Source organism: Spirulina subsalsa PCC 9445 (genome assembly GCF_000314005.1).
GTDB lineage: Bacteria > Cyanobacteriota > Cyanobacteriia > Cyanobacteriales > Spirulinaceae > Spirulina_A > Spirulina_A subsalsa.
Map to the genome: position 1 here is coordinate 4,575,811 of NZ_JH980292.1, position 57,671 is coordinate 4,633,481.

Annotated in this window: 36 protein-coding genes (2 of these 36 only partly in view); 17 read left to right on the plus strand and 19 right to left on the minus strand. The window is 46.9% G+C overall.

The features are described from left to right. Nucleotides 1–197 carry the 5' portion of a pyruvate:ferredoxin (flavodoxin) oxidoreductase gene (nifJ, locus tag SPI9445_RS0120900; RefSeq protein WP_017306739.1) on the minus strand. It extends 3,394 nt beyond the left edge of the window, so 197 of the gene's 3,591 nt are visible here — the first part of the coding sequence; the start codon lies at nucleotides 195–197; the stop codon falls past the left edge of the window. 994 nt (nucleotides 198–1,191) lie between these two features. Here nifJ and SPI9445_RS0120905 point away from each other — a divergent pair. The 3 genes from SPI9445_RS0120905 (at nucleotide 1,192) to thiL (ending at nucleotide 4,618) form a co-directional block, all read left to right on the plus strand. Next, nucleotides 1,192–2,229 carry an NAD(P)/FAD-dependent oxidoreductase gene (locus tag SPI9445_RS0120905; RefSeq protein WP_017306740.1) on the plus strand — a complete coding sequence of 346 codons (1,038 nt, stop codon included), beginning with the start codon at nucleotides 1,192–1,194 and terminating at the stop codon, nucleotides 2,227–2,229. A 123-nt stretch (nucleotides 2,230–2,352) separates the two neighbouring features. Beyond that, nucleotides 2,353–3,480: a peptidylprolyl isomerase gene (locus tag SPI9445_RS0120910; protein ID WP_017306741.1), complete on the plus strand. Its 1,128-nt coding sequence runs from the start codon at nucleotides 2,353–2,355 to the stop codon at nucleotides 3,478–3,480. Nucleotides 3,481–3,583: 103 nt separating this feature from the next. Then, nucleotides 3,584–4,618 (plus strand): thiamine-phosphate kinase, encoded by a 1,035-nt coding sequence (thiL, locus tag SPI9445_RS0120915; protein ID WP_017306742.1) that lies wholly within the window; start codon nucleotides 3,584–3,586, stop codon nucleotides 4,616–4,618. A gap of 2 nt (nucleotides 4,619–4,620) precedes the next feature. Here the strand turns inward: thiL and SPI9445_RS0120920 are convergent, their stop codons facing one another. Beyond that, nucleotides 4,621–5,385 (minus strand): YebC/PmpR family DNA-binding transcriptional regulator, encoded by a 765-nt coding sequence (locus SPI9445_RS0120920; RefSeq protein WP_017306743.1) that lies wholly within the window; start codon nucleotides 5,383–5,385, stop codon nucleotides 4,621–4,623. Between the two features lie 100 nt (nucleotides 5,386–5,485). Between SPI9445_RS0120920 and SPI9445_RS0120925 the strand changes: the two genes are divergently transcribed. Further along, entirely contained in the window at nucleotides 5,486–8,272 is a 2,787-nt protein-coding gene (locus SPI9445_RS0120925; protein WP_017306744.1) for a UPF0182 family membrane protein, read from the plus strand. A gap of 73 nt (nucleotides 8,273–8,345) precedes the next feature. On the opposite strand, the gene sbcD is transcribed toward SPI9445_RS0120925, so the two are convergent. After that, the gene (gene sbcD / locus SPI9445_RS0120930; RefSeq protein WP_017306745.1) at nucleotides 8,346–9,563 is read right to left on the minus strand and encodes an exonuclease subunit SbcD; all 1,218 of its coding nucleotides are present in this window, start codon (nucleotides 9,561–9,563) and stop codon (nucleotides 8,346–8,348) included. A 172-nt stretch (nucleotides 9,564–9,735) separates the two neighbouring features. Here sbcD and SPI9445_RS0120935 point away from each other — a divergent pair, with 172 nt between their 5' ends. The 3 genes from SPI9445_RS0120935 (at nucleotide 9,736) to SPI9445_RS31745 (ending at nucleotide 16,153) form a co-directional block, all read left to right on the plus strand. Next, nucleotides 9,736–10,524: a class I SAM-dependent methyltransferase gene (locus SPI9445_RS0120935; RefSeq protein WP_026079983.1), complete on the plus strand. Its 789-nt coding sequence runs from the start codon at nucleotides 9,736–9,738 to the stop codon at nucleotides 10,522–10,524. Nucleotides 10,525–10,763: 239 nt separating this feature from the next. Further along, nucleotides 10,764–13,250 (plus strand): glucosylglycerol hydrolase, encoded by a 2,487-nt coding sequence (gene gghA, locus SPI9445_RS0120940; RefSeq protein WP_017306747.1) that lies wholly within the window; start codon nucleotides 10,764–10,766, stop codon nucleotides 13,248–13,250. A gap of 182 nt (nucleotides 13,251–13,432) precedes the next feature. Next, nucleotides 13,433–16,153 carry a family 10 glycosylhydrolase gene (locus SPI9445_RS31745; RefSeq protein WP_017306748.1) on the plus strand — a complete coding sequence of 907 codons (2,721 nt, stop codon included), beginning with the start codon at nucleotides 13,433–13,435 and terminating at the stop codon, nucleotides 16,151–16,153. Nucleotides 16,154–16,199: 46 nt separating this feature from the next. Here the strand turns inward: SPI9445_RS31745 and SPI9445_RS30790 are convergent, their stop codons facing one another. Further along, nucleotides 16,200–16,391, minus strand: coding sequence for a hypothetical protein (locus SPI9445_RS30790; RefSeq protein ID WP_164674570.1), 192 nt, complete (start codon nucleotides 16,389–16,391; stop codon nucleotides 16,200–16,202). Between the two features lie 456 nt (nucleotides 16,392–16,847). Here SPI9445_RS30790 and SPI9445_RS26470 point away from each other — a divergent pair, with 456 nt between their 5' ends. Together SPI9445_RS26470 and lepB are read left to right on the plus strand one after the other, a co-directional pair. Beyond that, nucleotides 16,848–19,223: a transglycosylase domain-containing protein gene (locus tag SPI9445_RS26470; protein WP_017306750.1), complete on the plus strand. Its 2,376-nt coding sequence runs from the start codon at nucleotides 16,848–16,850 to the stop codon at nucleotides 19,221–19,223. A 456-nt stretch (nucleotides 19,224–19,679) separates the two neighbouring features. Then, entirely contained in the window at nucleotides 19,680–20,273 is a 594-nt protein-coding gene (gene lepB, locus SPI9445_RS0120960) for a signal peptidase I (RefSeq protein ID WP_017306751.1), read from the plus strand. Nucleotides 20,274–20,298: 25 nt separating this feature from the next. Here the strand turns inward: lepB and msrA are convergent, their stop codons facing one another. From msrA to trmD, 5 genes are all read right to left on the minus strand, one after another. Continuing rightward, nucleotides 20,299–20,955: a peptide-methionine (S)-S-oxide reductase MsrA gene (gene msrA / locus SPI9445_RS0120965; RefSeq protein ID WP_017306752.1), complete on the minus strand. Its 657-nt coding sequence runs from the start codon at nucleotides 20,953–20,955 to the stop codon at nucleotides 20,299–20,301. Between the two features lie 101 nt (nucleotides 20,956–21,056). Further along, on the minus strand, nucleotides 21,057–21,764 hold the full coding sequence (locus tag SPI9445_RS0120970) for a DUF975 family protein (RefSeq protein WP_017306753.1): 708 nt from the start codon (nucleotides 21,762–21,764) through the stop codon (nucleotides 21,057–21,059). Between the two features lie 125 nt (nucleotides 21,765–21,889). Further along, entirely contained in the window at nucleotides 21,890–22,576 is a 687-nt protein-coding gene (locus SPI9445_RS0120975) for a DUF2189 domain-containing protein (RefSeq protein ID WP_017306754.1), read from the minus strand. A 444-nt stretch (nucleotides 22,577–23,020) separates the two neighbouring features. After that, nucleotides 23,021–23,791, minus strand: a complete 771-nt coding sequence (locus SPI9445_RS26475) for a DUF3747 domain-containing protein (protein ID WP_017306755.1) — start codon at nucleotides 23,789–23,791, stop codon at nucleotides 23,021–23,023. An 81-nt stretch (nucleotides 23,792–23,872) separates the two neighbouring features. Beyond that, nucleotides 23,873–24,580: a tRNA (guanosine(37)-N1)-methyltransferase TrmD gene (gene trmD, locus SPI9445_RS0120985; RefSeq protein WP_017306756.1), complete on the minus strand. Its 708-nt coding sequence runs from the start codon at nucleotides 24,578–24,580 to the stop codon at nucleotides 23,873–23,875. 91 nt (nucleotides 24,581–24,671) lie between these two features. Here trmD and SPI9445_RS0120990 point away from each other — a divergent pair, with 91 nt between their 5' ends. The 4 genes from SPI9445_RS0120990 to SPI9445_RS0121005 all read left to right on the plus strand — a co-directional run bounded on the left by SPI9445_RS0120990 (nucleotide 24,672) and on the right by SPI9445_RS0121005 (nucleotide 31,735). After that, on the plus strand, nucleotides 24,672–25,538 hold the full coding sequence (locus SPI9445_RS0120990; RefSeq protein WP_026079986.1) for a cyanophycinase: 867 nt from the start codon (nucleotides 24,672–24,674) through the stop codon (nucleotides 25,536–25,538). 257 nt (nucleotides 25,539–25,795) lie between these two features. After that, nucleotides 25,796–28,420, plus strand: coding sequence for a cyanophycin synthetase (gene cphA / locus SPI9445_RS0120995; protein WP_026079987.1), 2,625 nt, complete (start codon nucleotides 25,796–25,798; stop codon nucleotides 28,418–28,420). Between the two features lie 238 nt (nucleotides 28,421–28,658). Then, nucleotides 28,659–29,108 (plus strand): hypothetical protein, encoded by a 450-nt coding sequence (locus SPI9445_RS0121000; RefSeq protein WP_017306759.1) that lies wholly within the window; start codon nucleotides 28,659–28,661, stop codon nucleotides 29,106–29,108. Beyond that, the gene (locus SPI9445_RS0121005; protein WP_017306760.1) at nucleotides 29,108–31,735 is read left to right on the plus strand and encodes a P-loop ATPase, Sll1717 family; all 2,628 of its coding nucleotides are present in this window, start codon (nucleotides 29,108–29,110) and stop codon (nucleotides 31,733–31,735) included. Before SPI9445_RS0121000 ends, SPI9445_RS0121005 begins: the two co-directional genes overlap by 1 nt. Nucleotides 31,736–31,891: 156 nt before the next feature. On the opposite strand, the gene SPI9445_RS0121010 is transcribed toward SPI9445_RS0121005, so the two are convergent. From SPI9445_RS0121010 to SPI9445_RS0121030, 5 genes are all read right to left on the minus strand, one after another. Next, the gene (locus SPI9445_RS0121010; protein WP_017306761.1) at nucleotides 31,892–33,205 is read right to left on the minus strand and encodes an ATP-binding protein; all 1,314 of its coding nucleotides are present in this window, start codon (nucleotides 33,203–33,205) and stop codon (nucleotides 31,892–31,894) included. Beyond that, entirely contained in the window at nucleotides 33,189–34,715 is a 1,527-nt protein-coding gene (locus SPI9445_RS0121015; protein WP_017306762.1) for a tellurite resistance TerB C-terminal domain-containing protein, read from the minus strand. The genes SPI9445_RS0121010 and SPI9445_RS0121015 overlap by 17 nt, the downstream gene beginning before the upstream one ends. Nucleotides 34,716–34,814: 99 nt before the next feature. Further along, nucleotides 34,815–37,391 (minus strand): adenylate/guanylate cyclase domain-containing protein, encoded by a 2,577-nt coding sequence (locus tag SPI9445_RS0121020; RefSeq protein WP_017306763.1) that lies wholly within the window; start codon nucleotides 37,389–37,391, stop codon nucleotides 34,815–34,817. A 231-nt stretch (nucleotides 37,392–37,622) separates the two neighbouring features. Then, the gene (locus SPI9445_RS0121025; protein ID WP_017306764.1) at nucleotides 37,623–38,999 is read right to left on the minus strand and encodes a helix-hairpin-helix domain-containing protein; all 1,377 of its coding nucleotides are present in this window, start codon (nucleotides 38,997–38,999) and stop codon (nucleotides 37,623–37,625) included. A gap of 6 nt (nucleotides 39,000–39,005) precedes the next feature. Continuing rightward, entirely contained in the window at nucleotides 39,006–40,346 is a 1,341-nt protein-coding gene (locus SPI9445_RS0121030; RefSeq protein WP_026079988.1) for a hypothetical protein, read from the minus strand. A 455-nt stretch (nucleotides 40,347–40,801) separates the two neighbouring features. On the opposite strand from SPI9445_RS0121030, the gene SPI9445_RS27885 reads away from it, so the two are divergent. After that, on the plus strand, nucleotides 40,802–43,372 hold the full coding sequence (locus tag SPI9445_RS27885) for a PAS domain-containing sensor histidine kinase (RefSeq protein ID WP_017306767.1): 2,571 nt from the start codon (nucleotides 40,802–40,804) through the stop codon (nucleotides 43,370–43,372). Here SPI9445_RS27885 and SPI9445_RS0121045 read toward each other — a convergent pair. Continuing rightward, nucleotides 43,362–45,293, minus strand: a complete 1,932-nt coding sequence (locus tag SPI9445_RS0121045) for a phosphodiester glycosidase family protein (RefSeq protein ID WP_017306768.1) — start codon at nucleotides 45,291–45,293, stop codon at nucleotides 43,362–43,364. The genes SPI9445_RS27885 and SPI9445_RS0121045 overlap by 11 nt on opposite strands. A gap of 315 nt (nucleotides 45,294–45,608) precedes the next feature. Here SPI9445_RS0121045 and SPI9445_RS0121050 point away from each other — a divergent pair, with 315 nt between their 5' ends. Continuing rightward, entirely contained in the window at nucleotides 45,609–46,289 is a 681-nt protein-coding gene (locus SPI9445_RS0121050) for a response regulator transcription factor (RefSeq protein ID WP_017306769.1), read from the plus strand. 61 nt (nucleotides 46,290–46,350) lie between these two features. On the opposite strand, the gene SPI9445_RS0121055 is transcribed toward SPI9445_RS0121050, so the two are convergent. The 4 genes from SPI9445_RS0121055 to SPI9445_RS0121070 form a co-directional block, all read right to left on the minus strand. After that, nucleotides 46,351–48,318 carry a putative HlyD family type I secretion protein gene (locus SPI9445_RS0121055; protein WP_017306770.1) on the minus strand — a complete coding sequence of 656 codons (1,968 nt, stop codon included), beginning with the start codon at nucleotides 48,316–48,318 and terminating at the stop codon, nucleotides 46,351–46,353. Between the two features lie 213 nt (nucleotides 48,319–48,531). Then, a complete protein-coding gene (locus tag SPI9445_RS0121060) occupies nucleotides 48,532–51,372 on the minus strand; it encodes an ATP-binding cassette domain-containing protein (protein WP_017306771.1) in 2,841 nt (946 codons plus the stop codon). Nucleotides 51,373–51,462: 90 nt separating this feature from the next. After that, entirely contained in the window at nucleotides 51,463–51,717 is a 255-nt protein-coding gene (locus tag SPI9445_RS0121065) for a hypothetical protein (protein WP_017306772.1), read from the minus strand. A gap of 141 nt (nucleotides 51,718–51,858) precedes the next feature. Beyond that, nucleotides 51,859–52,980: an adenylate/guanylate cyclase domain-containing protein gene (locus tag SPI9445_RS0121070; RefSeq protein WP_017306773.1), complete on the minus strand. Its 1,122-nt coding sequence runs from the start codon at nucleotides 52,978–52,980 to the stop codon at nucleotides 51,859–51,861. Between the two features lie 208 nt (nucleotides 52,981–53,188). Between SPI9445_RS0121070 and SPI9445_RS26485 the strand changes: the two genes are divergently transcribed. Both SPI9445_RS26485 and SPI9445_RS0121085 read left to right on the plus strand, forming a co-directional pair. Then, nucleotides 53,189–54,580 carry an MATE family efflux transporter gene (locus tag SPI9445_RS26485; protein WP_017306774.1) on the plus strand — a complete coding sequence of 464 codons (1,392 nt, stop codon included), beginning with the start codon at nucleotides 53,189–53,191 and terminating at the stop codon, nucleotides 54,578–54,580. A 522-nt stretch (nucleotides 54,581–55,102) separates the two neighbouring features. Continuing rightward, a protein-coding gene (locus SPI9445_RS0121085) for a GAF domain-containing sensor histidine kinase (protein WP_017306776.1) crosses the window boundary here: on the plus strand, nucleotides 55,103–57,671 show its 5' portion. 572 nt of this gene lie beyond the right edge of the window; the window shows 2,569 of its 3,141 coding nt (coding positions 1–2,569); the start codon lies at nucleotides 55,103–55,105; its stop codon lies beyond the right edge, outside the window.

Below are 57,671 nucleotides of genomic sequence, written 5' to 3' on the forward strand. Positions count from 1 at the left end.
CCTTCAGCCTGCATTTCCACCACAGAAGGCACTGTTCCCCATAGGTTCGGGCGACCTTCACTCATCCAAGCATCTGCCCATTCCCCCATGGGAGACGCGGGCGTAATGGGATAAATGGCAATCACTTCATTGAGTTGATAGGCAACACGGGCAACGGCTTCATTTCCATCTAGAGGGGCGTAGGTTTTGGTACTCATAATTATCAAGTCTGAATGAACAATAGTGGGCTGTTTCGTGGCAATCTGTGCAAGATTGCAGGTTTGGACTACTCATAAACAGCCCAAAGCGTCTACTTTCGTCACAGCAAATGTCCCCGTTAACGACACAGCAAGCTGGGGGTGTTTTCACCCGTTGCCTCTGGTTCTTTAGGGGTTGAGTCAAAATTTTTGGGTAGTCAAATCCTCCACTTTTGGGCCAACGTTCTGCTGCCTTGGGTCATGATTAGGTTAAGCCATCAATCATCAGGGGTTACTCCTTAAAAGCTGCTCGGAAACACGGGAACCCTAAAAACAGGAGTTAGAAAAACACGCTTAGATGAACACAAGTGATCAAAATGAACGGTTACAGGTTGTCTTATGCGGTCATTCATTGCTATTCTGTTTAGACCTCTTCTCGCTCAGATGGTTTAGTCAGATGGTTGATCGGAATTTGTTGATCAGAATTTAGTGTTTTCGATGCCCCTCCTGTCTGTATCCTCTTCTATCTTCTCACTTCTGTTCCATATCAGGGGATGTGCTTAGTTTTTTTTAAACAAATTCTGTTTTTTTGATGTAATGCAATATTTGTTCTTACAAGGTAATAATTCGCCATGATTAGTAAAGTTTTTCTCAGATTAATTAAATCGTTTATTCTTTGCAGACCAAGGACTCTAGCCTTTTTGGCTCTGCGGTAAACTAGGATACTTTAAGAATATATTTGAATCTTAATATTTCTTGATGTTGTAGCCCATCAAGACGTTAAGCCTGGGAAGTGAACAGAAAATGTAAAGAATTGCCTGCCCAGTTCAAGATATAATAGGATTATGGGTTTTTGTGTCAACTAAAATATTAAAAAAACCTTAAGATAACGAACTTAATTAAACAATTGAAAAGTTTCTAAAATGGGTTTAAGTGCATAGCCTTACCGTGAGTTTACGCGCTAAAAATGGCTCAAAATTAACACACAAACAGAGAATAAGGAATAAAGGATAATATGGAGAATATTCTAGTTATTGGAGCAGGACTAGCGGGATTAACCTGTGCTAAATCCTTGCAAAAGGCCGGACATTCGGTTTTAATTTTGGAAAAATCCCGAGGGGTGGGGGGGAGAGTCGCCACCAAACGGCTTTATAATACTTGCGTGGATCAAGGTTTACCTGCTCTTGAACCCCAAGGGCAATGCACGGATCAACTGCTGGCGGATTTGATGGCGGCTCGTTCTGTGCAGTTGTGGACGGAGACGACCCATCAATGGCAAGGGAATCATAGTTTGCTGCCGCTCTCAATGGGCAAGCAATACAGCTTACCGGATGGGGTGAATGCGATCGCCAAATATCTCGCCCAAGACCTCAACATCCTACGCCAGCAACGGGTTGAGCAGATTCACTATAGGGATAACTCCTGGGAGATCACCTGTCAGATGGCAGAAGGGGAATTAACGGTATACTCCAGTCAGGCCTTAGTCTTAGCGATTCCAGCCCCCCAAGCGATTCCCCTTGTAGCCCCCCTCAAGCTTCCTTCTATCCTCACCCCCCTAGAGTCCATCGAATTTGACCCCACCTTTAGCGTTATGGTGGGATATACCCCAACTCCTCAATGGGAAGCACTGCCTTGGCAAATCCTCACCCTCCCGGAAAGCAGCACCGTGCAGAAAATTTTCTACGACAGTCGCAAGCGCAATCATGGGGAACAGGTGGTTTTCGTCCTGCACAGTCATCCCGACTTTGCCCGTCATTCTCTCGACTCTGACGACATGGAAACCGTCGCCCGAACACTTCTGGAAACCGCTAGGGAAAGGTTAGACTTGCCCTTTGACCAACCCCAATGGCAACAAGTTCACCGTTGGCGCTATGCCCGGCCTTGTAATAATTTAGGTCTGACCTGTCTCTCAACGGCGGACCCCTTGCCGTTGATTTGTTGTGGTGATTGGTGTTTAGGCAACAGTGCAGAGGCAGCGCTGCTTTCGGGCAATGGTGCCGCTCAGTGGCTGAACGCTCAGTTAATTCATTCGCAAGAATCCCCGTCTCTTTAGAGCAGCGAGCGTCAAAGAGTAGGCGCTGTGAGAAGATAGAACAAGGGGAATTGATTCTCTTGTGAATCAATCCACCCTCAACTCAACCAAAAACCAAAATTATTACAGCATTATTTTTTGTGTATGAAACCTTTAAGTAAATTTTGGCAAGATTGGGGTAAACGCTTGCTCACAACAAGTTTAGTGGCTCTTTTACTGTTGCCCCTTTCTATGACATTAAGTGGCGCAGGATGGAATACTAATAGTTTGTCTTCAGGACGTAAAAGCCAACTCGCTCAAGGGGATGCCATTACAGATCCCACGGTCATTTTACGCTATGCCTTGCCCATTGATAATCAAGAAGTGCGACAACTGCAAGGGAGTATTGAGGGGATTTCTACCTCTTTGCGGGCTAAACGTTGGAGTACAGTGACGCGGGATCTTAAGGATGCCGCACTAATCTTAAATTATGGCAAAGACGAGATTCTCGCAGATGTTCCCAGCGATCGCCAAGGAGAAGCTCAGACCCTCCTCGCTCAAGTGACGGAGGATGTGAAGCAACTGCAAGAAGCCGCCGAGAATAAAGATAAACCTGTAGTGTGGGAAGTTCGGCGACGGATTTTAAACGCTTTGACGGATCTTGAGGAATTGATGGTCACAGGATTTCCCTTTACGGTACCTGAAGACTATGCCAATCTACCCCAACTGAAAGGTCGGGCTACAGTGGAGATGGAAACCACTCAAGGGACCCTAACCATTGTTGTAGATGGTTACAATGCTCCGGTCAATGCCGGAAATTTTGTCGATTTAGTCCAACGGGGTTTTTATGACGGTTTAGAGTTCTTCCAACGAGAAGGCTTTGTAGTGCAAACGGGTAATCCTCCGGGGGAAGAAGAGGGATTTATTGACCCCAAAACTGGGGAATATCGAGCGATTCCTATGGAAATTAGAGTACAAGGAGATGATGAGCCGATTTATGGCATTACGTTAGAAGATGCAGGGTTATATTTAGCCCAGCCGGCTTTACCGTTTAATGCTTATGGTGCTTTGGCGTTAGCGCGTCCGAGTGGGGATGCAAATGGGGGATCGTCTCAGGTGTTTTTCTTCCTGTTTGACCGTGAACTGACACCGCCGGGCTATAACTTAATGGATGGTCGTTATTCGGTGTTTGGTTATGTGGTAGAGGGTCAAGATGTATTGTCTAAGCTAACCAATCAAGATCAGGTAATCCACGCTCGGGTGATTCAAGGGGCGGATAATTTGGAGGTCTAGCTGTGGGGTGCTTCAGCATTGCCTATCGTCCAACCCCAATCTTGACCCGTTAAGACCCAAAGTTAGGAATTAAGGGAACAGGGTACGGGGGGGAGTCGGGAAAATGCGGTTGTTTCCAATGAGTTTTATGACGGATTTAGGGCAGTTGGTCGGAGATTTGGGGGAACAGGGTCTGTTGCGAATCGTGCAAAGGTTCTGTTCTAATCCCCTCATTGGCGATGATGGGGCGATTTTGTCGGTTTCCCCCGGTCATTCCCTGGTGGTGACGACAGATTCTTTTGTCGATGGGGTGCATTTTTGCGATCGCACCCTCTCCCCTTTTGATGTAGGTTGGCGAGTGACGGCGGCGAATCTTTCCGATTTAGCGGCGATGGGGGCAAAACCCCTCGGGATTACGGTAAGTTTAACGCTACCCAGTGTTTTACCCTCGGCTTGGGTCAAGGAGCTATATGAGGGCATCAACGCCTGTCTGACTCAATATGATACCCCTCTGATAGGGGGAGATTTATCTAGGGGGTCTTTGGTAACGGTAACGATCACCGCCTTGGGGGAAACCCTGCCCCACCGGGTCATTCGTCGGGATTCTGCCCAAGTGGGGGATGCCATAGTAGTGACGGGCTATCATGGGGGGTCTAAAGCGGGTCTAGAACTGTTGCTGGCGCCTCAATGGGGGGAGCAGTTAACCCCGCGTCAACGCCAGCACCTGATTGAATGTCATCAACACCCCCGCCCCCGTTTAGATGTGTTGCCCCAATTGTGGAAGTTGGACGAAAGCCTACATCTTGCGGGAATGGATAGTAGTGATGGTTTGGGGGATGCGATCGCCCAAATTTGTCGCGCTAGTCAGGTCGGAGCCGTCATCGACTTATCTCGCATCCCCATCCCCGAAGGTTTCGCTCATTGGCTTGACACTGAAACCCTCTGGAATTGGGTCTTTTACGGTGGAGAAGATTTTGAACTGGTTCTCTGTCTGACCCCGACTTTAGCCCAGAGTTTAGTCAAAAATCTAGGCTCACCCGCCGCTATTATTGGCCGGATTACTGTCTCTCCCCACATTCTCTTACAAAATGCCCAAGGGGAAACTTTACCCCAAACTCTAAGTCTGGATCGGGGTTTTCAACATTATGCCCTCGATTAAGCTCAAGAAACCATCGCTAAACACTCCTCGTTTAACTCAAAATTCGCCGTCACATTCTGCACATCATCCAAAGATTCTAAAGCGTCCATTAATTTAAGCAGCGATCGCATTTGTTCAGGATCCGTCACCTCTACCGTAGTATTGGGAATCCAGCGTAACTCAACCTCCTTCACCGGAAAATCCTGCTCTTGTAAGGTTTTTTGCAGAGATTCCAAATCACTCACCGGACTATAAACCTCCGCCCCCGGATTCTGGGGATCATCACTTAACTCGTAACTATCCGCCCCCCCTTCCAGAGCAATCTCCAATAGCTGATCCTCGTTAATTTCCCCCTCTAACGTCACAACCCCTTTTTGCTCAAACATCCAACTCACGCAGCCCGTCTCCCCCAAATTGCCGCCATTTTTACTAAACGCCGCCCGCAAATCCGCCGCCGTGCGGTTGCGATTATCGGTAAAGGCTTCAATCAGGATAGCCACACCCCCCACCCCATAGCCCTCATAGCGAATTTCCTCATAACTCGCGTCATCACTGCTATAGGTTCCGGCACCTTTGGCGATCGCACGGTCAATATTATCATTGGGAATCCCCGCCGCCTTCGCCTTCTCAATGGCCGTCCGCAATTGAAAATTCCCCGCCGGATCCGGAATCCCATGACGTGCGGCCACAATAATAGCACGGGAAAGTTGCGTAAACGTTTTCCCCTTTTTCGCGTCCACTCGTGCCTTTTGTCGCTTAATATTTGCCCACTTACTATGACCCGCCACGCTTCCTTTAACCCTCCTATTGGTTATTCTGTCAATTGTCTAACGGCAAAGATAGCAAGTTTTCCCGCTTTTTGGGAAGTGCTAGAATAGTCCCAACACCATGGGGAGACAAAAAATTGTGACCCAACCCAGCAACTCACCCCGACTGAATCCTAGACAGGGCAACCGAATCTATTGGCTGATCATTGGAGTCACCATAGCCCTTTTCATCGTCCTGTTCAGCATTAGCCCCTTAATCCATCTATTAACTGAATCCTGGTGGTTTACAGAAGTGGGATTTTCCCAAGTCTTTTGGCTCCGTTTTTGGGGCCAATCCCTCTCTTGGTTGATGGTCTTCCTCCTCACAGTGGGCTTCTGGTGGGCAAACTACCGCTACGCCATGTTTCTCACCCGTTACAGTCGCTTTCAGTTTGTCCCCCCCGGCGGATCCCCCAACCTCATCAACTACACCGTCAATCTGAGCGCACTCGTGGCCATTGGGGTGATTGCCTTGGGTGTGGCGGGTTTTAACTCCGAAGCCTGGTTAACCATTTTAAAAGCCATCCATGCCACCCCCTTTAATCAGACCGATCCTCTGTATCAAAAGGATGTCAGCTTTTATTTCTTCCAACTTCCCCTTTACGAAGGCCTGAGAAATTTGTGCTTTACCCTGATTGTGGGGGCCTTAGCCATTTCTATTCCCGTCTATGTATTGAAAGGGAGTCTAGATATGGGGCGCGGCCTGCAAAATTTAGTCGTCGGTCCGGTGAAAACCCATCTCATGCTATTGTTGGCAGCATTGATCTTGTTAGTAGCCGCCGGGACTTGGTTAGACCGTTTCCAACTCCTTTACTCCCCCAGTGGGGTAGTATTTGGGGCAGGTTATACCGACACCCATAGTCGCCTGTTGGGGTTGAATATTATGGCAGGGGTGGGGGTTTTGGTAGCGGGTGCGATCGCCTTCCTCGCCTTCCGCAACGGCTTACTCTGGATGAGTCTAAGCCTTGGGGGCTATCTTCTCCTCGCCCTCATCTTCCAAGGCCTCATCCCCAGCTTTGAGCAACAATTTAGCGTAACCCCCAACGAACTCACCCGCGAAAGACCCTATATTGAGCATAATCTCACCTTTACCCGCCACGCCTACGGATTAGATGACATTGCCACCATCCCCTACCCCGTCGAGGATAACCTCACCCGCCAAGACCTAGAAACCAACGAAGCCACCATTCGCAACATTCGCCTCTGGGACTATCGCCCCATCCTCAGCACCTATCGCCAACTGCAAGAAATCCGCCTCTACTACCGTTTTAACGATGTCGATGTTGACCGCTACACCCTCAATGGAAACTATCGGCAAGTCATGTTATCCGGGCGAGAATTAGCCTATCGTCAAGTCCCGGAACGGGCGCAAACTTGGGTCAACGAGCGGTTAAAATACACCCACGGTTACGGTGCCGTCATGAGTCCCGTTAATCAAGTCACCCCCCAAGGACTCCCCCACTTCTTCATTAAAGATATTCCCCCCGTTTCAGAAGTCGATATCCCCCTAGACCAGCCCCGTATCTACTACGGAGAAGAGACACAGCACTACATCTTTACCGGGATGGGAACCGATGAATTTGACTATCCCTTGGGCAATGATAACGCCGCCTATCGTTACACAGGCAAGGGAGGAGTTCCCCTCAAGAGTTGGTGGCACCGTTTAGCCTATGCCTTAGACTTTAATAACCTGAAAACCCTCATTTCCGGGTACTTTACCCCAGACTCCCGCATTCTCTACCATCGGGAAATTACCGACCGCGTGGGACGGATTGCCCCCTTCCTGACCCTTGACCACGACCCCTATTTGGTCTTGCGGGAGGGACGGATGCAGTGGGTGATTGATGCTTATACAATGGGCGATCGCTACCCCTACTCAGAACCCCTCTATCGCCTACAACGCTTTGGCCTCAATCCCGTACAACGCAAGGGCATGATCCGGGGGTTTAACTATATGCGCAACTCTGTAAAAGTCCTCGTTGATGCCTATGATGGCACCGTGCAGTTTTTCGCCGTCGATGAACAAGATCCCCTCCTCGCCACCTATCGCCAAATTTTCCCCGATTTATTCATTAATCAGTTAGAAGTCCCCGACGATTTACGCTCTCATTTCCGCTATCCCTTAGACTTGTTTTTCATGCAGGCGCAAATGTACTTGGTCTATCACATGACCAATCCCGAAGTTTTCTACAATCAAGAGGATCTCTGGCGCTTTCCCATTCAACAGTATGAAGGGAAAGAAGAAGTCATGCAGCCCTATTATTTAATCATGCGCCTGCCCGATTCTGAGCAAGAGGAATTTCTCCTAGTCTTACCCTTCACCCCCGGCAATCGAGATAATATGATTGCTTGGATGGCCACCCGTTGCGATGGGGAAAACTACGGTTCTTCCCTCTTGTATGAATTTCCTAAACAAGAATTAGTCTATGGCCCCCGACAAATCGAAGCCAGAATTGATCAAGATCCCGTGATTTCCCCTCAATTAACCCTGTGGAGTCAGGAAGGGTCTAGAGTCATTCGCGGGGATTTATTTATTATCCCCATTGAACAATCTTTATTGTACGTTGAGCCTGTTTTTTTACGCTCTGAACAGGGCGGACTCCCGGAACTCAAGCGGGTGATTGTGGTTTTTGGGGAAAAAATTGTTATGGAAGAAACCTTAGAACAAGCTTTAAATGCTGTCTTTGGAGTGACACCCGTTTCTACCCCTGCACCCACCCCCGTAGATTCCACCCTTGACCCCGATTTAGCCCGTCAAGCCCTCGAAACCTACCAACAGGCACAGGATGCCCTCCGCAATGGCAACTGGGCGGAATATGGCCGTTTACACAGTGAGTTAGAGCAGCTTTTATTGCGGTTGAATCAGTAGGGATGGGGGAAGAGGGAATAAGCAATAATTATCAACTCCCTCTCTCCCGACTCTCGGACTTTTTTAGCAAACCCTAACAATTCAACAAACTATGAGCCGCTTCTAACATAGCCTCAGAAATGTCTCGTAGGTCTTCCCGATTATCTAGATAAGCTTGTAAAGCATCTAAAGGGTCTAAAGAGCGATTAACGGCTAATTCCGGAAGACGAGGACGGGCTAATTGACTGACTAACTCAGGACGAATGGTAAAAGAATGAGCCGTTTGTAACGCCTCTTGCAACGCTCCGGTTTCAATGAGGTCTAACTGTTCAGAACGTAACTTGTAAATCAAACGCACTACAGCATCTTGAATAGCGCGTTTTTGGATAGCCTTTAAGATAACAGCTTGGGGATCTTCTTCTTCTGTAACGTCTACTTCAATTGTGCAGAAATCTCGGGCAGGGACAGGATGAAACTCCCAACGAACTGCTCTCTTTTTTACCTCAACGAAAACATAGCCTTTTTGTTCTTTTTCTTCACTGAAATCCACTCGCTCAATACTGCCCGGATACACAATAGGAGGGTCATTATTCGGGTTAAGATTTTGATGTTTATGAACATGACCTAATGCGACATACTCCCATTCTGGGCGAATTAATAAAGAAACGGGAATCGTGAAGCCTTTGCCCACGGCTAAAAAGCGTTCTGCTCCTAAATTAGCCCGATCAGCCATTAAATGGGCTAATAAAACTGTAGGAATATCTGGATCTAAACGGCGAATTTCTCCCTCTAAAGCAGGTTGTAACCGTTCAATTAATAAATCGTTGACTTCTGCTACTGATAAACCTTCGGTGTCAGGGCGAGTTAATAGAGTCGAGTGGGTTAACCAAGGAAGAGTAATGACTTGAATCTTGCCTGATTTTGTCTGGATACAATGGGTATCTAATTTATCCCCTACAATAAATCTCGGTACCCCTAAAGTGCGATAAATACATAAACTCGCCCCGCCATTTCCCTGGGAATGTTGATCATGATTGCCTACTAATAAAACCGTGGGAATATCGGCATCTACTAAACGGCGAAATTGACTAGCAAAAGCTTCTTGAACATAAGGGGGCGGCGTAGCATCCGGGAAAGCATCACCCCCAAATAATACCAGATCAACTGGATTGTTAATCGCGTGATCAATACAACAGCTTAAGGTATGAATAAAGTCTTCTAAACGGCTATTAATGCCCGTTTCTGGATTAATGCGACCGTGGGAAAAACTACTCCCCATGTGAATATCAGAAAGATGGAGAATTTTAATCATGATTCAGGCGGTGTGTCTCAGAGGCAGGTGATATAGTAATCCTATTATAGAGCAATCCTAAAGGGGTTGTGGTCGGGTAAATTGATGAATTCCCTCTAGGATAGGGGTTAATGTTGCCTAAATATTACAATTTGAATCTATTAATGCTTGAACTTAATTGATAATAGCCATGATAACCAAGGATCATAATTACTATATCTATAGTCGTGAAGAAATTGTCCAGTATTACGCTCAATTAAATCAACTCCAACCCGCAGAAAGGGCAATCCTCCAACAGTTACAAGGTAAACTCTCGGGGATGAAAATGTTAGATATAGGGGTAGGAGGAGGACGCACAACGGCTCATTTTGCTCCGCGAGTAGGGAGTTATTTAGGTATTGATTACGCTCCAGAGATGATTGCTTCTTGTCAAGCCCGATTCGCTAATTCTGAGCAAGATTTAAAGTTTTTACTCTGTGACGCTCGACAGATGGATTGTTTTGTTGAGAATAGTTTTGATTTTATTTTATTTAGTTTTAATGGCATTGATTATATGTCTCACGCAGAACGTTTACAGGTTTTAGAACAAGTCAGTCGTGTGGGAAAATCAGGAGGTTATTTCTGTTTTTCTAGCCACAATTTACAAGGGATTGAGCAGGGTTTGCAAGGGAAAAACCAATGGAGTTGGAATCCTATCACAACCTATGCAAATTGGGTAATGTGGGGGGTATTTCGTCTGTTTAATCTCTCGGTTCAGTTTGCCACAATTGCCGATAGTCCTTATTTAATTCTGCGGGATGAGTCTCATAATTTTCGCTTAAAAACCTATTATATTCGCCCTCAAGCCCAGCTTGAACAGTTAGAACCTCATTTTGAGGATATCCAGATTTATGGCTGGAATCAGGAGGAAAGAATTCAGGATGAGTCGGATTTGTTAGGGAATGGTGCTTTTTGGCTTTATTATTTGTGCCGGATTCCTTAATACAGTCCATTGTGAGTGATTAGTAGTTATCAACTATTAACTATTAATCTTTACTTATTAATTTTAAAGGGGAAAGACAGGGGGCAAGTGGTAGCAGAAGATACAGTATACCGGGGTCAATACGGAGGAAAGGCGATTAGAACATGGCTCAGGATGACTGGAGCGTTTGGCCTCACGGAAGAACCTGCTAGACTGGATAGGACAAAAATGTTACTGAACCGTTACAAAGAGACTGAATCGTGCTATTGCAAACAAAACCTTCGGTGCAACTGGTTGAAACCGAAACTCACAAACTGATTGACTGGGTAAATCAAGTTGAACATTCCGAGCAAACTATTTTTGAGCGGGCCCAGATGTTGGCGACTAAACTGGGCGCTCATTACCGCCCCGATGGACTGGTAGAAATTGGCTTTTGGACTCCCTTACTCATTGCGCAGGTGATGCGTAAGATGGAGATTTATCTAGAAGTTTTAACGCCGATTGATGACATTGATCTGCGGGCAACTGAACAGATTGTTCATTTTCGGCGCGATCGCATTAACCTCATCCAACAAGGAGAATTTCACTGGGGCGTTGTCGAAGGGATGAATCCCGGTAGTCGTGACCAAATTGGCTCCTTTTATTGGTTACGCTACATCGACCAAAACGACCAATTACAAGCCATTCGGGACCCTCTGGCCTATTCCCTGCCCTACGGAGTCTTTGCCCCGGCCGAACTCTACGATATGGAACGTTTACAAAACGAACGGCAGGATTTAGATTATATTCGTCGCACCAGTGCCTCAGCCCTCCCGGATAAGGAGCAACTGGCCTTAGCGAAAGCTACCCCCCGCATTCCCCGGATACGCGCCCCCCACAATATCCTACAACTCCACATCGGCACAGCTTCAGCCGAGGGAACAATGGAAGGATTGACCCAAATTTATCAGACCATTTCCGACAAAATAACGGCGGGTGTTCCCCTCACCCCGGCTGAGGAAAACTATATTGGTTATGATGCGGTGCAGTTTCTGCCCACAGAACCGACTATTGAATATCGGGATGAATACAGTCCCGAAAGTGAGTTTTTCTCCTTTATGGGGGCTAAAGATGACATCCTCACCATTGAGTTAACCAAACCCCACACCCAAGACTGGGGCTATGATGTGCCGATTTTAGGCTCTAGTACGACCAATCCCGCACTTTTAGGCAGTTTACGGCCTGATGAGGTGATTGATCTCATCTCCACCCTGCATAATTTCGCCACTGGACCGATTCAAGTTATTTATGATTTAGTCTATGGTCACGCCGATAACCAATCGGAATTATTACTCTCCCGTCAATTCCTAAAAGGGCCGAATATGTACGGTCAGGATTTGAACCATCAATTCCCTATGGTACGGTCAATTTTTCTCGAAATGCAGCGTCGAAAAATTAACACAGGAGCCGATGGAATTCGAGTCGATGGCGGCCAAGATTTCCGCTTTTTTAATCCCCTCACCGGACGGGTAGAATATGATGATGCTTACCTGTTGGCGATGAGTGATTTAGTCCAAGAAATTGAGGGCTGTCAACGGTTATTATTTACCATTTATGAGGATGGTCGTCCTTGGCCTCAAGAGGGATGGGAGGAGATTTCCACCTATCGAGAGTTGATTGAGCTTAAGCCGGATTCTTACCAGTGGGGGCCGCTCATTTTTGCCCACAATACCCCTACTTTAAAAGGGTTTTGGGAGCGTAAATGGCGCAGAGTGTGTGAGGTGATTTATCAAGGGGAAAATTGGATTACAGGCTGCGCTAATCATGACACAGTACGGCGGGGCAATCAAGTAGACCCAGAGGCAGATATTAACTGGAACTTGGGGCATAATTTAGCCCAAGTGTTGCGCAATGCCTATGATAATCATGCCGTGACCTTGTGGGTCTATGGCTTTAGTCCGGGCTTACCGATGGATTTTATTAATGCCACCATGCACGCGCCTTGGATGTTTTTCCGCAATACGGATGAACGGTATGGGGTGAAAGTAGTTTCGGAAGAAATTGGCTTTTTAGATTGGCAGATTACCCCCGAAATTTATCAAAAAAGAAATCATTTTACCCGTTTGAAACATTTAGGGTTTAAACGGCTGGATGATGTGCGGGAGTTTGGCAAAGCGTTGCAAACTATTATGGAACAAAAAGATTACAACATTTCTGAGGTTGTGAAAGCCGTTCGTTTATGTATGGAGGGGCAGGAAGAAGCTTGCGAAATCCCCAAAATTAAAGCACTCAATCGTTCAGGAATGTTGCGTTTTTTGGGCAAATTAGATTTAGACCGTTTAAAGTCTTTTGCTCGTCTATTTATGGAAGATTGTTATGAGATTTGTAACGTCTCCCATTATAGTTACCATCTGAAGCCAGAACAGACCCAATTTAACCTGAGTTTGCGCAATTTCCGCCATCAACATCCGTGGTTGCGGCGCAATTTGGCAGGGATGGATCAGTTTAATAAACACAGTGAAGAAAATGCCACGGTGTTTTATGGGGTGCGGAGTAATCCCGAACAAATTGAGGATTCTGTCCTGATGGTTGCCCACATGGGTGGAGATCCGGTAACAGTGGAATTGGAGGAATGGTTACAAGTGGATATGAGCCAGTGGGAAATAGCGATCGCCTCCCCCGGTCTTCAGATTAAAAACCTGAAAAAGTTCAAACTTAAGGACTCTCAAGGGGTTTTATTCCGACTATCGCCCCAGATGAGCGCTTAAACTCGTGAAGTTTGGGATTATCATTGGCTCAAATAATCCCGATTCACAGCCCGCTAGATGCTTTAAGCTAGAGAAATCGACAGATACACAGGAGTGAGTGCGCTTTGAGTCTTGGTTTTCGTGCAGAACAACCCGTTTCTTCCTCTGGAGTTCCTATCCAGACCCCTAAGACAGGTTCTCAGATGAGCCGCGTTCTTTTAACAACAGCGATCGCCCTAGGATGGGTCATGCCCCTAGAAGCCTTAGCCCAAGGGCAACGCATCGCCGTTGTGAGAAGTCCAGAAAATGTCAGACAATGGCCCGGTATTACCCAACGTCTGCAACAAGTCGGTGTGGATTATTGTGTCTTAGACCTCTCGGAAGTCCAAGGGGGGGCAACTCTGCAACAATTGGGGGTGTTGGTGTTACCCAATCTGGAAACCCTGACGGGCTCCCAAGTCACCACCCTAGATCGTTGGGTGAGAGAGGGGGGGAAAGTCATAGTCACTGGGCCCACAGGCAGCTTATCTCAGCCCGAAGTGCGATCGCAACTCCGCGCCCTCCTCGGGGCCTACTGGGGTTTCCCCCTCACCAGTCCCTCCACCCTACAACTAAATCCCATCGCCCAAACCGCTTGGCGCAGTGCTGACCCCCTCTCTAGCACCCTACGAGGTGGTGTGATTATCCCCACCAATCGAAACAGTCAAACCGTCGCCGTGTGGCAAGCCGACGGCACCCCCCCCGCCGTCGTCGCTACCGGAGACGTAACCTTTTTCGGGTGGCGTTGGGGCAGTGATGAAGTGGCCAGCGTAGACCTTGATAGTGCTTGGTTACAGGCCGCCCTCCAACGTTATGGCACCACCCCCGCCCCCAGTGCCTTCACCGCCCAATCCTGCACCGGAGGACGGGGCGCCGCCCAACTTCCCCCCTCCCCAGACCTAACCACCCCCACAGCCGGACGACCCACCACAGAACGCCCCACCCTGGCCCAAAGCAGCAGCAGTCGTCCCTCAGCCACTCGTCCCTCAACCACAACCGCCGCCCCACCCCCGGTTCCCATTCCTCCCCCCACCCAAACCGCCCAGAACCTCCCAGAGGACGACGACGCGCCCTTTACCCCCCCACCCCGTCGATTTGACCCCAACCGACCCGGCACCCTTGCCCCCGCCGAAATTCGGGCAATGCAGGCCGATTTAGAACGGTTAGTGGGACGGTATGAAAGCGCCCAACTGAGCGCCCAAGCCAGCCAAAGCGACCTAAACGGCACCCTAGACCAAGCCATTGAACAATCCTTAAACGGTCGCGCCAATACTCGGCTAGCCTCGACTCAAGTCGCCGCCGCCCCGATGAGTAATGCCCGTCAAGGCTTAACCAACTTCCAGAATTATGTCGCCCAAAGCGACTATAACCAAGCGCGGGAACAGTGGCGACTGACTCAAGGCTATGTGTGGGATAATTACCCCATCTCCGGCGTAGTCCAAACCCCTGAAACCCGCGCCATGTGGTTAGATCGGGGTAGTATCGTCCGAGCCGGTTCTGAGGCGGGTTTAGCCCGCATCTTTGACCGTCTGGCCAATGCTGGGATTAATACCGTATTTTTTGAAACCCTCAACGCCAGTTATCCCATTTATCCCAGCAGCGTTGCTCCAGAACAAAACCCCCTCACTCAAGGCTGGGATCCCCTAGCCTCAGCCGTGAAACTCGCCCATGAACGGGGGATGGAACTTCATGCTTGGGTCTGGATTTTTGCCGCGGCCAACCAACGCCATAATGTCCTACTACGCCAACCCAACGAGTACCTCGGCCCGGTGTTAACTCGTAATCCTCAGTGGGCGAGTTTGGATAGACAGGGGAATGTTTTTAAGCCCAATACCCGCAAAGCCTTTTTTGACCCGGCTAATCCAGAAGTCCGGGCTTATTTACTCTCCCTGATTGATGAAATTGCCACGAAATACGAGGTCGATGGCATCCATTTAGACTATATTCGCTATCCCTTCCAAGATCCGAGGGTCGGCCAAACTCATGGTTACGGTATGGCAGGACGGGCGCGCTTCCGCCAATTAACCGGGGTAGATCCGGCCACCCTCACCCCCAATCATCCCCTCTGGGGTCAATGGACGCAGTTCCGCATCCAACAGGTGGATCAGTTTGTGGCGGAAACCTCCGAGTTGTTGAAACGCAAACATCCTCGGATTATCCTCTCCGGGGCAGTGTTCCCCTTACCCACTCAGGAACGCCTGTCTCGCTTACAACAAAACTGGGAGGGCTGGATTCAACAGGGACAGATTGATTTATTAGTTCCCATGACCTATGCTCGGGATACGGACAGCTTTGAACAGTTGACCGAGTCCTTATTTAATCGGGGGATGACGGGGGCGACGCTGTTTTTACCGGGGATTCGGCTGTTGGGTTTACCTACGATGGTGACGGTAGACCAAATGCAGCACACTCGCAATTCTCCCACGGGGGGGTATGCCTTGTTTGCGGCACAGAATTTGAGCCTGAATTTGCAGCAGGTTTTGAATCGCAGTCAGGGTTCATTAGGACGCGGCCGCCCTCCGGCTTTAATCCCCCATCGTTCGCCCTTTAAAGCGGCTCAGGGGCGTTATGAGGCCTTACAACGGGAATGGCAGTTTTTAGTCACTCAGAACCGTTTACCGATGGAAGAACGGCAGATGCGGGAATGGGGGCGACAATCGGCGGCTGTTGCGATCGCCCTCGAAGAATTAGCCGCCCGTCCTTCCGCCCCCAACTTGAATCGCGCTCGTTCTGAACTGACCACTTTTCAGCGTCAATTCGGCTCTTGGATGGGACAATATGCTCAACAATCCCCCTATCAAGTCCAAGCTTGGCAAAATCGCTTAGTGGGTATTGATGTTTTATTACGCTATGGTGAGCAAGTGGAATTGAGACGAGAACGTTAGGGGGAATAGGGAAGAGGGGGAGAGGGGGAGAGGGGGAGAGGAGGCATTAAGACTTATTACCGATTCCCGACTCCCGACTCCCCATTCCCGACACCCTAGGGCGCAAGCATTGCGCCCCTACACCAATTCCCGACTCCCAATTCCTGACACCCGACACCCGACACCCGACACCCGACTCCCAATTCCCGACTCCCAATTCCTGACACCCGACACCCGACACCCGACACCCGACTCCCAATCCCCCTCCCCCCTTTTCCTACTGAGGATTTGAGCCGTTCCCATCCAGAGAGAACCCCATTTTTTTGTCAAAAAAAATAAAACGAGAACGTGCAAAATCCGGAAGAAGGTCATACAATGAGCAAAAATTAGCTACTGGCTGAATTAAAATTCAGTCCGTATCATGTTTGTGGTTGTGTGGCGTAGCTGAGGAGTTGGCGTGTCAAAGTTCATCCAAAAGCCGAAAGGTCAAGTCAATTCATTACAGAATGGCTCCAGTTCAATCGGGATGCCCCCCTTGTCTGTTCCACCTAAGACGGGGAAATCTAAGGTTGGCAAATCTGTGGCTGGACAAGCTCAGGAACAAAAATCGACCTCTACTGTTTCTGTGCCATCTCCAGTGACGACCTCAACTCAAGGCAAAGACCCAACGTCTCAGTCCTCAGCACCCTCGGGAGATCAGGATTCTTCTAGGGGGATGAGAAAACAACTCACAACCTTAGCTCGTCGTCCTTGGCTGTGGGGTGCAGCCGTCGCTGCATTAGGTTTAGGAGGGGCGACAGCCTACGGTTATCAAGTTTGGACAACTGTTGAAAGTCTCTTACCGGAATCGGTAGACCGGGTGCTGACCTATTCCCGCGAAGAAACCATTACCGTTAAAGCCTCAGATGGGACTGTATTACAGGAAATTGGACCCGTTACCCACGAAAAACTGACCATTTCCGAAATTCCGAACTTAGTCGTTCAGGCCTTTATTGCCAGTGAAGATCGACGGTTTTTAGAACATGATGGCGTTGACCCCCAAGGCATCTTACGGGCAAGTTTAGCTAACTTACGCGCCGGACGAGTGGTAGAAGGGGGGAGTACCATCACTCAACAACTCAGTCGCATTGTCTTTTTGAGTCAAGATCGAGACATGACGCGCAAACTCAAAGAAATGCGCATCGCCCAAAAAGTTGAGGACGAGTTCAACAAAGAACAAATTTTAGAACGATATCTCAATCTGGTGTATTTAGGCTCCGGTGCCTATGGAGTCGCCGATGCTGCTTGGGTTTATTTTGGCAAAACCGTTAAGGAATTAACCCTCGAAGAAGTCGCCACCCTCGCCGGGATTACCCCCGCCCCCAGTCGTTATTCCCCCATTCAAAACCCCGAAGTGGCCACCCGTCAGCGTAACCGAGTGTTAGAGCGGATGCGGGATGCCGGATTTATTAGTGCAGGACAAGCCGCGATCGCCATTTCCTCCCCCTTAAATCTCAACCCCCAAGAACCGAAACGCTTATACCGTAAAGTCCCCTACTTCACCGACCACATTCAAGAAGAACTGAGAACCATCCTCACCCCCGAACAAATGGTCAAAGGGGGTTTAGTCGTAGAAACAACCATTAATATGGAATGGCAACAGGCCGCCGAAGATGCCGTAGCCAAAGCAGTCGCCCGTCACGGAGACGCTCAACGCTTCTCCCAGGCCTCCCTTGTGGCCGTTGACCCCAAAACCGGAGCCATTCGCGCCATGGTGGGGGGGAAAGACTATTTCAACAAAGACGAAAACGGGGAATTTAACCGAGTCACCCAAGCCAAACGTCAGCCCGGGTCAGCCTTTAAGCCCTTTGTCTATGCGGCGGCGATCGCATCGGGAACATCCCCCTACAAAACTATCCTCGACGCGCCCTATGTGGTCGATGGCTACGAACCCAAAAACTACAACGACACCTATCGGGACTACATCAACCTACAACAAGCCCTCGCCCAATCCGCCAACGTTCCCGCCGTTCGTCTGTTAGTTGATGTTGGCTGGAATCCCGTGATTCAAATTGCCCAAAACATGGGCATTCAATCCGAACTCAAACCCACCTACTCCCTCGCCTTGGGAGCATCCGAAGTCACCCTCTTAGAACTCACCAGCGCCTATGGAGCCTTTGCCAACGAAGGGCAACATCATAAAGCTCACGGCATCAGTCGCATTCTGAACCAAGAAGGCGAAGTCATCTATCAAGCCAAAGACGAAGCGGAAAAAGCCCTAGACCCAGATTCCGCCAATATCATGAACTGGATGTTACAGTCTGTCGTGACCCAAGGCACGGGTAGCCCCGCCCGTCTCAGTGACCGTCAAGTTGCCGGGAAAACCGGAACTTCTGACGAGTACCGCGACCTGTGGTTTGTTGGTTATATCCCCCAACTCACCGCCGGAGTTTGGCTCGGCAATGATAACAACGAACCCACCCGAGGTTCCAGTGGAACGGCGGCGGCCGTGTGGCAGGACTTCATGGCACGAGTGACCGAAACCGTCCCCCCAGAAGAATTCCCCGACCGACCTCAACAACTGAGCGGTCGCACCGCCTTTATCGAGGCCGAACCCCTGAAACCCAAACAGAGTTTCTATCGCCGAGTGCCTGTGGCGCAACAACAGCCCACCCGTCAAGCCGCCCCGCGTCAAACCAGAACCGCCACCCAAAGAACTCCCCAGCGTCGAGCAGCGACTCCGGCGGCAGCACCCAGTCGTTCCGCACCGGCTCAACAACCCGCCCGGCGACAAGCCGCCAGCCCCCCGCCTCGTCCCGCGCAGCCCGCCCGGCAGCAGCCCGCCCCCCAACGGACTCGCACTCAAACCACTTCCCCAGCCCCCCAACGGAGTACCGCGCCCGCTCGTCAGTCGGCTCCGGCCCCCGCTCGTCAGGCTGCCCCGGCCCCCGCTCGTCAGGCCGCCCCACCCCGCCCCGCTCCAGCTGCCCCGGCTCCGGCTCAAGCACCCGCCCAACCTCAAACCCCCCGCTTGAACAAACCCGCTCCGGCTGCTGCTCCAGCCCCGGCTGCTGCTCCGGCTCTGGAATTGTATAAACCGCCCAAAGAATAAACGGGTTCATCAACAATTTCAAGGTATTGTTCCCCCCCTCTTGTTCCCCCCTTCCAAAGGGGGGCTAGAGGGGATAAGTCCCTTTATCCTGAACGACTCAACCTGACCTAGAAGCAAAGAAAGAGAATCCCTGACATCCTCCCGCCGCTCAATCGAAGATTAGAGTGCGAGCCTTCTTTCGACATTAAGGTAAATTGCCGTCTGGCAACGGCTACAATGGAGAGAATGGTCGTCCCTGTGTTCTCATTTTCCCCCATGATAGGGCATCTCGTGAGAGAGGCACGGGTTAGCTCATCGTCACGAAGTGAACGCAAAGCGTTGCGTAGCAAAGCGTTGCGTAGCAAATGTTAGTGTCGGGAGGATGTCACGGTAAAAGCCAAGGAAACCCATGATTTCCGATGGTGGGTATCATAGATTCCCTTAATTTCCGCATTTTTTATTAGATATTGCTTGGTTATGTCTCAATCCCAAAATACAGTTATTGAAATTTTAAAAACCTTGGCCTTAAGTGGGGTGTTGGCGGTAGGAGTTCGTCAGTTTGTAGCCGAAGCACGATATATTCCCTCCGAGTCTATGTTACCGACGCTGGAAATTGATGATCGGTTGATGATTGAAAAGTTAACCTATCGTTTCCGAGAACCCAAGCGAGGGGAAATTATTGTGTTTATCCCCCCCAATGAGGCGATTTTATGCAATCCTCAGCAGTCTTTACCGATTACAGATGCTTATATTAAAAGGATTATTGGTTTACCGGGGGATGAGATTGAGATTCGGGACAGTCAGGTTTATGTGAATGGGAAACTGTTAGATGAGGATTATATTCACGGTTCCCCGCTTTATGAACAAGAACCGACGATTATTCCGGCTGATTCCTATTTTGTGTTGGGGGATAATCGCAATAATTCTTGTGATTCTCATGTCTGGGGTTTTGTCCCAGCTTCTAATATTATTGGTCGGGCGGCTCTGCGTTTTTTGCCTTTTAATCGCATTGGCAATTTACCGGAAACGGTGCATTTTAGCGAGGAGCAACAAGAGACAAGTGATAATTGATAATTGATAATTGATTACCTATCAATTAGACGGTGGCCACTCCTACGGGACAGGTAACACCTGTTCCGCCTAAACCACAGTAACCGTTCGGGTTTTTGGCTAAATATTGCTGATGGTAGTCTTCGGCGTAATAGAATTCCCCAGCGGGGAGGATTTCGGTGGTGATGACACCATATCGGGCCTCAGTTAGGGCTTGTTGGTATTCTGCTTTTGAGGCTTCGGCCTGTTGTGTCTGTTCTTCGGAATAGGTGTAAATGCCGGAACGGTATTGGGTGCCTACATCGTTTCCTTGACGCATTCCTTGGGTGGGATTGTGACTCTCCCAGAAGAGTTTAAGTAGTTGTTGATAGGTCACTACTTTGGGGTCATAGACCACAAAAACCACCTCGTTATGACCGGTTAACCCGGTACAAACTTCTTGATAGGTGGGGTTAGGGGTGATTCCGGCGGCATAACCAACGGCTGTACTATATACGCCCTCCTGTTGCCAAAATTTCCGCTCTGCTCCCCAAAAACAGCCTAACCCGAAAAGGGCGGTTTCCATGCCGGGGGGGAAGGGGGGGGTTAGGGGGTGTTGGTTGACAAAATGGCGATCGCGCACGGGCATCTTTTCTGACCGACCGGGTAGCGCTTCTTGTGCTGTGGGAATCGATAGTTTTTTCCCAAATCCAAATAAACCCATAAAACAGTACCTTGTTGAATTCTGCCTAAGTGTTAACTAATGTAACACCCTCACTAATCTAACACTTTCACCCGGAGGATGGATAGGGGGAACAACGAACCTCAAATGTCATAATTATCCTGGACTGCGCCAGATTTTAAACCCGCGACGTTCCGGTAAGCGGCCGTCCAAATGGCATAAGTGAGGGGAAGGGAAACAAAGATCCCCAACCCACAGACTAAAAAACCTAAGAGATTAATCCCGAATATCGTAATACTGAGGAGAAACCAACCGAACCAGTTACGACTCACTAATTGCCGACTGGTTTCCATCGCTTCCCAAAAGTTGAGTCTACGATCCACTATCAAAGGGGGAACTAAAACATAGGAAACTCCTAGATAGAACCCCGGAATAATGCACAGAATTAAACCAATAGCGGTAAAAATAACGCTAATCACGCTACCTGCAACTAACTGTACAAAATAGTCAAACCCTCCGAAAAAATCATGAAATGAGCTAGATTGTCTTTGGAATCCTCGAATCGCAAGGATATAAAATCCTGCTTCTAGAGGGGTAATAATTAAGAATTGCAGGAAACTTCCTAGCCAAGTTCCTCCCCATGAATCTGAAGCATCTGATGATAGTCTTCCTAAAATAATATCCACGGCCGTGATAATAACAATAACCAAGAAATAAAACAAGGTACTGGTTATAAAAGGAGCAGCATTTTGTTTGAAGATTTGCCAACCTTGTTTGATATAATCTTCTAGGTGAAAAACATAACCTTCAGCAATAACTTGTGAGAGATTTTTGGGTCTATTATTCTGCATGGGTTTTTAGTTGAATTCAACAGGCAAACAAGGCGATTCGTCGGTTGGGTGCAGCGAGGGGGAACCTCAACAGTTTTGTGCAGACTGTTGGGTTTTAGCCCTGAATCTAATGCGCTGAAGCGCAACTACAAACCCTCTTGCGTACTGCCATATTTTAAGCCTGCTACATCTTTGTAGGCGGCGATCCAAATCGCATAGCTCAGGGGTAGGGAAACCAAAACGCCAAATCCACAGGCAAGCACTCCTAAAATATTAATCACTCCAACCAAAATACTTAGTACAAACCAAGAAAGCCACTTTTTAGTCACCAGTTGCCGACTGGTTTCCATGGCTTCCCAAAAGCTGAGGTTGCGATCCAGAATTAAAGGAATGACTAAGGTATAAGAAACAGCCAAATAAATTCCCGGAATAATACAGAGAATTAAACCAATGAGAATAAAAATTGCACTGACTATGCTTGCTGCTACTAATTGAATGTAGCGTTCAAACCCTTTAAAAAAATCGCCAAATGATCTAGCTTGTCCTTTAAAAGTTTTGATTGCAATGATATAAAATCCTGCTTCTAAGGGGACTCTAATGAAAAATTGTAGAAGCCCAGAAATACCACTACCTCCTCTTTGATCTCCACCCCCTGTTGCTTGATCAATGCCCCCTATTACAATTAAAACAACGATATAACAAACTGTAGTAGTAATGAAAAGGGCAGCGTTGTCTTTGAAGACTTGCCAACCTTGCTTAATGTAATCTTCTATTTGAAAGTTGTATCCTTCCGCTACCACTTCTGAGAGGTTTTTGGGTCTGTTGTCTTGCATAAGTTCTTCCTGCCATTAAGGACTTCTAGGGTGAGAATGATCTAGTCCAACTTTTTTACTGTCTGAGGGTTAAAACCTCTTTAAGGTTTGGGTCAGACATTCCCAATCTATGGATTGAGGTGCAATGCTGAGGGAGATAGATTGAACGGACTGCCAGACGAAATGACGATTCTAGGTTCAACCCCTGCCCAATTTTAGTGAGAATTCGGAGTTTGGCGCAATTTCCTTAGTATCTGCGTGAAATTGGCGGAATGCTAGGCTTGAAGGGGGTCACAGAAGACGATGCAGCTCAAGGCTTTATGAATTTTTGTGATTAATTCAGAAAAAAGGAAGCAGAGGCAAGGAATCCCTTGCCTCTGCTGAGGGCTGTATGGTTGGGTTTCGCTCTTGCTGCACCCAACCTACAGGATTGTGTGCAGCAAGAGCTATTTTCTCCAAATAGCGTTAGAAACGGGGAATGGGACGCTCGGAGGGGGGGACGGGAGGGGGGAGGGGTTGGGAACTGGGGGGCGATGGAGGGGGAGGAGGAGTGGGGGTGGTGGGAATGGGGGCGGGTGCGCCTGTAGAGGGGGGAGTAAAGATGATCTCTCGATCAACGGTGGGGGGTGGGGTGGTGTTGACGGGACGAGTGGGGGGGGGCGGTGGGGGGCTGGCGGTGTTGAGGGAGTCGGCGGTGAGGTAGACGTGGCCAAGGGTGCGACCGCCATAGGTGCGTTTGGTGAAGCGCCAACCGGGGTCAAGGTGGATTTTCAGGTAGCCTTCGGCGAGGCCTCGGGTGCGCCCAATTTCAATGGGGCGGGTGTTGGGTTCGCGGACGGAGGAGGCGACTAATACGACTTCATCGCCCCGTTGAACGAGACGGAGAATGAAGCGCCAGCCATAGTCTTCGTTGCCAATGCGTAAGGAATAACCGTTGCTGTCGGTGCTGCGCTCACAAATGCCTGTGAAGTCGAAGGTGAGGAATAGGGGGTCAATCAGGGTGGGATTGCTGCCGTATTCTCGCCAACAGGGTTGACGGTTGTTGAGTTGTTGAATGACCAGTAGGTTGTATTGTCGGCGTTCTATACCGAAGGGGGTTGCGATCGCCACAAAACTATCTTGAGGGACTTCTACTTGCCCAAAGGGGGTACTTTGAGCGAGGGTAGGACTGCCCCACGGGAGCAGCAGCAGGCCACTGAGGGCGGCGGCTAGGGACTGAATGGGTTTGATCTTCATAACGACCTCCTGTTATTGCCAGAATTGGGTTGAAAGATAGGGGCTAAGGCTGGATCTGGGGAATTTCTCTGGAAAAAGCCTCTAGTCTGAGGAATCAGGGTGGGCTTGTTGCCAAGCGTCCCAAAGATCGGGACGGCGATCGCGGGTTCGTTGTTGTTGTTGTTCTTTTTGCCAGGTCTCAATGTGGGCATGATTGCCAGAACGCAGAACCTCCGGCACTTCCCAGCCTCGGAAGACCGGGGGGCGAGTATATTGGGGGTAATCTAATAATCCCTGCTCAAAACTCTCGAACTTGAGGGAAGCTTCTTTTCCAACGGTGCCAGGACGGAGACGAATTACGCCATTTAAAAGTGCCAAGGCCGGAATTTCGCCACAGGTTAACACAAAATCCCCCAGAGAAATTTCCCTTGTTACTAAATGTTGCCGAACCCGCTCATCGACCCCTTCATAATGACCACAAATTAATAGTAACTGGTCGTAATTTTGGGCGAGGTCTTGTAAGATAGGCTGCTTGAGAGGTTCTCCTTGGGGGGACATTAAGATGACTTCCCGACGGGGTAAAATGGGCAAGGACTCAACCGCCGCGAACAAAGGTTCGGGTTTGAGCAACATTCCCACCCCGCCGCCATAGGGTTCATCATCCACCCGTCGGTGTTTGTCTTGGGTGAAATCCCGGGGGTTGGTCAGATACACTTGAGCAATCTGGCGAGCTAGGGCTTTGCCCAATAATCCACTTTGCAACGGGGAGGTGAAGAATTCAGGAAATAATGTGATCAGATCAAAGCGCATGGGGAATTAAGCGTAGGGAGTTCACTTCTTTTGTCCGAAGCGGAACGAAAAAGCATTAAATTATATACTATGCCCAAACGCGATAGGATATATGCTGCAAATAGAGTCTCAAGTTTCAGGAACCCAGATGCCCAAACCCACAAAGACAGCTATTTTGGTGATTGGTGGCGCAGAGGATAAAGTGCATGGTAGAGAAATTCTGCACACTTTTTTCAATCGTTCCGGTGCGGCCGATGCAGTGATTGCCATAGTCCCCTCGGCATCTCGGGAACCTCTCTTGATCGGCGATCGCTATCGGCATATTTTCGAGGACATGGGAGCCAAGCGGCTGGAAATTATTGACATTCGTGAGCGTTCCCAAGCCGAAGATCCCAAGTACATGGAATTTTTAGAAGAATGTACAGGGGTTTTCCTAACCGGGGGGGATCAACTCCGTCTCTGTGGACTGTTGGCAGAAACCCCGATTATGGAACGGATTCGCGATCGCGTCCAAAAAGGAGAAGTCACCCTAGCCGGAACCAGCGCCGGAGCCGCCGTCATGGGTCATCACATGATTGGCGGGGGAGGAAGTGGAGAATCCCCCAATCGCTCCTTAGTGGATATGGCAATGGGGTTAGGGATTATTCCCGAAGTCCTAGTAGACCAACATTTCCACAACCGTAACCGCATGGCGCGTTTATTGAGTGCGATCGCGATTCATCCCGATCGTCTAGGGGTGGGGATTGATGAAGACACCTGCGCCATGTTTGAACAAGATGGTTGGATTCAAGTGATGGGGAAAGGCACCGTCACCATTGTGGATGCTCAAGATTTGTCCTACACCAATCAAATGGATGTCGGGGTAGCAGATCCCCTGAGTTTACACAGTTTGCGGCTACATATCCTCTGTCATGGCGATCGCTACCATCTCTATCAGCGCCATCCCCTCACTCCCATGACTGACGAAAAATCCGCCTGATCCCCTCCAGAGAGAACAGTCGTCAAACCCTGATCCGGCGAGCCATGAGCCAAGCACCCGGCCTATTTCCCCGGTTGACTCACCCTTGACCATTCACACTCCGACTGCACTCCACCCCCCCATCGCTGCCCTTTCACCCCTCCCCAGAGAACTTGGCAAACTGTTCATCTTGAACAGCTATGCCACTTTTCAAGGGGAGAAACTAGGGGTTGGCTTTACAGGCTCTACCCCTTCTGAACCCCCTAAATCAATCAGATATGAAAATTCTCAAAACCCTAACCCTCAGAGGACCCAACTATTGGAGCATTCGCTATCACAAGCTGATTGTCATGCGCTTGGATTTAGAAGACCTCGATGAGCGTTACTCCAACCAAATCCCAGGGTTTTATGAAGGGCTAAACGACGTATTGCCCAGTCTCGTCGAACACTACTGTTCACCGGGCTACCGGGGTGGTTTTCTAGAACGGGTACGCGAGGGAACCTTAATGGGGCATATCATTGAACACGTTGCCCTAGAACTCCAAGAACTCGCCGGAATGCGCGTTGGCTTTGGTCGCACCCGAGAAACCGCCGAGCGAGGCGTGTATAATGTGGTTTTTGAATACATGGACGAACGAGCCGGACGCTACGCCGGACGCGCTGCCGTTCGTCTCTGTCAGAGCATCGTCGATACCGGAACCTATCCCCGGGTCGAACTCGAACAAGACCTACAAGACCTCCGTGAACTCTGGTCAAACGCCTCCCTTGGCCCCAGCACCGAAACCATCATCACCGAAGCCGACGAACGCAAAATTCCCTGGATTCAACTCAGTGCGCGAGCCATGTTGCAACTGGGTTATGGAGTCCACCAAAAACGGATTCAAGCCACCCTCAGCGACTATTCCAGCATTCTCGCCGTAGAATTGGCCTGTGACAAAGAAGGGACCAAAACCATTCTCCGCGATGCAGGAATTCCCGTCCCTCAAGGCACCGTGATTCAATATTTCGACGAACTCGAAGAAGCCATAGAAGATGTCGGGGGCTATCCCATCGTGATTAAACCCCTCGACGGCAACCACGGACGGGGCATCACCATTGATATTAACAGTTGGGAAGAAGCCCAAGAAGCCTACGATCTCGCCAGTAATGCGGCTAAAACCCGCTCGGTCATTATTGAGCGCTACTATCGCGGCAGTGACCACCGGATTTTAGTCGTCAATGGGGAAGTCGTCGCCGTGGCCGAACGAGTCCCCGCCCACGTCACTGGAGACGGGCGCTCCACTATCAGCGAATTAATTGATATTACCAACGAAGACCCCCGCCGGGGTGATGGTCATGATAATGTTTTAACCCGGATAACCCTTGACAAAACCGCCATTGATGTGCTTAAGCGGCAAGGTTATGATCTCGACTCCGTACTCCCAGAAGGGGAACGGGTGTTTTTGCGCGCCACCGCTAACTTGAGTACCGGGGGGATTGCCATTGACCGCACCGATGAAATTCACCCAGAAAATATTTGGTTAGCCAAACGGGTAGTGAAAAACATTGGTTTAGACATTGCAGGGATTGATGTTGTCACCTCAGATATTAGCAAACCCTTGCGAGAAACCGACGGCGTAGTAGTAGAAGTCAACGCCGCCCCCGGATTCCGGATGCACGCCGCCCCCAGTGTAGGTTTACCCCGCAATGTAGGCGGTGCGGTGTTAGATATGTTATTCCCCCCCGGCACCCCCAGTCGTATCCCGATTATTTCCATTACCGGAACCAACGGCAAAACCACCACCACCCGCCTGATTGCCCATATCTTCCGTCAAACGGGCAAAGTGATCGGTTACACCACCACCGACGGGATTTATATTGGGGATTACCTCGTGGAAAAAGGCGACACCACCGGCCCCCAAAGCGCCCAGGTGATTTTACGCGACCCCACCGTAGAGGTGGCTGTGTTAGAAACGGCGCGGGGTGGGATTTTGCGCGCGGGTCTAGCCTTTGATAGTTGTGATGTAGGGGTAGTTTTGAACGTGGCGGCCGACCATTTAGGCATCGGCGACATTGACACCATTGAACAGTTAACCTCCTTAAAGAGTGTTGTAGCTGAAGCGACTTCCCCTAATGGTTATGTGGTGTTAAACGCCGATGATGAACGGGTAGCAGGGATGGCGGAACGGGTGAAGGGGAAAATCGCTTATTTCTCCATGAATCCAGAGAATCCCGTCTTACAGGATCATTTACGCCGAGGTAGACTGGTAGCCGTATATGAAAATGGCTATCTGTCCATTTTGGAGGGGAGTTTAACCTTCCGCATTGAAGAGGCGAAAAATGTTCCCATTACCATGGGGGGGATGGCACCCTTTATGATTGCCAACGCTTTGGCGGCCTGTCTAGCGGCCTTTGCTCAGGGGGTGGATGTGGAGTTAATTCGCCAAGGCCTACGCACGTTTAATTTATCGGCCGAGAAAACCCCCGGACGGATGAATTTATTTGATTTGGGTCAATATCATGTTTTGTTGGATTATGCCCACAATCCGGCGAGTTATGAGGCGCTAGGTGGCTTTGTGAAGAATTGGCAGGGCGATCGCGTAGGCGTGATTGGCGGCCCAGGAGATCGACGGGATGAAGACTTGATCCAATTGGGTCGTCTTTCGGCGCAAATGTTTGATTACATGATCGTTAAGGAAGATTATGACCGTCGCGGTCGCAATTCTGGGGAAGTGGCTGATCTGATTATTAAAGGCATCCTGCAAGAAAATCCCGAAGCCCAGTATGACCGGATTTTGGATGAACAGGAAGCCATTACCACCGGGTTTGAAAAGGTCAAGGATGGCGGTTTAGTGGTCATCCTGCCGGAAAGTGTCGGTGCAGCCATGAAGCGCATTGAGGCGGAACAAGCGAAGCAGGGTTAATCCTGAGTGAAGGGGAAAGAGCCAGAGGGGAAATGATGATTTCCCCTCTTTTTTGTTCCCTGTAGCCCCGTCGGTTGGGTGAAACGAAGTGTAACCCAACATTTGGCCTGCGGTCGAGGCTAATAGGGATGGGGTATTCTTGCTCCCATTCGATAAATTCAGTGAGTCCGATTTCATCTCCGATCTTTTTTGCTAAAATAACTGGTGGCTTTTAGACCGGGTAATATCTAAATTGGTTATGGAAGATTTTGCTGGTGCATCCTTAGCCAGAAAAAAAGATGCTGAGACTCTATTAAATCTAGAAAACCACAATATCGCGGCTTTGCATTTGGGTGGTATTAGTATTGAGTGTCGTTTAAAGTCATTGCTCGCATCCTATCATAGCATTAGTGAATGGGATGAAAAAAGTCGCAGAAAGAAGGACTCTATGTTCAATCAGCAGATTAATAATCCGGGGCATAGTCTCACCACATCCCTACGTCATATGCCAGAATTATTCAAGTTGGCAAAATCAGATCAGCAACTTCTAAACCACCTAAATTGTTTGGTTTACCCTCTCGGTGCAACCTCTGTTGATTATATCAGTTTACGTTATGTGGCTCAGGCATCACCTATTCAGGGGAATGAGTGGAAAAAGAGTTTTGATTATGTTTATGGTTGGCTAAAAAAGAATGAGTTCAGAATTTGATGAATCCCTCAAAACTGCGTGAAGAACTGAAGCGTAAATTCTCCAATAATTTTCAACTGGATGTTGGAGAGGGTGGTTTTGTGTTGTTGACCGTGATCTCAGAAGTGTTTAACGGGAAGAGTAGATCCGAGCGATTACAGACAGTTGACCCCTTAATTCAAAAAGCTGATTTATCTGTTGGGCTCATTGAACTATACACCCCTGAAGAAGCAAGTGAACAGGGCATAGCACTATCAGATACAAACAGTGAAATTCCGACATCATGGCAAAAAGCTGTCGATATGTTGGCATCGGGCAAAACTGTTTCTGAGAAAAACAGTCATCAGGTTAAGCGTGTCGTATTTTATTCTTACAAGGGGGGAGTCGGCAGAACTACGGCATTAATCCAAACGGCTTTTCAATTAATCCGTTCTGGTCAGCGCGTTGTTATTGTTGACATGGATGTTGAAGCACCGGGATTACATACTTTACTTCCTGCTCAAAAAGCCCCGTTAAAAGTAGGTTTAGTCGATTATTTATGGGAGCGCCAAACTTGTTTTTTAAATGAAGTTTATCAACCTCAAGTTGAGTTAGGGGGCGACGAGGGCATTATCTACAGCGTCACCGATACACATTCTAAACGTCCTTTGTTCGTTGTACCTGCGGGGAATATTGGGCGGAGATATGTGCAGCGATTATCACTGTTGACCACTACACACCTTTTTGATCAGGCTGATGCTCCATGGTTGCAGTTTGAGCAGGAACTTTGGGAGCAGTTTCAACCTGACATCATGCTGATTGATGCACGAACAGGACTCAATGAATGGGGCGGTTTCACGTTGTTAGGGCTGGCAGATGATATTTTTATCGTCTTATATCCTAGTGAACAAAATGCTGAAGGTGTTCGTTTTGTTAAAAACACTTTAAATGAACTAACTCGTGCTGATGTCAAATTGGTATTATCCCCTGTTCCTGAAGGTATCATCGGCACTAATTTAGTGGACAATATAAAACATTCTTTAGAGTTAACTAATGATCAGCAAAAAGAACTGATCCAAATTCCTTATCATCCTAATATTGCGGGTGTTACTCAGTTTCCGGTTGAGACGGCTTTGCCTTACTACGCTCCCATTGCAAATTATTTACTAGAAAAAAATAGTGTATTAGAATCTGACGCACTAATTAGTTCATCTAACCGTTTAAATTTAGTAAGCTCTTTATCCTTTTCAGAACGTGATGCTGCTAGTATTTTAGATAATGATTTTGATAAAATTTTTCAAAAAACAACTGATTTTGACCGTTGCTTAGACGATGCTGTTTGGGTGATTCGAGGGCGGAAAGGTACAGGTAAGTCAACGCTCTATACTTTATTTACTCAGCATCGTGAAAATGCGGAAAAATATGCACGGGGTCGGCTAGAAAATATAACCATATTGTCAGGCCACGGCAATAGTGACCAATTTAGACCCACAGGTGATGTTTTTGAGCAAATTGGTCAAAAAATTAATCAACAGAAAAAGGATTGGTTATCGTTATGGCGGGCTTATGTTGTGGTTCAAATTTATCGTTCAATTCCTGAATTTATTGAAATATTGAAGCAGGCTAAATTTAAAAGTTTACTTTCTCGATTAAACTATAACTTTTCTCTAGATAAGTACAAAAATACTTGGGAAGCAAAACATACTCATAAACTGGTTGAATTTGTCACGAATGAAGATTTAAATTCCTGTTGCCGAGATGCTTTGAGTTATTATAATCAGTCATTGAGTGAAGCGGCACAAAAAATCTGGTTACTTTATGATGATTTAGATCAGGATATTAAAGAAGGTAGTAATTGGCAACAAGAGGCCTTGGGCGGGCTGATGCGTCTGATTTACGATCTCAATAATCAAGGCTTATATCATATTCGTTTTAAAGTATTTTTGCGAGAGGATATCTGGAGTAATTTGATTTTCACGAATAAAAGTCATTTTGGTGAAGCACGGACTTTACTATTGCAGTGGGGAAAAATTGATTTTTTGCGTTTAGCTTATCGTTTAGCGATTGGCGGGTCTATCGATTTCAAAATGCTTTCTAACCGTGTTTTGCCTCTGGCAGATAGTGAGATTGATGAAGCCAGTGAAGATGCTTTACGTCAAGCATTAGCGCCCTTATGGGGTTTGAAGGTTGAAAAGGGCAAAAATGCTTATGTGTCTCAATGGGTGTATTCCCGGTTAACTGATGCCAGTAACAACACTTATCCGCGTTCTTTAACTATTTTACTCAATAAAGCCAGAGAGGTAGAGTTAGCGGCACAAAACAAAAATGTAGCGAGTAATCGTTTATTGGGTTGGAAGTCTTTAACTGAGGGTTTAGAGGCTGCTTCTCAGGAACGGTGCGATGCGATCAAAAATGAATATCCAGAATTCTTAGAATTTTTTGAGAGTATGAATAAATTAAGTTCTTTGTTTAAGGAGGAGGATTTAGAGCTATTATGGCGCGATACTGTGGCGAATCAGTCTAATTTGTCTTTCGAGAATTTCTTAAAAAGATTGCAGCAAATTGGTTTGATAGCTGAACGAAAGGATAAAAAGCGTTATGACTATGCTGTGGCTGATTTATATGTTTATGGGTTTGGCGTTAAGCGGAGACAGGGGCAGCGAAAATAATTAGGGTCTGCTGAATATACATCTAAGCCATATTAAATGGGACTTTCAGCTTTTTCAAGAGCGAGAAAGTGCAAGGTTTCAAGAATTAAGATTAGATAAATTTTCAGCAGTTCATAAATACCGATTCAATACTTCTGATTAAATATTCGTTTTTTCTTACAAGGTAAATTCTGCAAATTCATCAGCGTGATGATTCATTTCCACAGCCTCTAATTTAAATTCTGGACTGTGGATAAAGTCCCTAAAGTCTACTTGAGAATTTTGTTGCAAGATATTTAATAAACTCATAAAATCTCGCACTAACTCACGAGGGGTAAAGAGTTTATCTGCTCCCAAGCGATTGGTTACTTCTTGCTTAAAATCTTCAATTTCGGCTAATCCTAACGGGCTTTGATATTTAAAATGCTGGGCATGAACTTCAATCAAGCGTTGCAAGAGTTGGGAGAGTTGTTCAGAGGTTAGGGGTTCTAATTCAATCACCGGGCCAGAATAGTCTTGTAATCCGTCTTGGTGAAAGCGACTTTTGGCTAAACGGGTTCGCCAAGCTTCATCACTAAATAATCCCCGCCGTTTATCTTCTACCAGTTGAGGAGTTCCGCCAATAATTACGCCTAAATACTCGGCTTTCCCCTGCATGGTGTCGTTAAACATGGCTAGGAGTCGATCATAGTTACTTTGTCTGGAACGACTATGAGAGATTTTATACAGATGGATGGCTTCATCTAATAGCACAATTAAGCCTTTATAGCCAATATCTGAGGCAAATTTAGCCCAAAGTTTTAGGTAATCATACCAAGTTTCATCGTCAATAATCACTCGCACATCTAGGGCGGTTCTGGCTTCGGTTTTGCTGCTAAATTCTCCCCGTAACCACCTTAAAGCGTTGTCTTGTTTGTCTTGATTGTCTTCCCGATAACCCCGCCAGTAGGCAATAATAACATTGGCAAAATCAAAGCCATGGACTAAGCCCTCAAGGTGATCTACCACTTCCCGGATTTTTAGTTCTACTTGATCATCAAATCCTTCCTCTCCGGGGCGTTTTCCGGTGGTTTGGGCGACTTGGGAGAGGATGCCACTGGTCCATTTTTCGAGGATGAGGGAAATCGCGCCCCCTTTGGGAGAGGTGCGGGTGGCGATGTTTTTCATTAATTCCCGATAGGTGGCTACGGCTTGATTTTTACTGCCTGCTAAACGTAATTCTGGGGAAAGATCGGCATCGGCTACGACGAATCCCTGTTCCATGGCAAGGTTGCGGATTAGTTGTAGCATAAAGCTTTTCCCGGCTCCGTAGCGCCCGACGACGAAGCGAAAACCTGCCCCCCCTTCACTGATGTTTTCTAAGTCTTGGGCGATCGCACTAATTTCCAATTCTCGACCGACGGCAATATGTTCCAACCCAATCCGAGGGACAACTCCGGCCGCTAAAGCATTGATTAAGGCTGTAGATACTCGTTTAGGTATTTTCTGCATGGGTTGAATGGATCAGGGTCAATAGGTCTTGAAATTGCAGGCTGAGGGGTTGGCTAAACAGGGAATGATATTCCTCGTCAATGGTCGGAAGAATGGCTAAGTTTTGCCGGATTAAGAAGGTGTCACCAATGGTATTTAAGGCTTTTTCGTTCAGGGCATCAATTAACACTTCGGGCATGGTTGTCACCTCATCCGCTAGTTGTTTTAGCCGCTCTTCATCTTGGTCTAAAATGGCTTTTAAGGTTTGCTTTTCTGAACCGCATAAATTGTGTAAAAAGTCAAGCCATTCTTCAGGAAAAGGGGCGGGTTTGCTGGGGGTGGAAGGGGTTCGGATGGGGGTTGTCAGTTGGTCTTCTAAGGTGGCTAGTTCTGCGCTCAAGTTCTGCTTTTCTTGGGCTAATTGATTCAGTTCTGTTGTCAAGGTAGATTGATTTTGTCTTAACTGATTCAGTTCTGCGCTTAGGCTTTGCTTTTCTTGGGCTAACTGATTCAGTTCTACTGTCAAGGTGGATTGATTTTGTCTTAACTGATTCAGTTCTAAGCTTAAACGGTGCTTATCTTCTGCTAATTGATGCAGTTCAGCCGTTAGGCTCGATTGATTTTCTTCAAGTTTGACCCCCTCTGCCTGTAAACGTTCCCATTTTAACATTTTAGGCTCAAGGTTTTGCCAGAGTTCCTGTTTTTCGAGTAAAATTTTCTCTAGATTCTCAATTTCTAACTCTAGTCCTTCTCGCCGAGCTTCTTTGTAAAAAATTTGCTCATCATTATATTCCCGTTGCAGTTCTAATTCTGCTAGGGATTGACTTAATTTTTCCTGAAAGTTTTGCAGGTCTTTTAGTTCGTCTTTTAGGGTTTGTAGTTCCTGACTCAGTTTATATTTTTGCCGACTGAGTTGGGTTAACTCAGGAATCAGTTGCTCCCGCTTAGTTTGTTGGGCTAAAATTTGCCCTTGTAACTGATCATATTCACTTTGTAGCTGTTCTAAACGGTCTTCGCTTTTCTGGACTAACACCCCATGAGCGACTCCTCCCCGTTTAAATTCTACCGGATGATCCGGTGCGGCTTGCAGTTGGGGGGACTGCCACGGATTTGTTCCCAGCAAGGTCTTTTGCTGTTGAGTGGGAAGGGATTGATACAACTCCTTGCGGTATTGATGCAGTTCAGCCACGCGCATTAGAATCTGTTCTCGTTCGCTGTATAAGGCATCGAGATTAGATTCTAGGGTTTGTCGTTGGTGGAGTGCGATCGCAATTTCTTCCTGACAATTGTCCCGTTGTTGCAGTAGCAACTGGATTTGATGGTGCAAACCTTGTTTCAATTGCTTGTCCTGCTGTACCCGTTTCCGATAAAGTGCGATCGCACAGCCATAACTTGCAGGCAGCGCCGCAATCCCCGTTAACACCCCCTGCTTAAACTCCCGACTCAGCAAGAGTCCTAGTCCAAAGCTAAGAGAAAAAGCAATGGACCCCAAAATCACCTGATTGACCAGCTTCTTGTTTCTAGATGGCATTGTACTGGAATTCCAGAAAACGGAAAAATTCCCCACGAAAGGTTCACTTGTTCATTGTGCCACTACACCAGCCCAACTCTCAGACTTATTCAGCAAGCCCTATTTAGTCGTCATAATGTGAATCCCATCCCAACTCTCTGGGGGGGGTGTTTTTAAATATAACTGACAACGCTGAACATGAATCTCCGTCGGATGATCTTGAGGTCGTAAACGGGCCGCTTCCGTAAATAACCCTAACGCCCTTTGAAAATCCCGTGCTAAATAAGCTTCCCGTCCCTGATGATAAATCTCTAAAAAATGCTCCGTTTGCGGGTCAAGATAAGCAGGTTTTAAGCCAATTAACTCATAAATTCGCACCGCCTTACTTTTCCCCTTAACCCGCGTTTTATCCAACTCTCGCGTTAATAAACGCGCCGCCCCACCACATAAATTATAAGTATACTCACTAATAATAATATCACAAGCATATTCTTTCGTTAAACTCTCCAAACGAGAACTTAAATTAACTGCATCCCCAATTACCGTATAATCCATCCGCTTGTTAGAACCAATATTCCCCGAAACCACCTCCCCCGAACTAATCCCAATGCCAAAACGAATCTGAGGTTGATTTTCAAACACACATTTTTGATTAAATTCTACCAAACGACGACGCATATCTAACGCCGATTGTACCGCTAACCAAGCGTGATTTTCTGGCAAGGGTAACGGTGCGCCAAAAACCGCCATCAAAGCATCCCCAATAAACTTATCTAACGTCCCTTGATGATTAAAAACCGCCTCTACCATCGTTTCAAAATACTGATTTAATAAAGCCACCACCTCCGTAGCTTCCACATTTTCCGTCATAGTAGTATAGCCACGAATATCAGAAAACAAAATCGACACATCCTTTCGTTCCCCCACCATCATAGACTGTTCCCCCAGAGCAATAACTTGTTCTGCTACACTAGGAGTCATATAACGGTACAGCGTCGATTTAATCCGTTTTTCGTTACTAATATCCTCTAAAACGACCAATCCCCCCTGAACTTCTCCCTCCGCATTGGTTAAAGGATTAACCGTTAAATTCACACTGCGTTCAATCGGGACAATCTCATCTTGCTCCTCATATAATAACTCTTCTCTCGGACAGGGTGTTTCATTCCAAGGAATATAAACCTTGGGATTTTCAGAACTCGGAATCGCCAAAACACAAGGTAAAACCGATACATCCCCCGGCTTTTTATGAGCAATCCCCACTTTAAGAGTTTGCTCCGGCACATAATGCCTTGCACCCGTCGCTAAACTATCCTGCAAGCGAAAATGAATATTATCCACAGGTAACACATCCCAAACATGGCGACCCAATAATTTATACTCCCATAACTGCCGAATTTTGGCATCACGAATTTGTTCCTCTGGACAGCCTAATAACTCTAAAGCCGCATCATTAATTGTAAAAATACGACCCATAAAATCCGTCGAAATTACCGCATCCGATAAACTCTCTAAAATATCCTTTTGATATTGCTTTTCTGTTAAAACCGTTTCAAATAACTTGGCATTCTCTAAAGCAATTCCCGCCTGAATATTGAACGCCTGCATAAACTCTTCATCAGAACTACTAAAACTTCCCCCATTCTCCTTATTAATTAACTGAGTCACCGCAATTAATTCCCCACTGGAATTAAACACAGGCATACATAAAATACTTTGAGTCCGATACCCCGTTCTTTTATCCGTTGAAGGGTCAAAGCGACTATCTTTATAAGCATCGGCAATATTAACCGTTTTCCCCGTTGTTGCCACATAGCCCGCAATACCACGATTCGCGGGGAGACGAATCTCCATCATCGTTTTCCCATCCGCCTTGGCAATTTTACTCCATAACTCCCCCTTTTCTCGGCTTAACATAAACAGCGTACTACGATCCGCTTTCATTAAGCGCCGCGCTTGTTCCATCACCGATTTTAAAGTGGCTTCTAAGTCTAAACTTTGCCCCAAACTTGAGGTTGCCCGCAATAAAGCCGCCGCCCCCCGTTGATTGCGAGCGGCCATATAAAAAGATTGACAAGTTTCTAAAATAATGCCAATGGATGAGGCAAAATCTCGAAATCTTTCCTCATCTTCTCCATCAAAAGGCACCCCTCCCGATTTATTTAATAACTCCACCACAGCAACCACTTGTTGAGTGCTGCTTAAAATCGGCATACATAGCACATTTTGAATGGGATAATTGGGGATACCATCAATATCTACATTAAACAGAGGATGATCTTTAGTCTCTTGAATATTCAATAATTCTCCCGTCGCGGCTACATAGCCTGCAATTCCCACATTCAAAGGTAAGCGAATATCTTTCGCTTCACTGTCCCCTTGTTGATTAATTTTGCCCCAAAGTTGTCCTTTCGTACTATCTAAGAGAAAAATAATCGTCCGATCCGCCTGTAAAATTTGCCCAATTTTCAGCGTAAAGGCATCCATAACTTGCTCTAGCATGGTTTCTAGAGCTTCGTTATTAATCATGTCAATGGCACGCAAAAATTGCTGAAATTCCGCCGTAATAAAATCTAATAAACAGATAAATTCAGCAATGGAAAGATTCTTGACGCGATCGGTCAAGACGGTAGTGCGATTTAATTGAGTAAACTGGGTGAGAGAAGCTAAAATGCTCCCAGTATTCGATAGGGGCATAGAATCAGCGTGTAAAACAAACGCAGGGATCGGCGTTTAAGTGGGCTATAACATCAGATTCGGATGGCTTTACCGAGGCAATCCCTCAAGAAAGCAACAAGGCTCAATTTTAACGGGGGGATATCCCCGCCCAACAGCAGTAGATGCAGGTCTGACTTATAGCGTAGCAGGATTAGAGAGGATCGGTTGTGATTCTAGTTACTGGTTTTACGGGGTGTTCCCCTCCCCTTCTCAAGAAACTGTCTTGTTGCCACCAGTCGGGAGCAAAAACTCCGTATCTGCCCGAAAACCTGCTTGATTTAAGGCCATTTTAGCCGCATTTTCATCCTGTACCCAAAACTCCCGCCCGAAACGGATTAAGCGCCGTTGAGAGCCTTTTCCGAGGGAGGCAATCACCGGAATTTTGGCTTTTTCCTTATCCCCGGAATGTTCGGTTAGAATTCCTTGGAGATTTTTTAGTTCTTTTGTATTGATTCCTTGCTCAGTTGTCAAATCTACGCGCACCATCTGCACCCTATCCACCCATTCCATATCCTCTACCACCAGTTGCATTTTGTCCTGTTTTGGCTGGGGTTTTCCCCAAAGAATCAAACGTGCATCGGGTTGTAGATAGTCTTTCAAGCGCTCAAATACACTGGAAAACACCACCCCTTCGGCGATACCGCTTAAATCTTCGAGTTGGAGAAAGGACATCGGATCGCCAGTTTTCGTGATGATCGTCTTAACGCTGTTGAGCATGGCGATCGCACTTAACTTTGTTCGTCTGCCATAACTCCCCAAGTCTGCCAAATTCACCGGAGCCAAAATCTGACGCGCTACTTTCAGCGAATCTAAAGGATGTTCCGACACATAAAACCCTAATAACTCCTTCTCCTGATTCAGTTTTTCTGGCGCTGAAAAATCCACCACATTGGGCAAATTTGGCGCAGAATCAAACTTAATTTCTTCCCGATCCCCCTCATTTTCATTTTGGCGAGTTACCCCCCACTCAAAAATATTCATCTGTCCACTATCCCGTTCTTTAGCCCGATTTTGCGCCCAAGCAATCACCGCATCTAAATACTGTAATAATTGATTGCGATTGTCATTAATCTTGTCAAATGCCCCGCATTTTATCAGGGTTTCTAACGTCCGACGATTCACCACCCTTAAATCTACTCGCGCACAAAAATCCGCCATAGATTTAAAACGTCCCCCGGCTTCCTCCCGTGCCTTGAGAATCACATCAATAGCATTCTCTCCTAAATTCTTCACCGCCGACAAGCCAAATAAAATATTTTGACCATCCGGTGTAAAATCAAACAGAGAACGGTTAATATCCGGCGGTTCAACCCGAATTCCCATCTTTTGGCAGGTGTCAATATAGTTCTTGACCTTATCGGTGTTACTACTATTCCCCGTCAACAATGCCGTCATATACTCAACGGGATAATTCGCCTTTAAATAAGCCGTCTGATAGGTGACATAAGCATAGGCCGTTGAATGAGACTTATTGAAACAATTAGACGCAACTAACCCATTCTCTAACAAAAAATTATGATCTTGAATCACCCCAATATCATAAACAGGTCGCACCCCTAAAGACGTTCTCTTAATAATTTTTACCATAACACTCTAGTTATCTCCTTCTAATCTTCTGCGCCATTCTTCATCAATTTTGTCCACTTGCTGCAAATTTTGGTCTAATAAATCCGTTTCTGTTGTATAGGCTAAATCTTTATTTTCCAGAATATTTTGCTTGGCAAACTGTTTAGCATAAGCCAGTTTCTGCTGGATTTGTTGACTGGCATTTTTTAACTGCTTGAAATATTTTGCCCGTTCATTATTGCGTTGGTTAATAACTTGATTTTTGCCCTTAATCCAAAAATACCGCACTACAGGAATTAACAAAAACAATGCCCCATACCCCAACAACAACCAAGAAATGGAGTTCATCCAAGCTAAAAAGCCAATTTCAGCCACCAAGGCCGGATTTTCAGTCAGCAAGAACATTAGGAATAAACCGCCCACAATATTAACACACCCTAACCCACCCGCTAAAGTTAGTTGTTCCTGAGTAGCACTACTAAAACGCCAAGGCTTTTCCTGTAAATACTTTTCGGGTTTAGGAAGAGTAGCTTGTTTTGCCGTAACTTGTAATTCAGGAAAATAATAAATTAACTCCCCTTGTTCTGACACTTCAGGATAGCCATTAAAATGGGCTAAAACGGGCAACATATAACTTTCATCTTCCAATGCAGCGCGGTCTAATTTTTCAAAATAAGGCGTAACTTGTTCGGCAATCACTGCGCCATTATTTTGTTTAATTACGGCTCCTATTTCTTGCCAGCGCCGCTCTTCTAGATCATAGTTGGGATCCCCTTCTCCAAACAAGAAAGAGAAAACTGACTCTAAAAAACCCATTTGCTCCTCTTGACTAGACCTTGCTACTTGTCGCTGTCTATATCTTTTTTGCTGACAAGTGCTATAGTTAGCCCGAGGATTCATGAGCCAGAATATATCTGAAACGTACCAAAATCGAGGAACAAAGATAAATCTTAATCCCCCATAGCTCGATGAGCGAGAATTTCTTGACCCCCCATTTTCTTTGCTGTTCAGAGCCACAAAGATAACAATAATTGCTGCAACAATTAAAAGAATCGAAATAATTAAAAAAATTCCAAAAGAGATGCGAATAAGGTAGAATAAAAACTGCCAAACTCTATTTAAAGTCTCTTGCCATCGCATTTTCCAGTCCTTATTTCGCAAAACTGCCCTAAAATTTTTTGGAAAAATGTAGGCAATTTCGCCAGACTCTGAAACTTGTAAATTTGCTCCGGCATCTGATGCTAAAACTAATAAACCTTGTTGAGCTAAATTAATGTTTAATCCTGCTTTTGCCGCAACATCGCCGACTGTGACTCGATAGCCAAGTTGTTCGACGGTTTTCATTAAAGTCGTTGCATTAGGAGTCATCACAAAATAGGGGAAATTACTTCCTAGAACGGGGGTCGGAACTGACCTATATTTCCCTTATAACATAAGTCGATGGGGAGATGGGGGGAATTCACGCTCAGGGAGTAGGATTACTTATTTTTCCCCACCATAGCATGATGGCTGACCCGTTAAGCCCCAATCTTGACAAGTTAAGGCTCAACGTTAGAAGTCAAGGTGTCGGGAGTGGGGAAAATGCGGTTGTGTCCAAAATTAGGGAACAGGGAACAGGACAGAGAGCTTAACCTGTCAAGATCCGGTAAAACCTTAAATCATCATAAAGAAAAATTCTCTCACCAATAAATAATGAGATAATAGGCGGTTTACAAAAACCGCCATATCGTTGTATAATTCCATACGTGACATATAACTCTGTCTGTAACCATTATTCCTGACCGTCCTAGCAGTCTGTCTCTATTGTTTATCGCTTCTACATCATGTTTAGTTCTTTAACGCCCGCCAAAGCAGTTGCCTTTGAAACACTGTTTAACGGGGCTTTAGATGCCATGCTCATTGCTGACGATCATGGGGTCTATATTAATGCTAACCCTGCTGCCTGTCAGTTATTGGGCAAATCTCAGGCTGAACTCATGGGTTGTACGATTGAAGATTTCACTTTGGAAGAATTTGACTTTCCTGGGGCTTGGCAGAAGTTTCTAGAAAAGGGTCAGGAACGAGGTGAAATTCGTTTGAGGGCAGCCCACAGCGAGATCCGGGATGTAGAATATGCCGCCACGGCTCACATCCAACCTCACTATCACCTGTCAATTTTGCGGGACATCACAGCCCGGAAACGAGCAGAAGCCCAAAGACAAGAATTGGAAAAGCTACTTTATCAATCTGATAGGGCGCCCTTCTCAGGGGACGATAATCAGACAGGACTGCTCGGCGGTCACTGCCAGCACTGTAACTTCCGGCAACTGATTGAGAATCTCAACGACATGGTATTTACCCTTGATCTTGAGGGACACTTCAGCTATATTAGTCCGGCTTTTCAGGAAGTCATGGGCTATAAGACATGGGAGATGGAAGGAAAGCACTTTTCGCCCTTCGTCCATCCTGACGATCTGCCCGTCAATTTGAGCGTTTTTGCACAAGTTTTAGCTGGGGATAAAATCCGAGATATTGAATACCGTGTTCTACACCAAGGCGGTGATTATCATTGGCATAGTGCCAATCTATCGCCTCTGACCAATGCAGAGGGAAAGATTGTGGCCTGTTTAGGTATTGCCCGTGACATCCAAGGGAAACAAGAACGGGAACTGCAATTACAACAACTGAGTCGGGAGCTAAACAAAGCCCAAGAGGTCGCCCATATTGGTCACTGGTCTTTCCACCTCCCTAGCCAAAGCATTCACTGGTCCGAGGAAGTCTTTCGCATCTTTGGCATGACCCCCGACCAAAAAGAACCCAATTGGGAGGAATATTTGCAACAATGTCATCCCGAAGACTGCCAGCATTTCACAGAAGTTGTTCAGGAAGCCTTACAAGGCCATCCACAAAATTTTGAACACCGGATTAGGCGACCGGGGGGAGAGGTGCGTTATCTCAACTGCCGTATTGAGCAGGACTATGAAGATTCTAAGATTGTGCGCTTATTCGGCACGGTGTTGGATATTACTGAACAAAAACGGGCTGAAGCGGAACGAGAAAGCGCTTTTCAAGCCTTGTTTAATATTAAATATGCCTTAGACCAAGCGGCCATCGTGGCCATCACCGACCCACAGGGTAGGATTCAGTATGTCAATGATAAATTTTCAGAACTTTGTGGTTATTCTGCTGAAGAAATTGTGGGGAAAACTCATCGGGTGATTAATTCGGGGTATCATCCCCCGGAGTTCTTCCAAGCTTTATGGAAGACGATTAGCCGGGAGCAGGTTTGGCACGGAGAAATCTGTAATCAAGCTAAACAGGGAAATCTTTATTGGGTCGATACTACCATTGTTCCCTTAATGGATGACCGGGGAAACATCGAACAATATTTGTCCATTCGTTTTGATATTACTGAACAAAAACGGAGTCAAAAAAACCTGGAAATTCTCCTAGAAAAAAAAGCCCAACTTTACCTAGAGTCTGAAGCCAAAACCGAAGCCCTTAAACAGGCTTGTCAGAAGTTAAGCGAAACTCAACTTCGTCTAGTTCAAGCGGAGAAAATGTCAAGCTTAGGGCATTTAGTGGCGGGAATTGCCCATGAAATTAATAATCCCGTTAGCTTTATCTATGGCAATCTTGTTCATCTCTATAACTATGGTCAGGATTTACTTTCACTCTTGGAATTGTATCAGGACTATTATCCTAATCCCCCGGCTGCCATTGAAGAGATGATAGAGGAAGTTGATCTAGAATTTATCCGTGAGGATTTTCCTAAAATCTTAAGGTCTCTGGAATCTGGGGAAAAACGGCTCACCAAGATTGTGCAGTCTTTGCGCACTTTCTCCCGCCTTGATGAGGCAGAATTCAAAACGGTGGACTTGCACAGTAATATTGACAGCGCCTTAGTGATTTTACAAAGTCGCTGTAATCTCCTTCGTGACCATGGCAAAACCATTGAGGTGGTTAAAAACTATGGTGATCTCCCTCCGGTGAAATGTTATAGCGGGCTGCTGAATCAAGCGTTGATGAATCTGTTGCTCAATGGGGTGGATGCGATTGAAGAACGAATCAAACAGGAAACGGATCCCCATTATGTGGGAAGGCTGACTATTACGACGGCGATCCAGTGTTCTCAGGTTATGATTTCAATTCAGGATAACGGTATAGGGATCAGTGCCACGGTTCAAGAGAAAATTTTCAATCCTTTCTTTACGACTAAGCCCGTTGGTATGGGGACTGGGATGGGATTACCCCTCAGTTATCAAGTGATCACTCAACAACATCAAGGCACTTTAACGATGAACTCCCACTGGGGAGAGGGCAGCGAGTTTGTGATCAAATTCCCCCAAAACCTGCGAAGAACTAGCATTTCCAGCCATAGCCCAGCTATGACTGGAGAGCGTGCTACTGCGTAATATAGACCCCAATGCCATTATGAACCCGAGCGGCTGTTACGGGGGAACGATCCACTAACTGGCCGCCAATGTAGAGGGAGGTGGAACTCCCTCCGTCTAAGTTGAGGGCGTCTGTCATGCCTAATTGTTGGGCGAGTCGCGCTAGTTCGGGCAGGGTGGGGCCTCGGCCGCCTGTGCGGTTGTGGATGGCGGCGATTATCAGCTTTCCTTGTGCTGTTATCCCAATGAGACTCCGAGAGGCGGCCTGTTGGTTGAAGGCGGTGCTAAAGCGTTCTGCTTCGCCGTTGAGGACGATTTGCCGATTTTGTAACAACAGGGGGCCTGCGCCGATAATTTGGGGGTAGTTGGCAAAGGTGGCGGGTACGGTTTCACTTTCTAGGGTGACGGTGAGGCCGGGGCGGAGAACTTGGGGATTGACGGCACGGCCGCGAATGGTCAACAGGTAGCCATCCCGGGGGATGGGGAAGGGGGTTTGATTGACGGGGCCGCCGTTGTATTGTTGGGTGATGCGGTTGTTCTGGATTAGAACAATAGTTTCATTGTCGGTGAGGGGGGTGTAACTGTTGCCCCATTCGGGGGTATAACGGGCGAGTCCGGCCTGTACATAGCCACTGTTGAGGTAGGGGATATTGAGACGTTGGCGATCGCCTGTGACCAAGGTTTCCCGTAAGTACAACCGCCCGATATTCACGTTCCCCCGGTCATCCCAGGCGATGACTCCCCGGTTTAAAATCGGCCCAGAAAACCATTTACCATCCCGCCGAATAGCCCCCAAGGGTAAGCGATTGTCTCGGTTAAAAAAGCCCCCATTAATGGCGGCAAAGGCCTGCCATTGTCGCCCCATGGTAATCAAGGGATCTGTGCCAATCATGGAGGGGGGATTCCCCCAAATGGGACGCAGGGCAATTTTAGGATTGCGGGCATCAAATTCTAAGGCAGAGATGGGAAAACGACTCTCTGCTAAGGGAATATAAGTCTGTCGCCACCGGATGCCCGGCGCCCACACAATATCACGTTCCACTAAACCCTCGGGGGTGACGTTGACAATTAAACGGTTGGGTTGGGAGAGGGAGGAGAGATTAACCTGATGATTGGCTGGCAGGTTAATAAATAGTCTACCCCGTCGCCCATCGGTGGCTTCTACCTTGGACAACAAGGGCTTAATTTCCGGTGGAGGGGGTGTCGTGTCGTTTCCTTGGGTGGTGAGGATATTTTGCAGTTTATTAAACAGATTTTTGGGCTGTGCTTCTTCGGTGGGAGTCTCGTGACGCGCTAGGATGCTCCCTTCTAACGTAATCACCGCTTCTGTGGGGTTTTGGCTCATTTGCCAGAAGGTGGGACGATCGAACTGCACGATGATTTGTTTGCGATCGCCTTGTTCCACTTCTTGAATGTTCTGCACTTGGGCCGGGGGAAAGGTTAGGTTTAGGGTATTGCCTTGAGCTTGGCTGGTACTATTGACCTCATTCAAGATTTCGGTAATATCCAAGTAGCGATAGGCATTGAGGAGCATCGCGTTTAGGGTGAGGGGGTTGGTTCCCCTGTGGTTAAACCACGCCACAGGCTGTTTAGTGGGGTCTTCTGTACTGAGTAATTCTACCCCCAACACCTGCCACAAGGCCATATCACTTAAAGCGGTGTGCAGGGTATGGCCATCCTGCCATTGTATCCAAGGGGCGGTCAAGGTTCTCCCGTTTAAGGTCAATTGTTCCCCTTGCTGGGTGATGGATAAATTGGGGGGAGGAGTGATGGGGGGTAGGGGGGAGGGTAGAACTTCTGCACTACTCACCGTTTGGGCTAGGAGGGGCGAGAGTTGGGAGACAGGATGCCCCAAGATCATTGTAACGGTAAAGACAAGACACCCTAACAGCCACAGGGGGGCGCGGTGGGAAAACAAGGAAGATAAGCGTTTTCTAGGCATAGACGAGACAGACGAAATAGGTTTCAGCTTGAGGACGATTTCTCTAGCTTAAGGTTGCAAGGGACGGGGATCAATTCAGTTTTTTATGCAATACATAAGAACTGTTATATTTTGTTCCCAACTTTTTCACGCTCTATTACAAAATGTTCACACTTTCCTGAAATAATAGACAAGCAACACTTTGTTACAGTCCTCGTCATCCCCATGACGGAGGATTTAACTTCTCTGGCTCACGTCATGATTTAACAAGGGTTATCGGTCATGGATTATGGGTAATAGAGAGGTGAAAACTGATCCTTCACCATTGAAGCATACATGAAAAAAATCCTTGTGATTGAAGACGAACAACATCTTTGTAAACAAATTGCTACGATTTTACGAGCAGAAGGTTTTGAGGTTATTCGCACAACGTCCGCCCCAGAGGGAATTGACTTGGCCCGTCAACAAAGTCCCGATTTAATTGTTTGTGATATTCTCATGCCAGATTTGAGTGGCTATGATGTATTAAATGCGCTACAAGCGGATATGAATACCGCCATGATTCCCTTTATTTTTCTGTCAGCTAAGGCGAATCATTCCGATATTCGCGAGGGAATGAATTTAGGGGCAGATGATTATTTAACCAAGCCTTTTAGTGCGCAGGAACTTTTAGAGGCAATTGCAGCACGTTTGAAGAAGCAAGAGAAGCTGGTGAGTCGGGTACAAGTTTTATGTCAGCAACTCAAAAATTTAGAGTCGCTGATTGAGGCAAAGGAAAACCTACTGGAAAATTTAACTCAGGAGTTACGTCGTCCTTTATCGAATGTTAATATGGCGATTATGATGCTTGAGGCGAATAGTCCTCAAGAGCGACGGCGGCATTATTTACAGATTCTTAAGGATGAGTTTGAACGGGAAATTACTATCCTCAATCAAGCAACTGAGTTACGGCGATTACTCTCTCCTGACAATATTAAGTTGCTACATCAGTTTAATTTACTCAATAAGCAGGGATGAATCTGAGTTGATATCGGGGTAATTCATCAATTACCCCGGAATTGGCAGGGTTTGCGGGGATTTAGGACTCTAAGTTAAGGGTTTTTTCTCGCAGCCAATCCCACACCAGTTCAATCACTCGCCGATTTTCTCCTACTTTAATATGACCGCGTAGGGTCATGCCTGAACGTAGTTTTTGACTTGTATTCTGTTCGGGCTGGGTGTGATCATTGGGGTTTAAGTTTTCCCAATCTAAACTTAATGTTACCGGAAAATGCTCGAAGGGGGATAACTCATTGGGGGGTAGACGATCTGCTCCAATTTGTTCAATTTGGGCGTTTAATTTTAGTCCTTTGAGGGCGAAGGGTTGGGAGTCTAATTGTAAACGGGCGGGTTGATTTTCTTGCAACTGGGCAACATCTTGGGGTCTAACTTTTAATTGTACCATAAAACCATCTTGTGGGACAACTTTTCCTAATGTTTGTTGGGGGTTAATGATTTGCCCTGCATTGACTGATTTTAAATCAAAAATTACGCCAGAAATGGGAGCATAGAGGGTATGTTGTTCGAGTTGCTGTGCGAGGATGTTTTGCTGTTGGCTGAGGATGGCTAAACGCTGATGATTGGCTAACATGGTTTGGGTGAGATAGCGGTCAATTTCGGCGATTCGTTTGCTATTATCAGCGATACGATCTAAATAGGCTGTCTGCCATTGGGTGATTAGGTTTTGGGCTTTGCTTTGGGATTGTGCGATCGCCAACTGTAGACTTTTCCCCTGATCTTGCAGTTGTTTTAGCCGATTTTGCTGGGATTCCGCCCCCTGCATCTGTTGTAAAAAAGCTTGTTCTCGTTGGTGCCTCTCCCGCAGAAATTCCTGTTGCAGTGCGCCCACCTTTTGCCGTTGTTGTTCATACTGTAAGGGAGAAATAACATCATCTGCCAGTAAAGCTTCCCTCTGACGTAACACCGTTTCCTCCTGATTAATTTGACGCTGTAGTGCTTGTAAAACCTCACGGTTATGATTGGATATTCGCCGCAGTTGTGCCGTTTCCTGTTCCAATTTTTGGTAAGTTTCAGCCTGTTGGCGACGGTTTTGTTGTAATTGTTCTTGGAGTTGGGTAATTCCTAACTGAATGGTTTGTTGTTGGGTTCTAAAATTGGCATCATGGACTTGTAAACGCAAACGATCAATCGGGGGTAGATTCTCCCCTCCTTGTTGGCGTAATAGTTGCTGATAGACTTGATTTTCTGAGACAAGGAGGGCGCGATCTTGGATTAAAGGAATGAGTTGGGGGGGTAATTCTAAGTCAATGATTTTGGCTTTTGTTTCTTCGGGGGAGAGATTTTGTTGTGCGAGTTGATAAAATTGATTTTGAGCGTGTAAGGATAGCATTTGTTGTTCAACTGCTGTCAATTCTGCTACAATTTGCCGATTGTCAAACTCCATTAAAATCTGTCCTGCTTCGACGGTATCCCCTTCTTGAACATGGATCGTTTTAACCATCCCTGTGATAGGAGTTTGTAAGTCCTGAATCGGGGTTTTGGTTTGAATTTCCCCCGATGCGGAAACGACTTCTTCGACAGTCGCTAAGGATGCCCAAGTAATTAGAAACGCGAGTACCGTAATGAGGGTTAAAATACCAGAAGGGATACTAGCCGGGAAACTCAAGGGTTGAGTGAAAAGAGGGTGCGTTACAAGCTGTTGATTGACTTCATCTTCCCCTATTCTATTATCCCACAAGTTCAGGTCTGTTTGTAAGTTCCACTGTTGCACTCGACCTTTATAAGTCCAGATTAGCATTAAACCTGTAGCTGTACTGACTAAGCTAATCCACAACCATTGATGAGTCGCGTTGAAGGATTTTTGCGGCTGGGAAAACTCGGGTGAGGGGGTAGGATTGGCTATGGTTTTTGTGCCTTCTGTGCTTAACTCGGGAGGAGTAACATTAAAATCCGAGGGGAGACGATGGGGAATAGTTACTATTCTCTGTTCTAAATATTCTACATTGTTGCTTTGACTGAGGAGTATTAGGGATAGTGGGGCGGACATAGTTTCCTCCTTTTAGGAAATCATCAACTGTGAAATATCTTTTATCCGGGGAGAATATTTTACTCAACTTTATTTTAAATGTTGACTGGCTATGGGAGTCATGATGAACACAAAACTATGGCTTGAAAAACGCTTAGGTATTTCCCTTGAAGTCTTAGCTAAATTCTGCCAAGCCAATAAATCGGTATTACGCACTGACTAAAATATTGAACTTTACTTCTTCGATTGCACTAAAACTTTAAAAGAATTCCCTCCCCTTGGTATCTCCTCAATAATCGCCCCATAATCCATGACTAATATTCTATCTGTGTGCTGCAAACAGTCTGGATAACGAGAAACTAGAATTACAGTCATTTTCGGATAAAAATAGCGCAGATTTTCCATGATTTCTGTAAGTTCCTCCCGTGCAATGGCATGGGTCACTTGATCTAAAATTAAAAGACTGGGATGCTGTAATAAACAACGAGTTAAAAGGATTTTCTGCTGTTCCCCTTCCGAGGGAAGTAAGCCATTTTTGCCCAAGAACGTGTCATACTGTTGTGGCAGTGTCATCACCCAAGGATGAAGTCGGGTGATTTGGCAAATTTCCTCAATCTGTTCTAAGCAACTCTGGGCTTGAAAAGGGGCTAGGTTTTCGGCTATAGTGTCGGAAAGAATGGGCATTTGTTGGGAAGCAATGGCAATCTGATTCTGTAATAATTGAGGCCGAATTTGACTAATATTTCGCCCATCCCAAAGAATTTGACCTGTTGAGCAAGGACGAGATAAACTGAGGAGTTGAATCAGGGTGGTTTTCCCCGCACCACTTTTCCCTGTAATGCCTAACCATTCTCCTGCACAAAGGGTAAAATTAAGCGGTGGTTGACTCGGATAAAGGTCACTAAAGTGGGGGAGAATGATATTTTTAACTTGTAAGTTATGGTGAAGGGGAGGGAGGGGAGAGGTAGCAGAATTTAAGTTGTCAGAATTTAACTTAAGGGGAGGGGAGGAGATTGTTGTCTCTTGAATAGACTGCCACGCAAGGCCATTTTTTAGCCATTGATACCCTACTGCTATCCCTTGACTGAGGGCCATAAAAAGGGATTGACTAATCAACCCAAAGGCGATAAGTTGTCCTAGGCTGAGTTGTTGGGTCAGGAGAAGATGAGAACCTACCCAGAGCATCACGCCTAGGGTAATTTGACCGATACTTTGATAAAGTTTGAGGTGTTGGCTTAGGGTATAATCTAAGGTCTGTTGTCCGTTTAAATGGTGTCGCCACGATAGAGAAAGGTTTTGCTGGATTGTCTGCTGTAGGGTGTCTCGTTGGTGGAGGGAAGAGGGGAGAATTTGCAGGCTGAGTAATGACTGAATCCAGTGTTGCTGGAATTTTTGCTCTAAGTTGCTTTGGGTGTCTATAGACTGCCGCGCTAGACTGAAGAGGAAGCTACTCAATAGTAAGCAGAATAACAGGCTGAATAAAAGGATTAAGGTTAGGAAAATGTTATAGAAGCTGAGGAGAAATGCCCCCAAAAGGCAAAAACTGCTGTTGAGGAGGAGGGGGATTAACTCACTATCCAGAAAAGAGGTTATATGTGACACTCTTTTCCCATTATATAATACCTCACCTAATTTGTTTTTGTCAAGGGGAGATTGAAAAAAATCTGAAAAATGTTGAAAGAGAAAGCGCAGTATTTTCTGATTGATTTTATGGGCAAAGGCGCGCCAGATTTTTAGACGAATCTGATTAATGGTGATCTGACCGATGATGAGGAAAAGGAGGAGAAGGGCTAAACTGTTGAGGGTCGCTAATCGTTGCTGAAAAAAGACGTGATCAATGAGAATATGTAAGATAACCGGGGGACTGAGGGAGAAAAGGGCGCTGGTGAAACTGAGCAAGAGGAGCAGGAAAAAGGGAGTAAAATGCTGTTGAATTTGCTGGGAGAGGAGGGCTTTTAAGGAGCCTAAAGGGGAGGGATGGGAGGGGGAGTCTAAATGGAGGATCTGCTTGTGCTGTTGCTGTTTCCAGTTACTTTGAAACTCTTGGGGGGAATACTCTAATAAACCTACGGTAGGAACGGCCAGGGTGATGGTGTCTCCGACTTGGTAGAGAACCGCGAGTTGATCCCCCCAATAGAGGAGCGCGGGGGGTTTGAGGTGGGGGAGGGGGGAGTGGGAGGGGGTGAGGAGGGTGGGGGTGAGGCCGAGACGTTGGGCGATCGCACGATACAAAGACCAAGACAGATCCCGACGTTGGGACGCGGCCTCTAGCACCCGCTTTAAAGGTTCTCGGGGACAGTCTAGCCCAAAATAGTCCGCCACCATCTCAAAACAGGCGATCGCACTTTCCACCACCCCCCCGGTACTACTGACGAAGGGATAGGAAGGACGAGGAGGAGTTAAGGGGACGGGAAAATTCAATAAACGCACCTCCCCTTCCGGCACCAGGCCCCCCATGTCCCAAGGCAGGGGAAGGGCAGAATAGGGGGTGTAACGGTCTGTCAAGGAGGCCACCGCTCCCCCCGTAACATACCAAGTCCCCTCCGGCGCTAAATCGGCGAAACGATGGGGAGGACAATGATAGACCAAAGTTTGCGGGGAAATTTGCCCCACAAACTCCCCTAAAACCGAGGGGGAAAGCTCCTCCGACGACCAATAGTGCCGTAAACACCAATAAACCTCCCCCTCCCTCACCTCTTGCTGGAAATACTCCCCAAAAGGGGGATATTGTTCCCAGAGGGGGAAAAACGCCTCTGGAGGGATAGCGAGGGTCAAAATGGGAGTCGTTGCGATCGCCCCTTCATACCTTACCCCTCCCCAAAGCTCCAACCACCCCCAACAACACCCCCCTTGCTGTACCCTTAACGGAACCGCTTCCTCCGTCAGAGGATCATCAGCACAGAGTTGGATCGTCCCCTGATAGAGAATTTGCACAAAATCCCCGGCAATGGTTTCCCCTTGATCATAGGATTGCACCAGAGCAAGCTCCGCTAAACCTTGCACGATGGGCATCGGCAAACGGTCAAACGGGGGGAGACGGCTTAAAAACGGAACAATTTCAGCAGAAGACACCATGAGCCTCTAGGAAATGAGAAGGATTCCGGCAGTAGATCCCTGCACTACCTTCTCTCCTCCGACCTCAAAACCCACGAACCGGAAAAGTGGCTAATTTTTCGCCTTCAGTCGCTTCGTCACCTGCTTAATTAGACCATTCAGCAGAGCGCCTGCCATGAGAATCCCAATCGCTGGGGTAAAGAGGGGTTCCCAGAGACTGTACCAAAGCTCCCACCCCAAAGGAATTCCCGTCGATTTTCCCAATAAGGCGATCGCAAACCAAAAAAACGCCGCCAAGACCAGAAAAATATCCAACACCAACAAGCGGTCAAGCCATTCAATCCATTGTTCAAAGCGTTCTTTCATCTTAAATCCTGTGATCCTCTATAGCCTTATTTGAGCTTATGTCTGGCTCTCCCGGCAACCGCTTCTACAAGAAAAAACGATCCATAGCAATTACGGGTGAAGCCTACAATCTCTAGTTTGAGGAAACGGGGAACAGATCCTCTAACTCCCTTGCAACCAATAGGTATTCATCAACCCCTTCCCTTTTACCTCAATCAACCCTCGCGGAATCATCTTAAATTGTCCCTCTAACTTGTCATAAGTCGCCGCAGAAAGATGAATTTTACCCGGTTCCCCCAACATTTCCATTCGTGAGGCAATATTCACCGCATCCCCCCAAATATCATAAATAAACTTCTTAACCCCAATCACTCCCCCAATCGCCGATCCCGTATTAATGCCGATACGAATACTAAAAGGATTGCCCCCCTGATCTGTAAACTGGTGGATGGTTTGCTGCATTTGTAACGCTAAACGTGCGATCGCCTGTGCATGATCCTCCCGAGCTTCCGGCAACCCCCCCGCCACCAAATAAGCATCCCCAATGGTTTTAATTTTTTCCAGTCCTTGATCTTCCACCAAATGATCAAAACAAGAAAAAATACTATTGAGCATTTGAATCAACTTTTTTGGATCAGTCGTAGAAGCAAGGGGCGTAAAATTTACAATATCAGCAAACAGGATCGACACCTCCTCAAAATACTCCCCAACTACCTGTTTTCCTTGTTTTAGCTCGTCAACAATTTGAGCGGGAAAAATATTCAGTAATAACTCTTCAGACCTCTGTTGTTCGCGAATTAACTGAGCCGTCCGCTCCTGAATACGTTCCTCTAATGAGGCATTTAAAAGGCGCAATTCCTCATTTTGACGAGCCACTTCCTTTTTTAGGCAATAACTCTCAATCGCCTCATTAACTGTCAAAATTAAATCCACTTCATCCCAAGGTTTCGTAATATAGCGATATAAATTAGCGTGATTCACCGCATTAGCCACCGCCTTCGTATCCGCCTGTCCCGTCAACATGATTTTAAACACTTGGGGATATTTGGCATGGGCTTTAATTAAAAATTCATCCCCCTTCATCGTCGGCATGATTTGATCAGAGATAATTAAAGCGACCTCAATTCCATCATCATATAATTCATCAAGAATCTCTAAAGCTTCCTCCCCACTATCAGCCGCCTCAACTTCTGCTACCGTAGTGATATTACGCTTTAATTGTTCTGTTAACCCCTCAAGAACAACGGGTTCATCATCGACACAAATAATCGCTAGTTGACTCATAAGTATTAGTTTCGCTGCGAATTTTCCCAATCATGATTCTTTAGCCGGACTTAGATTGTTCGCGGATCCACCCCCCCTTACATCATAATAAGTCTAGTCTTAATCCGTCCCTCCGTGAAAATCCGGCTTTTTCCGGGTAGATCGTCCTCAGAAGACCTCACTTCTGGCATAGTCTTAACGTCGGCACTACCTGAAGGAACCTAAGAGGGTGAGGTCTAAATCATTTTTTATCCAAGAAATTCAAGCTTGTCTGCAACTAGCAATTCCCTTAGCCGCCGCCCAATTATCAGAAGCGGTGATCAACTTCGTAGACACCATCATGATGGGGCAATTAGGGCCGAAAGTCTTAGCCGGGGGAGCATTAGGGGCTGTCACCTTTACCACCTTCCTCATTGTTTCCACCGGGATGTTATCCGCCGTCGGGGCTGTTGCGGCGATCGCCTTTGGCTCCGGAAACTTCCCCAAACTGCGTCTCATCAACGCCCAAGGCTTCTGGCTAACCCTCCTGTTATCCTTCCCCTTCATGCTCCTCATTTGGCACTTTACCCTCATTTTGCGCCAATTCGGTCAATCAGAAGATCATTTACCCCTCACCCAAGCCTATCTACAATCTATTGTCTGGGGACTCCCAGCCGCCCTAGGATTTATCACCCTCAGAAACATGACTTCTGCCCTCAATCGTCCCCGTTTAGTCATGATCATTATGGTCGCGGGAATTCTGCTCAATGTTGTCGGAAATTACGTCCTCATGTTCGGTAAATGGGGTTTTCCTGCCCTAGGGATTGCAGGGATTGGTTGGGCTAGTACCTTCGCATTTTGGGTTAAGTTTTTGTTACTCGGAATAGGCATATTTTATGATCCCCACTTGAAACCCTATCATCTCTTTGCTCGGTGCTATTCAATCCATCTCCGAGTTTTAGGGGAATTACTCCGCATCGGCACACCCTCCGCCCTGCTATTCCTCGTCGAAGCCAGCTTATTTACCGTGATTACCTATCTCATGGGAATCTGGGGAACAGTATCCCTTGCCGCTCATCAAATTGCCCTACAAACAGCCGCCACTACCTTTATGATTCCCCTGGGAATTGCCCATGCAACAACTATGCGAGTGGGTCAAAATCTGGGTCGCTGTGATCTTAAAGGGGTCAAACGATCCGGCCTAGTCGGAATCCTTTTGTCCTCTGGATTTATGAGTTTAATGGCCGTGATTTTATGGATTTTTCCAGAATTTATTGTAAATCTATATTTAGACATTCGTCAATCCGAAAACATAGCCGTTTTATCCTTAAGTAAGAACTTGTTAAAAGTCGCCGCTATTTTTCAGATTTTTGATGGAATTCAAGCCGTTGCTAATGGGGCATTACGGGGAATTAAGGACACAAAAATCCCCCTAATAATTGGGATTATGTGTTATTGGTTAGTCGGGTTCAGTAGTGGCTATTTCTTAGCCCAAAGGCTGGGGCTACAAGCTATTGGTTTATGGTTAGGTTGTGTCTTAGGACTGATGACCGCCGCCGTGGTTTTGACTTGGCGATTTTTTCACCAGGTTAGTCATTTATCCGGTCAGTCTTGTGAACCCATTTTAAGGGACTTGAGTTGATTCTTGCCCCTTTTCCATCCTAGGGAAGCGGAAATTTCGACCTGACTCCTGATTCAAGAGGGTGCATCAGGATTATAGTATGCCCCGGCAGCACCCCCTACCCCTGTTTATTGTTGATTGGGGGGTAGGGTGGATCATTCGCGAACCTCAAGACGAACTGAGCATTTTTGCGAGAAAAGGCAACCCATCCTTTACAATAAGAAAGGAAGAATAAATTATTTTTATTGGCAGAAATTTGTTCAGGTCGGGAAAAGCAATGAGCCTCTGCTCAGAACTTTCTCCATCCGCTTCTTCTCTCAAGAATTTCTGACAGGTTTCTGCTGTGTGTATCACCCTAAAACTTACTCAGATTGGACGCTAGCATGAATAGCCTAGGGGGTAAAACTCACCTATCCTAGAGGGTTCTAAAAGCTAGAAAAAAACAATCCTGAAATTATCGAAATTAATCTACCCCGTCAACTTGTCTCATTTTTTTCACAATTCCTTGTTACTTTAGCAGGAGGGACTCGCTCATTAATTCCTATGATTACAACCGACGAATTAACCCAAATTCAACAACAAAAAGCCCTCTTAGGGGTCATTACTCGCATTCGTCAGTCTTTAGATTTAGAAATCATTTTTCAAACAACGGTGACAGAAATTTGTCAGTTGTTGCACTCTGATCGGGCTGCGATTTTCCGCTTCTATCCAGAGTTAGATTGGCAGGGAGAATTTATCTGTGAGGCCATTCATCCGGGGGTGTCTTCGGTATTGGCGAAAAAGGTCTGTGATCACTGTTTTGGGGAACGGTTTGCCATTCACTATGAAAAAGGACGCATTCAAGCGGTGGCAGATATTCAGGCGGCGGGATTAAGTGATTGTCATAGTCAGATTTTAACCGCCTTTGAGGTGAGAGCCAATCTAGTCGTTCCTCTGTTGAAAGGAGAAACATTATGGGGTCTAATTTGTATTCATCAATGTGATCGGCCTCGGGAGTGGGAAGAGAGGGAAATTGAGTTTATTCGTCATATTGCAGAACATTTGAACGTTGCCCTACAACAAAATGACGTGGTGGAACGGGTACAGGCACAAGCGCGGGAGTTAGCGCAGGTGGTGGAACGAGAAAAAGCCACTCGTTATCATCATCTCATGAGTGCGATCGCCGACAAAATCCGCGCCTCCCTCGAAATTGAGCAGATTTTCCGCACCAGTACCGAAGAAGTTCGCCACTTACTACAAGCCGAACGAGTCGCCATTTACCGCTTTTTCCCAGATTGGAGTGGGGAATTTGTCGCCGAGTCCAAAGGAGAGGAATGGTGTAGTTTAGTGGGAGGAGAACAGCCCATCATTGCCGACACCCACCTCCAAGAAACCCAAGGGGGGCGCTATGTTCACGGGGAAACCTTAGCCATTGATGACATCTATTTAGCCGGGCATCAGGACTGCCATATTGCCCTCTTAGAGCAGTTCCAAGCCCGCGCCTACGTGATTGTACCCATTTTACACGGAGAGCAATTATGGGGCCTCTTAGCCGCCTATCAGAACTCTAGCCCCCGGCACTGGGAAAGCCACGAGGTAGACTTATTAGCCCAAATTGGCCGACAGTTAGCCATTGCCCTCCAACAAGCCGAATTATTAGCCAAAACCCGCTCCCAAGCCCAATATCTCGCCCAAGTTGCCCAACGACAAAAAACCCTCGCCAGTATTAGTGAAAAAATCCGACGTTCTTTAAACCTCGACACGATTTTTCAAACAGCGACTCAAGAAGTGCGGCAGGTGTTACAAACTGAACGGGTGGTGATTTACCACTTTCTGCCCGATTGGAGCGGGGAATTTATGGCGGAGTCCAAAGGGGAGGAATGGCGGGCTGTGGTGGGGAAAAACTGCCCCATTCTTTCAGACCGACATTTGCGAGAAACCCAAGGAGGTCGTTATGCTGCCCATGAAACCTCAATGGTGACAGATATCTACGAGGCGGGTTTTTCCCCTTGCCATCTCCAAATGTTGGAACAGTTACAAGCTCGGGCTTATATGATTGTTCCCATTTTCTTGGGGGAGAATCTCTGGGGTTTGTTAGCAGCCTATCAAAATTCAGCCCCTCGTTACTGGCAAGATGATGAAGTAGAACTGTTGACCCAAATTGGTTCCCAGTTGGGGATGGCCATTCAACAGGCCGAATATTTGCAACAAATGCAGGCACAATCAGCACAGTTAGCAATGGCGGCGGAACAGGAAAAATCCCTCCAACGCCAGCAAGCCACAGCCAAAATTATTAGTAAAATCCGCCAATCTCTTGACCTTGCCACGATTTGTCGCACAGCCGCCGAGGAGATTAAAACCATTTTAGAGGTCGATCGGGCGGTGATTTACCGCTTTAATGAAGACTGGAGCGGTGAATTTGTCTTTGAATCCGTTGGGGAGGGCTGGATTCATTTGATGGCCGAACAATGGGTTTATCCCAAGTTGCGGGAGAATATCAGTGATTGTAACTTAAAAAACCTCGCCCACTTGCCCAAAGCGGACACCTATCTCCAAGACACCCAAGGGGGGCGCTTCACTCAAGGAAGCCCGATGCGGATGTGTGATGATGTGGAACAGGCGGGATTTAGTCCTTGTTATCTCAATGTTTTACGGCAAATGCAGGCGAAAGCCTATGTCATTGTGGGGATTTATCAAGGGGAGAACCTTTGGGGCTTAGTAGCCGTTTATCAAAATAGTACCCCTCGGATTTGGGACAGTTCGGAAGGGAAGTTACTGTTACAAGTGGCTGAACAGTTGGGGGTGGCACTGCAACAAGCCCAATTGTTGGAAACTACTCGTCAACAAGCCCAAGAAATTGCGATCGCCCTCCAAGACTTGAAACAAGCCCAAACCCAACTGATTCATAATGAAAAAATGGCCGGTTTAGGGCAGTTAGTAGCCGGGATTGCCCACGAAATCAACAACCCCGTCAACTTTATTTATGGTAATTTAAGCCATGTGGCGGACTATGCCCAAGATATTTTAGGCCTCTTAGAACTCTATCGCGACTCCTACCCCAATCCTCATCCCGAGATTGCACAACACACCGACGAGATTGATCTTCACTTTCTCGAAGAAGACCTCCCACGCA

Coding starts and splice junctions, on each gene's coding strand:
- trmD (WP_017306756.1), bottom strand. CDS start 24,580: ATGCGCTTTGATCTGATCACATTATTTCCTGAATTCTTCACCTCCCCG.
- SPI9445_RS0121060 (WP_017306771.1), bottom strand. CDS start 51,372: ATGGTGTCTTCTGCTGAAATTGTTCCGTTTTTAAGCCGTCTCCCCCCG.
- SPI9445_RS0121020 (WP_017306763.1), bottom strand. CDS start 37,391: ATGCCCCTATCGAATACTGGGAGCATTTTAGCTTCTCTCACCCAGTTT.
- lepB (WP_017306751.1), top strand. CDS start 19,680: ATGTCTCAATCCCAAAATACAGTTATTGAAATTTTAAAAACCTTGGCC.
- cphA (WP_026079987.1), top strand. CDS start 25,796: ATGAAAATTCTCAAAACCCTAACCCTCAGAGGACCCAACTATTGGAGC.
- SPI9445_RS0120905 (WP_017306740.1), top strand. CDS start 1,192: ATGGAGAATATTCTAGTTATTGGAGCAGGACTAGCGGGATTAACCTGT.
- SPI9445_RS0120910 (WP_017306741.1), top strand. CDS start 2,353: ATGAAACCTTTAAGTAAATTTTGGCAAGATTGGGGTAAACGCTTGCTC.
- SPI9445_RS0121015 (WP_017306762.1), bottom strand. CDS start 34,715: ATGCCATCTAGAAACAAGAAGCTGGTCAATCAGGTGATTTTGGGGTCC.
- SPI9445_RS0121065 (WP_017306772.1), bottom strand. CDS start 51,717: ATGAAAGAACGCTTTGAACAATGGATTGAATGGCTTGACCGCTTGTTG.
- SPI9445_RS0121055 (WP_017306770.1), bottom strand. CDS start 48,318: ATGTCCGCCCCACTATCCCTAATACTCCTCAGTCAAAGCAACAATGTA.
- SPI9445_RS0121025 (WP_017306764.1), bottom strand. CDS start 38,999: ATGGTAAAAATTATTAAGAGAACGTCTTTAGGGGTGCGACCTGTTTAT.
- SPI9445_RS0121050 (WP_017306769.1), top strand. CDS start 45,609: ATGAAAAAAATCCTTGTGATTGAAGACGAACAACATCTTTGTAAACAA.
- SPI9445_RS27885 (WP_017306767.1), top strand. CDS start 40,802: ATGTTTAGTTCTTTAACGCCCGCCAAAGCAGTTGCCTTTGAAACACTG.
- SPI9445_RS0121070 (WP_017306773.1), bottom strand. CDS start 52,980: ATGAGTCAACTAGCGATTATTTGTGTCGATGATGAACCCGTTGTTCTT.
- SPI9445_RS26475 (WP_017306755.1), bottom strand. CDS start 23,791: ATGAAGATCAAACCCATTCAGTCCCTAGCCGCCGCCCTCAGTGGCCTG.
- SPI9445_RS0120975 (WP_017306754.1), bottom strand. CDS start 22,576: ATGCAAGACAACAGACCCAAAAACCTCTCAGAAGTGGTAGCGGAAGGA.
- SPI9445_RS0120925 (WP_017306744.1), top strand. CDS start 5,486: ATGGGGAGACAAAAAATTGTGACCCAACCCAGCAACTCACCCCGACTG.
- SPI9445_RS0121045 (WP_017306768.1), bottom strand. CDS start 45,293: ATGCCTAGAAAACGCTTATCTTCCTTGTTTTCCCACCGCGCCCCCCTG.
- SPI9445_RS0120990 (WP_026079986.1), top strand. CDS start 24,672: ATGCTGCAAATAGAGTCTCAAGTTTCAGGAACCCAGATGCCCAAACCC.
- SPI9445_RS0121030 (WP_026079988.1), bottom strand. CDS start 40,346: ATGACTCCTAATGCAACGACTTTAATGAAAACCGTCGAACAACTTGGC.
- thiL (WP_017306742.1), top strand. CDS start 3,584: ATGCGGTTGTTTCCAATGAGTTTTATGACGGATTTAGGGCAGTTGGTC.
- sbcD (WP_017306745.1), bottom strand. CDS start 9,563: ATGATTAAAATTCTCCATCTTTCTGATATTCACATGGGGAGTAGTTTT.
- SPI9445_RS31745 (WP_017306748.1), top strand. CDS start 13,433: ATGAGCCGCGTTCTTTTAACAACAGCGATCGCCCTAGGATGGGTCATG.
- SPI9445_RS0121010 (WP_017306761.1), bottom strand. CDS start 33,205: ATGCAGAAAATACCTAAACGAGTATCTACAGCCTTAATCAATGCTTTA.
- SPI9445_RS0120970 (WP_017306753.1), bottom strand. CDS start 21,764: ATGCAGAATAATAGACCCAAAAATCTCTCACAAGTTATTGCTGAAGGT.
- SPI9445_RS0121000 (WP_017306759.1), top strand. CDS start 28,659: ATGGAAGATTTTGCTGGTGCATCCTTAGCCAGAAAAAAAGATGCTGAG.
- msrA (WP_017306752.1), bottom strand. CDS start 20,955: ATGGGTTTATTTGGATTTGGGAAAAAACTATCGATTCCCACAGCACAA.
- SPI9445_RS26470 (WP_017306750.1), top strand. CDS start 16,848: ATGAGAAAACAACTCACAACCTTAGCTCGTCGTCCTTGGCTGTGGGGT.
- SPI9445_RS0121005 (WP_017306760.1), top strand. CDS start 29,108: ATGAATCCCTCAAAACTGCGTGAAGAACTGAAGCGTAAATTCTCCAAT.